At 63.4% G+C, this 56,702-nt stretch carries 52 protein-coding genes (2 of these 52 cut by a window edge); 30 read left to right on the top strand and 22 right to left on the bottom strand.

The features are described from left to right. Together dapF and RYH70_RS18740 are read right to left on the bottom strand one after the other, a co-directional pair. Positions 1-127 carry the 5' end (the start) of a diaminopimelate epimerase gene (gene dapF / locus RYH70_RS18745; protein ID WP_063140983.1) on the bottom strand. 752 nt of this gene lie to the left of the window's left edge, so only the first 127 of its 879 coding nucleotides appear in the window; its start codon is at positions 125-127; its stop codon lies off the left edge, out of view. Positions 128-197: 70 nt separating this feature from the next. Continuing rightward, positions 198-806, bottom strand: coding sequence for a TetR/AcrR family transcriptional regulator (locus RYH70_RS18740; protein WP_022994909.1), 609 nt, complete (start codon positions 804-806; stop codon positions 198-200). A gap of 136 nt (positions 807-942) precedes the next feature. Between RYH70_RS18740 and RYH70_RS18735 the strand changes: the two genes are divergently transcribed. From RYH70_RS18735 to RYH70_RS18725, 3 genes are all read left to right on the top strand, one after another. Continuing rightward, entirely contained in the window at positions 943-2,418 is a 1,476-nt protein-coding gene (locus RYH70_RS18735; RefSeq protein WP_284454974.1) for a flavin-containing monooxygenase, read from the top strand. Between the two features lie 47 nt (positions 2,419-2,465). Continuing rightward, positions 2,466-3,425 (top strand): alpha/beta fold hydrolase, encoded by a 960-nt coding sequence (locus RYH70_RS18730; protein ID WP_317009497.1) that lies wholly within the window; start codon positions 2,466-2,468, stop codon positions 3,423-3,425. 85 nt (positions 3,426-3,510) lie between these two features. After that, positions 3,511-4,350 carry a 23S rRNA (adenine(2030)-N(6))-methyltransferase RlmJ gene (locus RYH70_RS18725; protein ID WP_022994912.1) on the top strand — a complete coding sequence of 280 codons (840 nt, stop codon included), beginning with the start codon at positions 3,511-3,513 and terminating at the stop codon, positions 4,348-4,350. An 83-nt stretch (positions 4,351-4,433) separates the two neighbouring features. On the opposite strand, the gene lysA is transcribed toward RYH70_RS18725, so the two are convergent. Further along, positions 4,434-5,675 (bottom strand): diaminopimelate decarboxylase, encoded by a 1,242-nt coding sequence (gene lysA / locus RYH70_RS18720; RefSeq protein ID WP_022994913.1) that lies wholly within the window; start codon positions 5,673-5,675, stop codon positions 4,434-4,436. A gap of 13 nt (positions 5,676-5,688) precedes the next feature. Further along, positions 5,689-5,859, bottom strand: coding sequence for an LPS translocon maturation chaperone LptM (gene lptM / locus RYH70_RS18715; protein WP_022994914.1), 171 nt, complete (start codon positions 5,857-5,859; stop codon positions 5,689-5,691). 306 nt (positions 5,860-6,165) lie between these two features. Between lptM and rnk the strand changes: the two genes are divergently transcribed. Together rnk and RYH70_RS18705 are read left to right on the top strand one after the other, a co-directional pair. Then, positions 6,166-6,564: a nucleoside diphosphate kinase regulator gene (gene rnk, locus RYH70_RS18710; RefSeq protein ID WP_022994915.1), complete on the top strand. Its 399-nt coding sequence runs from the start codon at positions 6,166-6,168 to the stop codon at positions 6,562-6,564. A gap of 65 nt (positions 6,565-6,629) precedes the next feature. Further along, positions 6,630-7,112 (top strand): YbaK/EbsC family protein, encoded by a 483-nt coding sequence (locus RYH70_RS18705; RefSeq protein WP_026948255.1) that lies wholly within the window; start codon positions 6,630-6,632, stop codon positions 7,110-7,112. A 10-nt stretch (positions 7,113-7,122) separates the two neighbouring features. Here RYH70_RS18705 and RYH70_RS18700 read toward each other — a convergent pair whose 3' ends face one another. Together RYH70_RS18700 and RYH70_RS18695 are read right to left on the bottom strand one after the other, a co-directional pair. After that, entirely contained in the window at positions 7,123-7,689 is a 567-nt protein-coding gene (locus RYH70_RS18700; RefSeq protein ID WP_055100506.1) for an NnrU family protein, read from the bottom strand. A 90-nt stretch (positions 7,690-7,779) separates the two neighbouring features. Further along, complete coding sequence (locus tag RYH70_RS18695; protein ID WP_035450453.1) at positions 7,780-8,397, bottom strand: TetR/AcrR family transcriptional regulator; 618 nt, start codon at positions 8,395-8,397, stop codon at positions 7,780-7,782. A gap of 103 nt (positions 8,398-8,500) precedes the next feature. Between RYH70_RS18695 and RYH70_RS18690 the strand changes: the two genes are divergently transcribed. The 6 genes from RYH70_RS18690 (at position 8,501) to RYH70_RS18665 (ending at position 13,830) form a co-directional block, all read left to right on the top strand. Continuing rightward, positions 8,501-8,974, top strand: coding sequence for a hypothetical protein (locus tag RYH70_RS18690; RefSeq protein ID WP_317009496.1), 474 nt, complete (start codon positions 8,501-8,503; stop codon positions 8,972-8,974). Positions 8,975-9,071: 97 nt separating this feature from the next. Beyond that, the gene (locus RYH70_RS18685; protein ID WP_022994925.1) at positions 9,072-9,593 is read left to right on the top strand and encodes a sigma-70 family RNA polymerase sigma factor; all 522 of its coding nucleotides are present in this window, start codon (positions 9,072-9,074) and stop codon (positions 9,591-9,593) included. Continuing rightward, positions 9,572-10,591 carry a FecR family protein gene (locus tag RYH70_RS18680; RefSeq protein WP_317009495.1) on the top strand — a complete coding sequence of 340 codons (1,020 nt, stop codon included), beginning with the start codon at positions 9,572-9,574 and terminating at the stop codon, positions 10,589-10,591. The genes RYH70_RS18685 and RYH70_RS18680 overlap by 22 nt, the downstream gene beginning before the upstream one ends. A gap of 74 nt (positions 10,592-10,665) precedes the next feature. After that, positions 10,666-13,062, top strand: coding sequence for a TonB-dependent receptor (locus RYH70_RS18675; protein ID WP_317009494.1), 2,397 nt, complete (start codon positions 10,666-10,668; stop codon positions 13,060-13,062). A gap of 145 nt (positions 13,063-13,207) precedes the next feature. Next, the gene (locus RYH70_RS18670; protein ID WP_080531649.1) at positions 13,208-13,438 is read left to right on the top strand and encodes a CopG family transcriptional regulator; all 231 of its coding nucleotides are present in this window, start codon (positions 13,208-13,210) and stop codon (positions 13,436-13,438) included. Then, a complete protein-coding gene (locus RYH70_RS18665) occupies positions 13,438-13,830 on the top strand; it encodes a type II toxin-antitoxin system VapC family toxin (protein WP_317009493.1) in 393 nt (130 codons plus the stop codon). Before RYH70_RS18670 ends, RYH70_RS18665 begins: the two co-directional genes overlap by 1 nt. A gap of 67 nt (positions 13,831-13,897) precedes the next feature. Here RYH70_RS18665 and argH read toward each other — a convergent pair whose 3' ends face one another. Further along, positions 13,898-15,292 carry an argininosuccinate lyase gene (argH, locus tag RYH70_RS18660; RefSeq protein ID WP_022994928.1) on the bottom strand — a complete coding sequence of 465 codons (1,395 nt, stop codon included), beginning with the start codon at positions 15,290-15,292 and terminating at the stop codon, positions 13,898-13,900. A 384-nt stretch (positions 15,293-15,676) separates the two neighbouring features. Here argH and RYH70_RS18655 point away from each other — a divergent pair, with 384 nt between their 5' ends. The 6 genes from RYH70_RS18655 (at position 15,677) to RYH70_RS18630 (ending at position 21,745) form a co-directional block, all read left to right on the top strand. Next, the gene (locus tag RYH70_RS18655; RefSeq protein ID WP_233925474.1) at positions 15,677-16,762 is read left to right on the top strand and encodes a sensor histidine kinase; all 1,086 of its coding nucleotides are present in this window, start codon (positions 15,677-15,679) and stop codon (positions 16,760-16,762) included. A gap of 25 nt (positions 16,763-16,787) precedes the next feature. Then, positions 16,788-17,531 carry a LytR/AlgR family response regulator transcription factor gene (locus tag RYH70_RS18650; RefSeq protein WP_022995145.1) on the top strand — a complete coding sequence of 248 codons (744 nt, stop codon included), beginning with the start codon at positions 16,788-16,790 and terminating at the stop codon, positions 17,529-17,531. Between the two features lie 174 nt (positions 17,532-17,705). After that, positions 17,706-18,635 (top strand): hydroxymethylbilane synthase, encoded by a 930-nt coding sequence (gene hemC, locus RYH70_RS18645; protein ID WP_022995146.1) that lies wholly within the window; start codon positions 17,706-17,708, stop codon positions 18,633-18,635. Beyond that, positions 18,632-19,339 (top strand): uroporphyrinogen-III synthase, encoded by a 708-nt coding sequence (locus RYH70_RS18640; protein ID WP_233917841.1) that lies wholly within the window; start codon positions 18,632-18,634, stop codon positions 19,337-19,339. Before hemC ends, RYH70_RS18640 begins: the two co-directional genes overlap by 4 nt. A 208-nt stretch (positions 19,340-19,547) precedes the next feature. Next, on the top strand, positions 19,548-20,528 hold the full coding sequence (locus RYH70_RS18635; RefSeq protein WP_233917842.1) for a uroporphyrinogen-III C-methyltransferase: 981 nt from the start codon (positions 19,548-19,550) through the stop codon (positions 20,526-20,528). Beyond that, on the top strand, positions 20,525-21,745 hold the full coding sequence (locus RYH70_RS18630; protein ID WP_116027862.1) for a heme biosynthesis HemY N-terminal domain-containing protein: 1,221 nt from the start codon (positions 20,525-20,527) through the stop codon (positions 21,743-21,745). Before RYH70_RS18635 ends, RYH70_RS18630 begins: the two co-directional genes overlap by 4 nt. A 124-nt stretch (positions 21,746-21,869) precedes the next feature. Here the strand turns inward: RYH70_RS18630 and RYH70_RS18625 are convergent, their stop codons facing one another. The 14 genes from RYH70_RS18625 to RYH70_RS18560 all read right to left on the bottom strand — a co-directional run bounded on the left by RYH70_RS18625 (position 21,870) and on the right by RYH70_RS18560 (position 39,730). Continuing rightward, positions 21,870-22,415 (bottom strand): PqiC family protein, encoded by a 546-nt coding sequence (locus RYH70_RS18625; protein WP_026948249.1) that lies wholly within the window; start codon positions 22,413-22,415, stop codon positions 21,870-21,872. After that, on the bottom strand, positions 22,393-24,033 hold the full coding sequence (gene pqiB, locus RYH70_RS18620) for an intermembrane transport protein PqiB (protein ID WP_055099554.1): 1,641 nt from the start codon (positions 24,031-24,033) through the stop codon (positions 22,393-22,395). The genes RYH70_RS18625 and pqiB overlap by 23 nt, the downstream gene beginning before the upstream one ends. Then, positions 24,002-25,285: a paraquat-inducible protein A gene (locus RYH70_RS18615; protein ID WP_022995152.1), complete on the bottom strand. Its 1,284-nt coding sequence runs from the start codon at positions 25,283-25,285 to the stop codon at positions 24,002-24,004. The genes pqiB and RYH70_RS18615 overlap by 32 nt, the downstream gene beginning before the upstream one ends. Positions 25,286-25,453: 168 nt before the next feature. After that, positions 25,454-26,449: a 2Fe-2S iron-sulfur cluster-binding protein gene (locus RYH70_RS18610; protein ID WP_063140960.1), complete on the bottom strand. Its 996-nt coding sequence runs from the start codon at positions 26,447-26,449 to the stop codon at positions 25,454-25,456. Positions 26,450-26,491: 42 nt separating this feature from the next. After that, positions 26,492-27,187 carry a class I SAM-dependent methyltransferase gene (locus RYH70_RS18605; protein ID WP_063140958.1) on the bottom strand — a complete coding sequence of 232 codons (696 nt, stop codon included), beginning with the start codon at positions 27,185-27,187 and terminating at the stop codon, positions 26,492-26,494. A gap of 8 nt (positions 27,188-27,195) precedes the next feature. After that, a complete protein-coding gene (locus RYH70_RS18600; protein ID WP_022995155.1) occupies positions 27,196-27,582 on the bottom strand; it encodes an MAPEG family protein in 387 nt (128 codons plus the stop codon). Between the two features lie 147 nt (positions 27,583-27,729). Next, positions 27,730-29,577, bottom strand: a complete 1,848-nt coding sequence (gene ilvD, locus RYH70_RS18595) for a dihydroxy-acid dehydratase (RefSeq protein ID WP_316308883.1) — start codon at positions 29,575-29,577, stop codon at positions 27,730-27,732. A gap of 537 nt (positions 29,578-30,114) precedes the next feature. Next, on the bottom strand, positions 30,115-31,446 hold the full coding sequence (hslU, locus tag RYH70_RS18590; protein ID WP_022995157.1) for an ATP-dependent protease ATPase subunit HslU: 1,332 nt from the start codon (positions 31,444-31,446) through the stop codon (positions 30,115-30,117). Continuing rightward, positions 31,446-31,967, bottom strand: coding sequence for an ATP-dependent protease subunit HslV (gene hslV, locus RYH70_RS18585; RefSeq protein WP_022995158.1), 522 nt, complete (start codon positions 31,965-31,967; stop codon positions 31,446-31,448). The genes hslU and hslV overlap by 1 nt, the downstream gene beginning before the upstream one ends. Positions 31,968-32,186: 219 nt before the next feature. Beyond that, positions 32,187-32,840, bottom strand: coding sequence for an SPOR domain-containing protein (locus tag RYH70_RS18580; protein ID WP_026948247.1), 654 nt, complete (start codon positions 32,838-32,840; stop codon positions 32,187-32,189). Beyond that, on the bottom strand, positions 32,840-34,594 hold the full coding sequence (argS, locus tag RYH70_RS18575; protein ID WP_022995160.1) for an arginine--tRNA ligase: 1,755 nt from the start codon (positions 34,592-34,594) through the stop codon (positions 32,840-32,842). The genes RYH70_RS18580 and argS overlap by 1 nt, the downstream gene beginning before the upstream one ends. A 95-nt stretch (positions 34,595-34,689) precedes the next feature. Further along, entirely contained in the window at positions 34,690-35,835 is a 1,146-nt protein-coding gene (locus RYH70_RS18570) for an HlyD family secretion protein (RefSeq protein ID WP_231504663.1), read from the bottom strand. 14 nt (positions 35,836-35,849) lie between these two features. Further along, positions 35,850-37,439 (bottom strand): DHA2 family efflux MFS transporter permease subunit, encoded by a 1,590-nt coding sequence (locus tag RYH70_RS18565; protein ID WP_317009492.1) that lies wholly within the window; start codon positions 37,437-37,439, stop codon positions 35,850-35,852. 92 nt (positions 37,440-37,531) lie between these two features. Beyond that, on the bottom strand, positions 37,532-39,730 hold the full coding sequence (locus RYH70_RS18560; protein WP_317009491.1) for a primosomal protein N': 2,199 nt from the start codon (positions 39,728-39,730) through the stop codon (positions 37,532-37,534). 134 nt (positions 39,731-39,864) lie between these two features. Here RYH70_RS18560 and rpmE point away from each other — a divergent pair, with 134 nt between their 5' ends. The 4 genes from rpmE (at position 39,865) to RYH70_RS18540 (ending at position 44,416) form a co-directional block, all read left to right on the top strand. After that, a complete protein-coding gene (gene rpmE, locus RYH70_RS18555; protein WP_022995164.1) occupies positions 39,865-40,083 on the top strand; it encodes a 50S ribosomal protein L31 in 219 nt (72 codons plus the stop codon). Positions 40,084-40,275: 192 nt separating this feature from the next. After that, on the top strand, positions 40,276-41,550 hold the full coding sequence (locus tag RYH70_RS18550; RefSeq protein WP_022995165.1) for a malic enzyme-like NAD(P)-binding protein: 1,275 nt from the start codon (positions 40,276-40,278) through the stop codon (positions 41,548-41,550). Positions 41,551-41,726: 176 nt separating this feature from the next. Continuing rightward, the gene (locus RYH70_RS18545) at positions 41,727-43,124 is read left to right on the top strand and encodes a DKNYY domain-containing protein (protein ID WP_317009490.1); all 1,398 of its coding nucleotides are present in this window, start codon (positions 41,727-41,729) and stop codon (positions 43,122-43,124) included. Then, the gene (locus RYH70_RS18540) at positions 43,121-44,416 is read left to right on the top strand and encodes a DKNYY domain-containing protein (protein WP_317009489.1); all 1,296 of its coding nucleotides are present in this window, start codon (positions 43,121-43,123) and stop codon (positions 44,414-44,416) included. The genes RYH70_RS18545 and RYH70_RS18540 overlap by 4 nt, the downstream gene beginning before the upstream one ends. A 30-nt stretch (positions 44,417-44,446) precedes the next feature. Here the strand turns inward: RYH70_RS18540 and RYH70_RS18535 are convergent, their stop codons facing one another. Then, positions 44,447-46,972 (bottom strand): penicillin-binding protein 1A, encoded by a 2,526-nt coding sequence (locus RYH70_RS18535; RefSeq protein ID WP_317009488.1) that lies wholly within the window; start codon positions 46,970-46,972, stop codon positions 44,447-44,449. 334 nt (positions 46,973-47,306) lie between these two features. Between RYH70_RS18535 and RYH70_RS18530 the strand changes: the two genes are divergently transcribed. The 9 genes from RYH70_RS18530 to gltB all read left to right on the top strand — a co-directional run. Then, a complete protein-coding gene (locus tag RYH70_RS18530) occupies positions 47,307-48,374 on the top strand; it encodes a pilus assembly protein PilM (RefSeq protein ID WP_026948241.1) in 1,068 nt (355 codons plus the stop codon). Continuing rightward, positions 48,371-48,955: a PilN domain-containing protein gene (locus tag RYH70_RS18525; RefSeq protein ID WP_022995170.1), complete on the top strand. Its 585-nt coding sequence runs from the start codon at positions 48,371-48,373 to the stop codon at positions 48,953-48,955. The genes RYH70_RS18530 and RYH70_RS18525 overlap by 4 nt, the downstream gene beginning before the upstream one ends. Further along, the gene (pilO, locus tag RYH70_RS18520) at positions 48,942-49,628 is read left to right on the top strand and encodes a type IV pilus inner membrane component PilO (RefSeq protein ID WP_022995171.1); all 687 of its coding nucleotides are present in this window, start codon (positions 48,942-48,944) and stop codon (positions 49,626-49,628) included. Before RYH70_RS18525 ends, pilO begins: the two co-directional genes overlap by 14 nt. Positions 49,629-49,645: 17 nt before the next feature. Continuing rightward, positions 49,646-50,179 (top strand): pilus assembly protein PilP, encoded by a 534-nt coding sequence (locus RYH70_RS18515; RefSeq protein WP_022995172.1) that lies wholly within the window; start codon positions 49,646-49,648, stop codon positions 50,177-50,179. Between the two features lie 20 nt (positions 50,180-50,199). Further along, complete coding sequence (gene pilQ, locus RYH70_RS18510; protein WP_022995173.1) at positions 50,200-52,350, top strand: type IV pilus secretin PilQ; 2,151 nt, start codon at positions 50,200-50,202, stop codon at positions 52,348-52,350. Then, complete coding sequence (gene aroK / locus RYH70_RS18505) at positions 52,347-52,883, top strand: shikimate kinase AroK (RefSeq protein WP_026948240.1); 537 nt, start codon at positions 52,347-52,349, stop codon at positions 52,881-52,883. Before pilQ ends, aroK begins: the two co-directional genes overlap by 4 nt. Before the next feature lie 50 nt (positions 52,884-52,933). Continuing rightward, positions 52,934-54,016 carry a 3-dehydroquinate synthase gene (gene aroB, locus RYH70_RS18500; RefSeq protein ID WP_022995175.1) on the top strand — a complete coding sequence of 361 codons (1,083 nt, stop codon included), beginning with the start codon at positions 52,934-52,936 and terminating at the stop codon, positions 54,014-54,016. After that, a complete protein-coding gene (locus RYH70_RS18495) occupies positions 54,003-55,355 on the top strand; it encodes an SPOR domain-containing protein (protein WP_022995176.1) in 1,353 nt (450 codons plus the stop codon). The genes aroB and RYH70_RS18495 overlap by 14 nt, the downstream gene beginning before the upstream one ends. A gap of 180 nt (positions 55,356-55,535) precedes the next feature. Continuing rightward, positions 55,536-56,702, top strand: partial view of a glutamate synthase large subunit gene (gene gltB / locus RYH70_RS18490; protein ID WP_063140949.1) — the 5' portion only. It continues 3,297 nt past the right edge of the window; 1,167 of the gene's 4,464 nt are visible here — the first part of the coding sequence; its start codon is at positions 55,536-55,538; the stop codon falls past the right edge of the window.

The following is a 56,702-nucleotide window of genomic DNA, read 5'->3' as shown; positions in this document are numbered from 1 at the left end:
GGTCGCCCAAGCGCCGCAGCTCTTCCGCCGGTAACGGCGGGCCGTTTTCCGGCAGCGGCTGGCGCACGCCATCCACGACCACGAAATCGTTGCCAAGCCCGTGCATTTTGGTGAATTTCAGTCGCATGCGACGCATCCGCGCAGATAACGAAAACCACCATTGTACGGGGATTTGCCGGGGAGCAGTAGGGCGGGGATTATTCCAGCAGGGCGGCGCAAATCTTCAGCGCGGTTTCCGTCACCGTGTCCACCGGCTGGGCATAACCGGTGGCCATCCAATATAGCGCGATATGAATGAAGCCGCCCTGGAGGCCGGCCTGGAGCATGGGGTCGAACTGCTGACCGGGCCGGGCCAGGGCCTGGGTCATGTTCTGGATGCCGGCCCGCAGGGCGTCATCGATGGCCCGGTCCACCGCCGGGCTGATGCCGCGAATATCGATCAGCAACAGCCGGGCCACATTCGGTTTGTCTTTCAACTCCTGGAAATAGGAGCGCAGCATGGCGCGGCAGCGGGCCAGCGGGTCGTCCCCCGCGGCCTCGGCGGCGGCCATGTTGTGCGCGCGCAGGCGTCGGGTGGCCTGCTCATAACAGGCGATCAGCAGCTCATCGCTGTGGCCGAAGGATTCATAGAAATAGCGCTGGGTCAGGCCGGCGGCGTCGCACACCTGTTTGACACTGGAATGCCGGTAGCCGTTGTGGCCGTAGACCTCGGTCGCGGCATCGATCAACTGCTGGCGGCGCAGTGCGCGCCGTTCCCGTGCGGCGGTGCCCCGGTACGGTCGCTTGCCTGTGGTTTCTGTGGCCATGAGGATTCTGAAAAGCGGCGTTGTCAAATTATAAGTGACAATATAAATTGTCACTCATGCTTACCAGCAAAGGCCCGCGGCCGTTTCATCGCAAACGCGCAAGCCCGTATTGGCGCGAGGCACAGAGGATATCAGCATGAATAAACAACAAGAACAATTTCAGCCCGCCCCCCTGGATGTCCTGATCATCGGCGCGGGCCTGTCCGGCATCGGCGCGGCCCGGGCCCTGATCGACAAGTGTCCGGACAAGCGCTATCTGATTCTTGAGCGGCGGGATGCCATTGGCGGTACCTGGGACCTGTTCCGCTATCCGGGCATACGGTCGGACTCGGACATGTATACCCTGGGCTACAGCTACAAGCCCTGGACCGGCCGCAAGGCGATTGCCGATGGCGCGGACATCAAGCGCTATATCGAGGAAATCGCCGAAGAGTCCGGAGCCATTCACAACATTTGCTTCCGCCATCAGGTTATGTCGGCCAGCTGGTCCAGTGACGAAGGGTTGTGGACGGTGCGGGTCAAGGCCACCGACCGGACCGGGGAGACGCGGGAGGAGCGCATCCGGACCCGCTTCATCGCCTCCTGCTCGGGCTACTACAGCTACGACGAGGGCTATCGGCCGGAGTTTCCCGGCGAGTCGGACTTTACCGGACAAATCATTCATCCGCAGTTCTGGCCGGAGCAACTGGACTACCAGGGCAAACGCATTGTCGTTATCGGCAGCGGCGCCACCGCCGTCACCCTGGTGCCGGCACTGGCCGAACAGGGGGCGCGGGTCACCATGCTGCAGCGCTCCCCCAGCTATATCTTCGCGCGCCCCCTGGTGGACCGGCTTGCCCACGCCATGCAGCGCTGGTTGCCACTGCCGCTGGCCTATCGCCTGACCCGCTGGAAGAACGTGCTGCTCGGCCAGCGTTTCTTCCACAATGCCCGTACCCGGCCCGGCCCCACCCGGGAATACCTGTTGCATCTGGCACAGCGTCAGATCGGCTCGGGAGTGGACATGAAACACTTCACGCCGGACTACCGTCCCTGGGATCAGCGTGTTTGCGCCGTGCCGGACGGCGATCTGTTTCATATGTTGCGCTCCCGGCGGGTGGATATCGTCACCGATACCATCGACCGCTTCACGCCGGGCGGTATCCGCCTTGCTTCCGGCCAGGAGCTGGAGGCGGACATCATCGTCACCGCCACCGGGCTGAAATTGAACGCCCTGGGCGATGTGCGGCTGGAAGTGGACGGCAAGGCAATGGCGGTGGCCGACTGCATGGCTTACAAAGGCATGATGCTCAGCGATGTGCCGAACCTGATGCTCACTTTTGGTTATACCAACGCGTCCTGGACGTTGAAGGCCGAACTGACCTGCAACTACATGACCCGCCTGTTGCGTTACATGGACAGGAAGGGCGCGCGGATGGCGGTGGCGCGGCGCGATCCGGCCGTCAAGGCGCTGCCGTTCCTCGATTTCAGTTCCGGCTATGTCCAGCGTGGCGTGGATGTCATGCCGCAACAAGGCGACCGCGAATGCTGGCGCGTGCATCAGAATTACCTGAAAGACAAATACATGATCCAGTACGGCAGACTGGATGACGGCGTGCTGCAGTTTCAATAACCACGCTGTTTCAATAACGGTAGGGAAGAAAAACGAAGGAAACGGCTATGGGGTATGTGCTGAGCGGCCTGTTGATCGTGGTGATTCTGATCGCGGCGGGACTTTTTGTTTTCACCTGGATGACGGTGCGCAAAGTGCAGTTTGGCTTGCCGCCGGAGGGCCGTTTCGTCACGGTCATGGGCAACCGTATCCACTACATCGAGCAAGGCAGCGGGCCGGAAACCCTGCTGCTGATTCATGGACTGAGCGGGGTCTCCCAGCACTTCTCCTACAAAGTGCTCGGCGAACTGGCCAAGGATTATCGGGTGGTGGCCATTGATCGCCCCGGCAGCGGCTATTCGGAACGCGCCGCGCGTTCCTCCGCCTCCCTGGTAGTTCAGGCCGATGTGGTGGCCGGCGTCATCGACGCCTTGCAATTGGGTAAGCCGATGTTGGTGGGGCACTCGCTGGGCGGGGCGCTGTCGCTGGCCACGGCGTTGCGGCATCCGGACAAGGTGCGGGGGCTGACGCTGATCGCGCCGCTGACTCATATGCCCGCCGCCGGTCCCTCCAAGGCGTTCGCGGCGCTGGGCATACGCCAGTCCTGGTTGCGCCTGTTGGTGGCCTGGACGCTGATGGTGCCGATGACCATGCGTTATCGGGAAAAGGTGTTGGATATCGTGTTCGGGCCGGAAACAGTGCCAGCCGACTATGCGATACGCGGTGGTGGCGCGCTCGGGCTGAGACCCAGTCATTTCATCGCGGCGTCACGGGATTTGCTGGCACTGGATGGAGTAGTGCCGGAGCTGCAGCAGAGTTATGCCGATCTGCAAGTGCCGGTCCGGATTCTCTATGGCCGCGACGACCGCATTCTCGACCCCCGGGAACAGGGGCAGGGGATGGTGGACCGGTTCCCGGACAAAGTGGAACTGGAGCTTATCGAAGGCGGCCACATGTTGCCGCTGACCCAGCCGGAGGTGACCACGGATTTCATCCGGCGCGGCATGCGGGCCTTGCCGCCCGCCTGATGGAGGGAAAGCCGGGGCCGCACCGAGTATAGGCGTGTTGGTTGCTCCCCGCGTACAATGCCGGTTTGCCGCCTCGGGACCCGCCATGCTCAGTTACCGTCACAGTTATCACGCCGGCAGTTTCGCCGATGTCCTCAAGCATTTGGTGGAAGTGGCGATCCTCGATCATCTGCGGCTCAAACCGAAGCCGTTCACCGTGCACGATACCCATGGCGGCGCCGGGCGCTATGCCATTGACGACGCGCACATGCAGAAGACCGGGGAGTACGTGGATGGTATCGCCCGCCTGTTCGGTGAGCGTACCGGCGTGGCCGCGGTGGACCGCTATCTGTCGGTGGTGGCGCAACTCAATCCGGTGGGGCGCCTGAGTCACTATCCCGGATCGCCCCTGATTGCCGCCCACCTGCTTCGTGAGCAGGATCGTCTGCAGTGTACCGAGCTGCACAGCACTGACTTTGAGCTGTTACGGCAGGAATTCGCTGGTGACAGACGAGTCCGCGTGGAGAAGCTGGACGCCTGGCAGGGTCTCAAGGCGTTGCTGCCGCCGCGGCACCGTCGTGGACTGGTTCTGATCGACCCGTCCTATGAACTGGAAGCGGACTACACCCAGGTGGTGGAAGCGGTGCGCCAGGCGTTGCGTAAATTCGCCACCGCCACCTACGCGATCTGGTATCCGGTGTTGGAACGTAACCGTACCGAGCGCTTCGTGCGCCGGTTCGTGGAAGCGGACATTCCCAACCTGCTGCGCCTGGAATGTTGCGTGCGCGCCGACGCCAGCGGACGTGGCATGACCGGCTCCGGGCTGCTGGTGATCAATCCGCCTTATACTCTGGCGGCAAACATGAAGCAGGCGATGCCGGTGTTGCAGGCGGCGCTGGGAGACGGTCACGGCCACCACCGGGTGGCGCAGCTTACTGGAGAGTGAGCGGGCAGCGGTACCAGTGTGCCGCGCGCCAGCGGCCTGCTCCGGTGGTGCTCGGTCCCCGATGGCTGGCGCCTAAGTCCCTGTCAGGGCAGCAGCGTTTCCAGCTTGAGCTGATCCTCGATGGTTTCCCGCTGGCGCACCACGAAGGCCTGATCGCCGTCCACCAGAATCTCCGCCGGCCGGCCACGGCTGTTGTAGTTACTGGCCATGGCGAAACCGTAGGCGCCGGCGGAACGCACCGCCAGAAGGTCGCCGGCCTCCAGGGCCAGGGCCCGGTCCTTGCCGAGAAAGTCGCCGGTTTCGCACACCGGGCCGACGATGTCCCAGTCCCGGCAGTCCGCCTCATGGGGCGTCACCGGCACGATGTCCTGCCAGGCGGAATAGAGGCTGGGGCGGATCAGGTCGTTCATGGCGCCGTCGACGATGGCGAAGTTGCGATGCTCGGTGGGTTTCAGGAACAGCACCTGGGTCAGGAACACGCCGGCATTGGCGGCGATGGCGCGGCCCGGTTCGATGTGTACCGGTAACTCGCCGGGAATGTGCCGCAGCAGGGCGGCCACGTAATCCTCGTGGGCCGGTGGTGTTTCGTCGTTGTAAGTGACGCCGAGACCGCCGCCCAGATCCAGGTGGTGGATCTCGATGCCCAGTTCCTGCAGTTCGGTCAGCAGTGCCAGCACCCGCTCCAGCGCGTCCTCGAACGGCTCCAGACGGGTCAGTTGGCTGCCGATGTGGCAGTCGATGCCGAGAATCCGGATGTGCGGTAGTTCCGCCGCTCGTTGATACAACGCCGGCGCCTTGCGGATGTCGACACCGAATTTGTTTTCCTTGAGGCCGGTGGAGATATACGGATGGGTCTGGGCGTCGACATCCGGATTCACCCGGATGGCGATGGGCGCTTCCTGGCCCAGTTCGCCGGCCACCAGGTTGAGCAGTTCCAGTTCCGCCGCCGATTCCACGTTGAAGCAATGGATGCCGACCTGCAGGGCACGGGCCATCTCATCGGCGGTCTTGCCGACGCCGGAGAAGACGATCTTGTCCGGATCGCCGCCGGCACGCAGCACTCGCTCCAGCTCGCCGCCGGAGACGATGTCGAAACCGGCGCCGCAGCGGGCCAGCACATTGAGCACCGCCACATTGCTGTTGGCCTTCACCGCGTAGCAAACCTGATGGGGATGGTCGCCAAAGGCGTCATCGAAGGCGCGGTAGTGCGTCTCCAGGGCGGCCCGGGAATAGACATACAACGGCGTGCCAAAGCGTTCGGCCAGCAGTGTCAGCGGCAATTCCTCGACGTACAGGGTACCGTCGCGGTAGGGAAAGTGATCCATGGGGCTCATCCTGTTAATGCGGGTCCTGGTCCGAATCGTCGTCGTTGTCCACGGCAGGGGCCGTCTCCGTCGCCGGTGGTTGATCCTGGGGCTGGGGCGGCGGGGCCGGCTCGGCGAAGTAGAGCGGGCCTTTCTGGCCGCAACCGCTCAACAGCACCAACACCAACAGGCTCAATGCACGCATGAAAGGCTCCGGGAAGCAGGGTTGAATGCGGCGAGTATAGCGGGTTACCGGGGGTGGATGACACCGCCGCCGGTCACTTTGACGGCGTTCGGCAAGGGATTCTCTCCCCCGGGCTTGCCAAAAAACACCACTGGCCTAATATCAGGGAACAACAACCCAACGGCGTTCCCATCGGAACGCCGTTTTTATAGTGACCGCCGTCCATGGCGGTCATTCCCGGACCGTTGCCGGGCCGATAGAAAAAATCGTTGCCGGTGATGTTATGCCCGCGCCCCGCGGAAGGGGCGCTTCCACAGGAGTATGAACATGTTGCCGCCGCCTATTACGGTGTCGCGATTGGATGTCAGCCGCATTGAGCCGTTGCTGGAGGACCTGGATGACGACCAGGTACTGGGACTGGAAGACGAATTGCTGCGAGCCACGGTGGTGGAACCCCGCAGCATGCCGGCGGATGTGGTGACGATGAACTCCCGGGTCCGCTGCCGTGAGGAAAACAGCGGTCGGGAATGGTCGGTGACACTGGTGTACCCGCAAGACGCCGGCAAGCCCGACACCGTGTCGATATTGGCGCCGGTGGGCGCGGCCTTGCTGGGACTGGCCAAGGGCCAGAGTATCGACTGGCCGGGCCGCAATGGCCGAACCCTGCGCATCGTCATCCTTGACGTCGAGTACCAGCCGGAAGCCGCCGGCGACTACGACCTGTGATCGCGCCGGGCCTGTGCCCGGCGTTCCCCACCTTGCCGCTTTCATTACCTGAAGAGATAGCCGCCATGAGCCTGGATAGCGTGCGCGCGTTTTTCGCCGAAAAAGCACCGGAGATTCGTATCATCGAGCTGGACACCAGTACCGCCACGGTGGCGCTGGCCGCCCAGGCTCACGGTGTCGAGCCCGGGCAGATCGCCAAAACTCTGGCGTTCCGGGTCGGTGAACGGGAAATCCTGGTGGTGGCTCGCGGTGATGCCCGTATCGATAACCGAAAAATGCGCGCGGTATTCGAGGCCAAAGCGAAAATGCTCGACGCGGAAACCGTATTGGCGCTCACCGGCCACCCGGTCGGCGGCGTCTGTCCTTTCGGATTGGCCACGCCACTACCGGTGTACTGCGATCAATCCCTGCGCCTTTACGACGAAGTGCTTCCCGCCGCCGGCGCCACCCACAGCGCGGTGCGTATCGCGCCGCAGCGGCTGGCGGAGCTGGTGGAAGGCGAATGGGTGGACGTTTGCCAACTGCCGGAGCCGGCCAACGGGATGTGACGGTGGCTGCTCACATCACCGGCACACCAATCAACCAGGGATGCAGGAAAACAGCGAACAGGCCATAGGCCACCAGCCCCACCACCACGGTGGTAATGGTGGCGCTGGAGCGGCCGCCGGTCCGGCTGGCCGGTTCCCGCCGGCGGGCGGCGCGGAATGCCAGAATCGCCCAGACCAGGAAGGCGGCGAACAGAACGATGTCACCCAGCCGGCCATTGGACAGCAGGTGGGCCAGGGCCCAGACCTTCACCGCCAGCATCATCGGGTGGCCCAGGCGGGCCTTGATGGCATTGCCGGGCACATAGGCCGCCACCAGCAGAATCAGCGCCGGTATCATCAGCAGCACGGTGAGATGGCGCAAGGCCACCGGCGGGTTCCAGACAAACACAGGATCAAGCCGGGTCTGACCATACCCCCAGATCGTCAATACCAGCCCGATCAGGGCCACCAGTGAATAGATCCCCTTCCAGGCGGGTTCCCCCAGCTGTTGAATCCGGGCCTGGCGCCAGGGCTCGGCGAAGATACGTACGGAATGGACGCCCAGAAACAGCACGAGTCCGATAATCATTATTGTCATGACTGGCTTCCTTTTAAAAAGGTGGCTATGTCGGTGTGGCAATGCCAATGGAACACTGACCCGGAGCATAGCGGACATGGCGGCGTGGGGTCACCGGGGGTGCCCACTTCGTAGTGCGGTCAGCCACAGAGCCTTGATTTCTTCCACCAGAGTGTCGCTGGAGAGACCTTCGGGAGGTGCCAGCACGGCGCCGTGGACCTGTGCCTCCACACCTTGCACCAGCAGCAGGGCGCGGGCCTCGGGATGGGGGCCGCCAACACCAAGACGGGTCAATTGCCCAGCCACCGCCGTGGCCATCAACGTTTCCAGGCGCCGGAACCTCGACATCAGTGCCGCCGATCGGGGTGTTTGCTCGAACAGCAAGCGATGCATGGCGGGGTTGTGCCGGTGCAGTGCCACGGTGGCCTCGATCAACGAGGTCAGGGTTGTTTCCAGGTCCGGACGTTCCTGCTCCAATTGTTGGAAGACGGCGCTCAAGGTCGCGCCGCTTTCCTCCATATGCCGCTCGCTCAACGCCAGCAGCAGCGCCTCCTTGTTTGGGAAATACTGATACAGCGAGCCGATGGACACACCGGCCCGCTCCGCCACCTTGTTGGTGGTGGTGCCGGTATAGCCCCGTTCCCCGAAAAGCTGAGCCGCCGCCTCCAGAATCGCGTCCCAGGTGGCGCGGGAGCGCTGTTGGCGGGGCTTTTTGCGGATGCCGGTCATGGCGGTGAATGCGAGTAGCGGCGGACGGCCTGAAATGTGAGATTTACTCGTGTTTGTGCCGATGTGCAATACGCAGCCCACCGATAGCCGGTAAGGAGCAACCATGAGCGACCCGATCACACTGCGATTTGCATCCCGCTTATCCGTACCGGAATCCCGAATCTGGCAATGGATCACTTCGGTGGACGGTATTGCCGCGGAACTGCGCCCGTGGCTACGCATGACGGCGCCGAAGGGGATTCATTCTCTGGATGACGTTGAGGTGCGTTGCGGAACACGCCTGTTCCGCAGCTATATTTTTCTGTTCGGCGTCCTGCCCATTGATTATTCGGACATGACGCTGCTGGCGCTGGACCCGGGCCGGGGCTTCCTGGAACAGTCGCCCATGGGATCCATGGCGCTGTGGCGTCATGAGCGGCGTATTCTGCCTTGTGAGGATGACCCGGACAGCCATCTGCTGGTGGACCAACTGACGTTCAAGCCCCGCCTGGCGGCCCCCTTGACGCGATGGTTCATCCGCCGGGTCTTTACCCACCGGCACCGCGTATTGCGGCGCCGGCTCCGCACAGCCGCCTAGCCGGCGCGGCCATCGACCATCGGGAATGATGGAGGAGGTTTCCACCAAAGTGATATAATGATAACAATTCGCATTATTGACTGGGGTGGGGACTGCTATGACGATCGCCGGTGAGAAGGAGGCCTTCGAGCGCCGTATCGACCAGTTGTATCACTCCCATTCCGGTTGGCTGAGAGGGTGGCTGCGGCGGCGCCTGGACTGCTCACATAGCGCCGAGGATCTGACCCAGGATACCTTCATGCGGCTGCTGACCGCCCGTGACCGGGACGGGGTGCTGGCGGTGCGCGAGCCGCGCGCTTACCTGAGTACCGTGGCCGGTCGCTTGCTGGTGAACCATTATCGGCGCCTGTCCCTGGAACGGACCTACAAGGAAACCCTGGCGCTGCTGCCTCCGGAGCAGGCGCCTTCGCCGGAATGGCGGCTGGCCTTGCTGGAAACGCTGCAGGAAGTGGATGCTCTCCTGGACCGGTTACCGGAAAAGGTGCGCACCGCTTTTCTCCTGTCCCAATTGGAAGGGCTGACCTATGCCGCCATCGCCGAACATCTGGTGGTGAGCGAGCGCACCGTGAAACGCTACATGGCCCGGGCCCTGGAAGAATGCATTCTGCTGATGGACTGAACTCTGATGGGGTAAACAAGGACGGCAGCCAGTCGTTGCAGCGTGAGGTGGCGCGCCGTGCCGCTCACTGGTTCCTGCGCTGGCGCGAAGCCGATCTGGACGACGCCGAACGCGCCGACCTGGAACGCTGGCGGGCCGCGCATCCGGATCACGAGCGGGCCTGGCAGCGGGCCTTGCGTCTTGCCGAAACGTTCGAGCGGATCCCCGCCGAAGTGGGTATGCGTACCCTGGATCGCCGCCAGCGTCTGGACCGCCGCGGCGCGCTCAAGCATCTGGCGGTATTGATCGGTCTGGCTCCGGCGGCTTATCTGGCGGCGCGCGCGCTGCCCTGGAGCGAGTGGAACGCCAGCTATCGCACCGGTATTGGTGAACGCCGCGAGCTGGTCCTCGATGACGGCTCCCGTGTCATGCTTAACGCAGGCTCCGCTCTGGACGTGCTGTTTGATCGGGAACAACGGCTGTTATTGTTGCGTGCCGGTGAAATTCTGGTGACCAGCGGCGACGATGGCTTGCCACCGTCGCAACGGCATCGGCCACTGCGGGTGCGCACCAGCGAGGGCCTGATCGAGGCTCTGGGCACCCGTTTCCTGGTACGGCGCGGCTCGGCGGCGTCCACCCGGGTGGCCGTGTTCGAAGGCGCGGTGGTGATTCGCCCCGGCGATGCCTCGGCGTCGGCGTCACCGCGAGTGTTGCATGCCGGCCAGCAGGCCCGTTTCAGCCATGAGGCAATTGGCTCCACCAAGACCGCACCGCCAGAACTGGCGGCCTGGACCGAAGGGCGGCTGGTGGCCGATGACATGCCGCTGAGTCGCTTCCTGAAAGAACTGGCGCGCTATCGTCATGGCGTGGTGCGTTGCGATGAAGATGCCGGCGCGCTGCGTATCAGCGGTACTTTCCAGCTTGATCACAGTGACCAGATCCTGGCGGCGCTGCCGGCCACGGTGCCGGTGGACGTGGCCTTTCTGACGCCCTACTGGGTGACGGTGCGCGCCCGCTGAAATGCGCTGTCCCCTTTTTCCGTTTCGCGTGTCCTTACTGGCAAAGACCTCGCACTGTTTCAGGAAACCCAGTAATGACCGTGATGCTTCCGTTTCTCCGTGTTCAACGCAGCGCCGTGTGGTCACGGCCGTGGTGGTCGCTGCTCCTGCTGCTGCCGCTATTGGCGATGGCCGATCCGGCAGCGCGCCAGCCCTATGATCTGCCTCCCGGAGCCCTGGCACCGGCGCTGTATCGTTTCGCCGATATAGCCGGCATCAGTGTGCAGGCCGGGGCCGGCTTGCTGGATGGTAAAGACTGCGCCGGTCTGCGCGGTGATTACACCGTGGACGAGGGCCTGCGCCGGTTGCTGGCCGGCACCGGACTGACCGCCCGCCGCGCTTCCGAAGCGGTGTACGTGATCCGTGCCGAGCAGGCACAGGTGTTGGACCAGGTGGATGTGAGCGCTGGCATCGGCGGCTCGCCGGCGATGGCGCTTCCGGTCCCCTACGAGGGCGGCCAGCTTGCCAGCGGCGGTCAGGTCGGCATGCTCGGCAACAAGGACTACATGGACGCGCCGGTGAACATCACCAGCTACACCCGCGAAACCATCGACAATCTCCAGGCGCGCACGGTGGCGGAAATGGTCCGCAATGACCCCTCGGTGCGTAATGCCAGCGGTCCCGGCGGCATGCTGGATTCCTTCTTCATCCGCGGCTTTGCCATGAACGAGGGCAACTCCGGAGAGGTCTCCTACAACGGGGTGTTCGGGGTGGCTCCCAACTATCGGGTGCTGACCGGTTACGCCGAGCGGGTGGAGGTGCTCAAGGGGCCGTCCACCCTGCTCAACGGTCTGTCTCCCAACAGCAGCGTCGGCGGCACCATCAATGTCGTGCCCAAGCGCGCCCAGGACGCCGACCTAAACCGGGCGGAACTGCAATTTACCCAGGACCAGCAATTCGGGGGCGCCGTGGATGTGAGCCGCCGGTTCGGGGAACAGCGCCGGTGGGGCATCCGCTTCAATGGCGGTCACACCGACGGTGACACCCGTTTGGATAATCAGGAGCGGACCTCCGGCTACGCCGCCCTGGCGGTGGATTACCAGGGCGACCGGTTGCGCGCCAGCCTCGATCTGCTGGATCAGCGCGAGGACAACGATGCCCCGTCCCGGGAACTGATGATCGCCGCTGGCCTACCTTTGCCCGGTGCGCCTGATGGCCGGCGCAACGTGACCCAGCCGTGGGAATGGTCCCGCGTGGACGATCAGTCGATGCTGCTGTCCGTCGAATACGATCTTGACGATCAGTTGATGCTGTTCGCCAACGTGGGCGGTGGTGACAGTGAAGTGGACCGTTTGTTCGGCTACCCGGTGATTCAGAACAGCGCCGGGGATGTGAAGGATTCGCCGTCCTATATGCTGTTCCGCAATCAGCGCCGTACCGCCGATGCCGGGCTGCGGGCCCTGCTCGACACCGCCCTGGTGAGCCATGAGATGTCATTGCAGGTCAGCCGTTACCGGGAAACTTACCGGCGTGGCGCGGTTTACGCCACCGACGACTGGGACTCGAACATCTATGACCCGGTGGATCACCCGGAAATCCCGGTGGCGCGACCGGACAGCATTCCCAAGTTGTCCGAATCCGAATTCAGCGGCGTGGCGGTGGCCGACACTCTGTCGTTTCTTGATCGGCGTTTGCAGGTGACGCTGGGGGCCCGCCGCCAGCGTATCGAAACCGACAATTACAATGCCGGCGTGCGCGGCAACCGTTATGACAAAGGCGAAACGGCGCTGTTTGGCGGGGTAGTGGTCTCGCCCTGGTCCGGCGTGTCGTTCTATGGCAATTACACCGAAGGGCTCAGCCGCGGCGACATCGTGCCGGAGGGGGCTGATGGCGCCGGACAGGCACTGGCGCCGTACGTGGCCAAGCAGTACGAAGTCGGCGTCAAACTGGACCGGGGCGGGCTCGGTGCCACTGTTGATGCGTTTCAAATCACCAAACCGTCGGCGGAGCTGGACGGTAGTGCCTACCGGCGCAGTGGTGAACAGCGCAACCGGGGTATCGAGGCTATGGTGTTCGGTCGTCTCTCTGATCGTCTCCGGTTAATGTCCGGGCTGATGCTCATGGACGCCGAGTACACGCGCAGCGAAGACACCGCCAAAAAAGGCAACACGCCGATCGGTGTTCCGGACTTTCAAGCCAATATGACCGTTGAGTGGGATCCGGCCCCGTTGCCGGACCTGACCTTGTCGGCGTCCGCCACCCATACCGGAGAGCAGTACCTGGACAGCAGCAACGACCGCGAACTGCCGTCCTGGACCACCTGGGATGTGGGCGCGCGTTACCGGGCGGACCTGGCCGGAACCCCGGTGACGGTGCGATTCACCGTGCAGAATGTGGGGGACAAGGCTTACTGGGCCAGCGTCAACAGCTGGAGCATGCTCACCGTGGGTGCGCCGCGTACGGCGATGCTGTCGGTGAGCGCGGATTTCTGACGGTCCTGGAACGCTGACCGCGGGCTCTCCACAAGCTCTGAAACCGCTCGCTTCGAATCAGCCTCGGGACCGAGATTTTCTCAATTTGCGTTTAAAAAACAACCAAATATAATTGAACATATAAGTGGTTGGTGGAGAAGCCTCGATGGGACAAGTGACGATCTACCTGGATGACGAAAGTGAAAAATCGTTGCGCGCGGCGGCGGCGTCTTCCGGTGTGCCGGTGAGTCGATGGATAGCGGAGCTGATCAAGGAAAAGACCAGGACGGACTGGCCTAAGGAGGTCCGTGACCTGGCGGGCGCATGGCCGGATTTCCCCGATGAAGCCGAATTACGCCCGGACGGTGGCTCGGACGTGCCGAGAGAACCGCTCTGATGTACGCACTGGACACCAATACCCTGATTTATTTCTTCAAAGGGAAGGGGCGGGTGGTTGATCGGCTGTTGGCCACATCACCGGCGAATGTCGCCATCCCCGCGGTCGTCGCCTACGAAATCGAAACCGGAATCGCCAAATCAACTAACCCGGACCGGTTACGAAACCAGTTTGATGGCCTGCTGAGCGTGGTCAGGCTGTTGCCTTTCGCGGCGAATGAGGCCCGTCATGCGGCCAGGGTGCGCGCGTATCTGGAAAACGCGGGCACGCCCATTGGCCCTCTGGATACTCTGATCGCGGGTACGGCGTTGGCGAATGGGCTGGCGCTGGTGACCCACAACACCAAGGAATTCGATCGGGTGCCGGGACTGCAGCTTGAGGATTGGTTCTGAGCCGGGAATCGCGGTCCTTTCCTTACAGGGAAGTCCTACAGGAAAGGACCGCGATAGCGCGGATGTCTCAGGCGCCGAGCGCCTGGCGGGCGCGGGCCACGGCGGCGCGTACCTGTTCCGGGGCGGTGCCGCCGATGTGGTTGCGGGCGCTCACCGAGCCTTCCAAGGTGAGGACTTCGAACACGTCGTCATCGATCTGGTCGCTGAACTGGCGCAGCTCGGACAGGCTCATGTCGCCCAGGTCCTTCTTCTTGCTGACGCCATAGGCCACCGCTTTGCCGACAATTTCGTGAGAGTCGCGGAATGGGATGCCCTTGCGCACCAGGTAGTCGGCCAGGTCGGTGGCGGTGGCGAAGCCGCGGCGGGCCGCTTCGCGCATCACTTCCCGGTTCGGTTCCAGCGCCGGGATCATGTCGGCGAAGGCGCGCAGGCTGCCGGCCAGGGTGTCCACGGCGTCGAACAGCGGTTCCTTGTCTTCCTGGTTGTCCTTGTTGTAGGCCAGGGGCTGGCTTTTCATCAGGGTCAGCAGGCTGATCAGGTGGCCGTTGACGCGGCCGGTCTTGCCGCGCACCAGCTCCGGCACATCCGGGTTTTTCTTCTGCGGCATGATCGAGCTGCCGGTGCAGAACCGGTCCGGCAGGTCGATGAAGTTGAATTGGGCGCTGGTCCACAGCACCAGTTCCTCACTGATCCGAGACAGGTGGGTCATGGACAGCGCCGCTAGGGCACAGAACTCGATGGCGAAGTCGCGATCGCTGACCGCGTCCAGGGAGTTTTCGCACACGGCGTCGAACCCGAGCAGCTCGCAGGTGCGTTCGCGCTTGATCGGATAGGTGGTGCCGGCCAGCGCGGCGGCGCCCAGGGGCATGCGGTTGACTCTTTTGCGGCAATCCAGCAGCCGCTCGCGGTCGCGCTTGAGCATCTCGAACCAGGCCAGCAGATGGTGGCCGAAGGTCACCGGCTGGGCGGTCTGCAAGTGGGTGAAGCCGGGCATGATGGTGGCGGCTTCGCGCTCGGCCAGGTCCAGCAAGCCGTTCATCAGACGCAGCAATTCGGCGTCGAGCTGGTCGATCTCATCGCGCAGCCACAGACGGATGTCGGTGGCCACCTGGTCGTTGCGAGATCGGCCGGTGTGCAGCTTCTTGCCGGTGATGCCGATTTTGTCGGTGAGCCGTGCTTCGATGTTCATGTGCACGTCTTCCAGCGCCACCGACCAGGCGAATTCCCCGGCTTCGATCTCCTGGCGGATTTCATCCAGCCCCTGGAGGATGGCGTCGCGCTCCTCGGTGGTGAGCACGCCAACTTCCGCCAACATGGTGGCGTGGGCCTGGGAGCCCTGGATATCCTGCCGGTACATGCGCTGGTCGAACAGCACACTGGCGGTGAATGCCTGCACGAAGGCATCGGTGGATTCGCTGAAGCGGCCGCCCCAGAGTTTGTTTTGCTGCTGCTTGTCGCTCATGTTGCTGCTCGTCTGTTCGTTGATGCGCCGGTACCCACCACCGGACCGGATAACGGGCGCGCAGTATAACACCGGCGGGCTGGCTGTGGGGCTCCCGGCAGGGTATAACCGCTAGGGCCTGTTCCCCCTATTTTCATCCCGCCTGTTGCGGCTAAAACGTCACCAATCCAGGCAGGAGGAGAGAAGTTTGGTCATTCCAAATGAACGACGAGTAACGCAGAGTGGTGGTGTTTTAGCCGCGGCCCGAAGGGCTGGAGCCCTTTTTACCTCCCGCGTCGTTGTCGATTGCTCATTTGGAATGACCAAACCGCGCGCCCTCCGCCTGGCTGGAGGTAAAAAGGGCATCCAGCAGGCGGGATGCAAATAGTGTGAACAGGCCCTAGCATGGATACTTCCTCGCAAAACGCCTTCCTGCCTGATCTGTGCTCCGCCCGGGCGGTGCTGGTGGTGGTGGTGGTGGCGGAACTGATGGCCATCGTGGTGGCGTTGGTGGCCAGTTACTATCAGGCGTTCGGTCTCGGCCGGCTGGCGCTGACCTCGCTGTTCATCCAATGGGTGGCGCTCAGTTCGGCGGCGCTGATTTGTATGCTGCGCCGCTGGCTGAACCGCCTGCCTCATTCCTGGGCGGCCCTGGCGGTGGTGGCGGTGGTGTCGGCGAATACGCTGGTCTTCAGTGCCGCCGCCAATCTTCTCACCGGCTGGTTGTCCTGGGCACCGTCGGGCAATGCCCTCTGGCACCCGAATATCCTCATCAACGTGCTGATCGCCACCATCCTTGCCGGGCTGGTGATGCGTTACGTCTATGTGCAGGAGCAACTGCGGCGCCAGGGGCAGGCCCAGTTGCAGGCTCGTTTACAGGCGCTGCAGTCGCGGATCCGGCCGCATTTCCTGTTCAATTCCATGAACATCATCGCCAGTCTGATCAGTATCGACCCGGATGCCGCCGAGCGGGCGGTGGAGGATCTGTCCAGGCTGTTCCGGGCCAGCCTCAAGGACAACGCGGACCCGGTGCCCATGACCGAGGAATTGTCGCTGTGTGAGCGCTATATCAATATTGAGCAGTTGCGCCTCGGAGAGCGGCTGCGGGTGAACTGGCGTGTCGAGCTGGATCCCCGGCATCAGGAAATGCCGCTGCTGACGCTGCAGCCCTTGTTGGAAAACGCCATTTATCACGGTATTCAACCGCTGCCCGGCGGGGGTGTGATCACCATCAGAGCCCGGTGCCAGGAAGGCCGTATAGTGTTGAGCGTGCGTAATCCGAAGCCGGAAGGGGAAGGTCATCACCGCGGTAACCGCATGGCGCTGGAAAATGTGCGTCACCGTCTGGAAGTGCTGCATGGCAATCAGGTGGAGGTGCGCGCCCGGGATCTGAAGCGGCATTATGACGTGGAAATCCGTTTTCCCGCCCGCCCCGGATCGGTAACCGGACAGGAGCGGGAAAGAGTGCAGGAAGACATAACGATAGAATGAAGCACGGACAGGAAAAGGGGGACGCATGCGCGTATTGGTCTGTGACGACGAAGCCCTGGCCCGAATGCGACTGAAGCGGCTGGTGGAACGATGCGACATGGAGGTGGTGGCGGAGGCCGGCACCGGGCGTGAAGCCTTGGCCAGTGCCAGCCGTTTGCACCCTGATGTGGTGCTGATGGATATCCGCATGCCGGATATGGATGGCCTCGAGGCCAGTGCCCACCTGACCCGCCTGGAACCGGCCCCGGCGGTGATCTTCTGTACCGCTTTCGAGGAACACGCGCTGCAAGCCTTTCGGGTCCACGCATTGGATTATCTGCTCAAGCCGGTGAGCGAGGCCGATCTGCGCCAGGCCCTGGAGAAAGTCCGCGCCCTGAACCAGGTGCAACTGGCGGAAGTGCAACATCGCATGGCCGCCAACCGGCCGCGTCAGCGTCGCCATATCAGCGCCCGCACCTACCGTGGCCTGGAACTGGTGCAGGTGGAGGACGTGCGCTATTTCCAGGCCGACCAGAAATACGTCACCGTCCATCACACCGGGGGATCGGTGGTGATCAACGAACCGCTCAAGGACCTGGAGAAGGAATTCGACGGCCTGTTCGTGCGCACCCACCGCAGCACCCTGGTGGCGCTGCATTACATCGAGGCGCTGGAGCACAGCGGTTCCGACGGCGGCTATGAAGTGCGCCTGCGCGATCTGGACGCGCGCCTGCCGGTCAGTCGCCGCCACTTGTCCGCGTTGCGCCAGGCGCTGCTGAATCGGCATTGAGGGAGTGGTTCACGCCTGCCGCCTTCCCACGGACCGGTGACGAAGCCGCCGTGGGACGCTTGGTCCGGACGGCGGGCCGCTGCAAGCGAATTGAGGGATACCCGCCCGGCAAACCCGCCCCCGTTTCCGGTAGAATGTGCGGCCCACGGTTCCTTACCTGTTCAGGAGAGCTTCATGAGCCGCATTCTGCGCATCGCCACCCGTTCCAGCCCCCTGGCCATCTGGCAGGCCGAGTATGTCCAGCGGCGGCTGGAAGCCCTGCACGAGGGCCTCTCGGTGGAACTGGTGCGGATCAAGACGCAGGGCGACAAGATCCTCGATACGCCGTTGGCGAAGATTGGCGGCAAGGGCCTGTTCGTGAAGGAACTGGAGCAGGCGATGATGGACGGCCGCGCCGACATCGCCGTGCATTCCATGAAGGACGTGCCGATGGAACTCCCGGAAGGCATGGCGCTGCCGGTGATCTGTGAACGGGAGGACCCCCGTGACGCCTTCGTTTCCAACCACCACGATGCCCTGTCCGCCTTGCCGGAAGGCGCCTGTGTCGGCACGTCCAGCCTGCGCCGTCAGGCCCAGGTACTGGCTAATCGGCCGGATCTGAAGGTCTCAAGCCTGCGCGGCAACGTACAGACCCGGCTCGGTAAGCTGGACAGTGGTGACTTCGACGCCATCATTCTGGCCGCCGCCGGTCTCAAGCGGCTGGAGATGCATGACCGCATTCGCTATGAAATGCCGCCGGAAGAGTCCCTGCCGGCGGTGGGCCAGGGCGCGGTGGGTATTGAATGCCGGGCTGGAGATGAGCCGGTGCAGACTCTGCTGGCACCGCTCAATGACCCGCTTACCTGGGACCGGGTCAGCGCCGAGCGGGCCATGAATCGCCGCCTGGAAGGCGGCTGCCAGGTGCCGATCGCCGGTTTTGCCCTGCTTGAGGACGATACCCTTTGGCTGCGTGGCCTGGTGGCCAGCGAAAACGGCGACACCGTGCTGCGGGCCGAGGCACGGGCGCCTCGCGAACAGGCCGAGGAACTGGGTGCGCGGGTGGCTGAGTCATTACTGGAGCAGGGCGCCGAGCGCATTCTGGCGGAGCTGTATCAACGCTCATGAGTACGGTGCTGATCACCCGGCCGCGGGGGCAGGGCGAGACGCTGGCGGCGCTGCTGCGCGATGCCGGCCATGTCCCCGTCCACCAGCCGGCGCTGGCCATCGAACCGTTGCCACTGTCGGCGGCGGACCGGCGGCGAATCCTGGATCTGGACCTTTACCACGCGGTGTTCTTCGTCAGCGCCAACGCCGCCGAGCTGGCCCTGGAGGCGTTCGCCGATGTCTGGCCGCAGTGGCCGGTGGGCGTGCACTGGCTGACGGTGGGGGAGGCCACTGCCCGGGTGCTGGCGGCGGCGGGGATGACGCCGGAATATCCTGGCGCCGGTTTCAATTCCGAAGCGGTGCTGGGGCTGCCCTGTCTGGCGGACGTGGCGGATCGGCGCATTCTGATTTGCCGCGCGGACAGCGGCCGTGACTGGCTCGCCGCCCGACTGCGGGAACGCGGTGCCGAGGTCGACATCATCCCCTTTTACCGGCGTCGTCCGGATCCGTCCTTCCGTTGGCCCGGGGAGGCCTCCGTGGTGCTGGTTACCAGTGTCGAGGGTTGGCGGGCGATAGCGGCGCGGGTGCCCGCCACGGCCCGGGTGGTGAGCGCCGGGGAACGGGTGGCACAGGCGGTGCGCGAAGACCACCCGGGGCCGGTGACGGTGGCCGCCAGCGCCCACGATCGGGATATGGTGGCGGCGCTGGTTGCCACCGGCGACTGAAGTAAAAAATTGCAACCGTGGCGCTATAGCCAGGCATCAAAGGTTTTCTTCTTTCCGGAGCGGGTTATGCTGTGGCTTGTTGGGCGTTTCATCGTCCTCGTTTTTCAGGCTTGTTCCGGATCGTATCAAAGGAAATGCCGCCATTTCGGCGATCACCGGCGCGCCGCGCCGGGATGACAACACGGGATGACAAAAAAAGGGAGCTCCCATGACGCTGTACCGTCCACTTTCGTCCCAGCGGGGCCTGGCCCTGTGGCCATTGATTATTCTGCTTATCGTGATCGCCGCGCTGGCGGGAGCCGGCTGGTGGGGATGGCAGCAATGGCAGATCCTGGAAGGGCAGCGCAGTGGTCTGGAACAGCAGGTGGCCGGTTTGGAAAAACGGCTGGACCAGCAGGGTGAGGAAAGCCGGGAACAGCGTCAGGCGCTGGCGGCTTTGCGTCATACCCAGGAAGAAACCGAAGCCCGCATGGCGCGGGATCGCGAAAAGCTGAATGACATGAGCCAGGGCGGCCAGCGCCTGTGGCTGATCACCGAGGCGGAATCCCTGGCCAGTCTGGCCAGCCAGCGCCTGCTGCTCACCGGCGACGCCGAAGCGGCGCGGCGTTTGCTAAAAGCCGCCGATGAAACCCTGGCCCGTTTGGATGATCCGCAGACACTGCCGGCGCGCCGCGCTCTGGCCGCCGATATGGAAGCGCTCAACGCGGCCCTGCAGATGGACGTCCAGGCGCTGGTGCTGCGGCTCGGCGCGCTGCGCGAGCGCGTCGAGGAACTGGCGGTCCCGTTGCGTGAGCGCCCGCAAAACAGCAACGCCGGTGATGACAACGCCAAGCCTTCCTGGTGGCGGCAATTTCTCTCCCATCTGCCGGTGAACATCCGCCATCACGATGACGCCGAGCCGCTGCCGATGACGCAAAGCGAAGCGGCGCTGGTGCGGTTGAGCATCAATACCAGCCTGCAGCAGGCACAACTGGCGCTATTGCAGGGGCGCGCGGAGAGTTACGGACAGGCTCTGAACCAGGCTCGGGCAACCATCACACAGTGGTTCCGTGGAGACAACCCGGCCACGCGCCATCTGCTTTCCGCTCTGGATGAGCTGGACGAGGAAGCGGTCAGCCAGGCGCTGCCGGATATCGGCGGCGGTCTGGCGGCGATTCGTGAGCTCAAGCGCAAGGAGGGCGACGCATGAAAAAAATTCTCCTGTTGCTGGTTCTGGCACTGATCGCGGCGGCGGCGCTGGGCCGATGGATGGCGGCGGATTCCGGCTATCTGCTGTTGGTGCGCGGTAACTGGGAAATGGATACCACGCTGGGCTTCGCCGTGCTGGTGACGGTGCTGGCGGCGGTGGCGCTGGTGGTGGCGACCCTTATTCTCAACGGATTGTGGCAATTGGCCGAGCCGGTGCGGGCCACCCGCCGGTTTCGTCAGTCGGTGGCCCGCCGCCGTCTGAAGAGCGGCCTGGTGCTGCTGGTGGATGGCGACATCAAAAAGGCGGAACGGCTGCTGAGCGCCGCCGGTCGGGAAGGCGACTGGCCGCTGGCGGCGTGGTTGTTGGCGGCGGAATGCGCCCGCGAGCGCGGTGACGGTGAGGCGTTGGAACAGTATCTGGGCGAAGCGTCGGCGGATCGCCGGGGGCTGCTGATGAGCGGTTTGATGCGGGCCCGGTTCGCTCTGGACGACGGCCAGCCGGAACAGGCCCGTCATGAGTTGGAAGCACTGCTCAAACAGGCGCCCAACAATCGCCGGGTTCTGACACTGTACGCCGATGTGCTGGACCGGCTGCATGACTGGCCGGCGCTGTGCGATCTGATTCCCCGGCTGCGCAAAGTGCTTGATGAGCAGAGCGTGGCGCGCCGCGAGCGCCGGGCCTGGCTGGCGCGGGTGCAGGAAGTGGCGCAGAAGCCCGGGTTCAATGATGCCGAGTCCCGCGCTGCTGAGTTGCGGCGGCTGTGGAAATCGGTACCGGTGGCACTGAAGAATGATCCGGCGATGAAAGCCCGTTACGCCGGCTTCCTGGCGCAACTGGGGCAGGGCAAAGTGGCTCTGGGTCTGGTGCGCGAGCAACTGGGCAAGGAGTGGGATGACCGTTTGCCCCCGGTTCTGGAGGCCATCGACGATGTGCCGCCGGATGACTTGCTGCAGGTTCTGGAAGGATGGCTGGCGGAACGGCCCGGTAATGCCGCAGTGTTGATCACCGCCGGGCGGGTGGCGCTGAAAGCGCGTTTGTGGGGCAAGGCGCAGAGCTTCTTCGAGGCCGCCGCCAATTCCAGCCAGAGCGCCACCGCCCTGGCGGAGCTGGCGCGGCTTTATCGGGCGCTGGGCGATCACGGCAAAGCGGATCAGGCGCTGGAGCGCCGGGTTTCCCGGTTGGACAGCGAGTTGCCGTCCCTGCCGATGCCGAACTGAACAGGCCCCGGTCAGTTGCCACGAAGTCGCTGTGGGAGCTTGCCTGCAAGCGAATGGGGTCTTTGTTTCCCAAAAAGATTCGCTTGCAGGCAAGCTCCCACAGAAGCCGGGCGGTGAATTTCTATTACCGGGTCGCGCCAGTCAAACCGTTCGCGATGCCATCCGCCACCGCGTTCCAGCCTTCATCCAATTGCTCCACCAGAGCCGGGTAGCCGTCCCGTCGCAGCGGCCGCCGTTCCAGGAAGTGCGTACCGGCACGATCGCCCTGATCACCCAGGAAACGCCATTGCCCCTCGATCACCGCCTCGCCTTCGGCGGTGCCCTGGAAACGGGTGACCAGCACTTCCAGGCGTCCGGGAGCGACGACCCCGGCCCGGGCCAGCCGAGCCGCCAGTGAACGCGCCAATTGCCGGGGCAGCGGTTCCGCCCATTGGTGTTGGCGGGCGGCACGCACTTCCACCGCGCTGGTTTGCATGACCACCCCGGACTGATCCAGATAGCCGGCGGTGTCCAGCCGGATGTCCGGCAATTCCCCGCGAAGCGCGGACTGCGCCGCGCCCGGCAGCAGATACTGGACCGAGGGGCCGGCGGGGTTGCTGGCGCAGGCGGCCAGCAGTGTCGCCAGCAACGGTAGAACGAGAACAAGTCTAACGGGCCGCTTTCGGCTCATAATCCGGCTCCGGGTCAGTGCTGAAAATCAGGGCGTTGGGGTGTTCCTTGAGGGTCCGCATCAAGGGCTCGGCGTCGCGCAGCAACTGTTCCATTCGCTGCAAGGTCCCGGACAGCTGCCGATAGGCGTCGGAGCCGGGTTCCAGACCCGCCAGGGTTTTCTCCAGGGCACTCAGGGTGTCGTTGAGACGCTCCGGCATGCCCGCCACCGCCGGATCCTCAAGCAATTGCCGCAACCGTTCGGCGGTACCGGCGAAGGCCTTGAGCGTGGATTCCGAGGCCGCCAGATTGCGGTCCAATTTGTTGCCGATCTGTTCCAGCGGCAGGCTGTTGATCTTGTCCATCAACTCGGCCACCTGGCTTTCCAACTGAGCCAGCCCCCCGGTAGTGCTGGGGAAGACCTGAACCCCCTCAAATCGGGCTTGCTCGAATGGCTCGGCATTGCGCTGGAAATTCAGGTCCACGAACAGGGCGCCGGTCAGCAGGTTGCCGGATTTGAGCGTGGCGCGCAGGCCATGATCGAACATGCGATTCAGGCGGCCGCGCCATTCGTCCAGGTCCGCTTCCTCATCTTCGAGAATCCGCTGAGGCTCGATGCGAATCAGCACCGGAATGGCGAAACGCGTCAGCGTCTCCGGCTGGTCAGCGGTGAAGTGCCAGGGCACCTGCTCCACCGTGCCCAGGCGCACGCCCCGGTATTCCACCGGCGCTCCCCGGCGCAGGCCGCGCACCGAGTCCTGCACCAGCAGCACGTATTCCAGGTACTGGTCGAACAGACCGCGCCGGGCGGCTTCCTCGTCGGCGTACAGTTCGAATTCACTATCCGGCTTGGCCGGCGCGCCGGCGGGCATGTCCTGATCCGGCACGCCGAAGGTGATGCCGCCGCCGATCAACGTCTCCATGGATTGCATGCCTACTTTGAAACCACCGGAGTCCAGTTGCAGTGTGACGCCGGATACGTTCCAGAAGCGCACGCTCTCGGTGACCAGCACGTCGTAGGGCTGCTCGATGAAGATGCGGTGGCGAATGATCTTTTCCGCGGCCAGGAATTCGGTGTCCACCACCCGGCCCACGGTGAGATTGCGGTAGGTGACCGGATCGCCGGTGGCGACGCTGCTACCGGGGCGGGCGTTCAGCGTCAGATACAGGCCCTTGGCGCCGGCTTCGGTGATCGGTGGTTTTTCTTCCACCTGGAAGCGGCGCTTTTCCTTCTTGCCGTCGCCGGGCTGCAATTCGATATAGGCGCCGGAGAGCACCGTGCCGAGACCGCTGATGCCCTCCCGGCCGATCCGCGGTTTCACCACCCAGAAACGGGTCTTGTCGTTGAGCATGCGAGCGGTGTCCTGCTGCATGCGCACCGTCACCAGGGTATGACTGAGATCCTCGGACAGCGCCACTTCCTCCACCTGGCCCACCTGCACATTGCGGGTTTTCACCGAGGTCTTGCCGGCCTCGATGCCTTCCGCGTCGGTCATTTTCAACACCACGGTGGGGCCCTGGCTGGCCCAATGGTCGAAAGCCAGCCACAGACCGATCAGCAGGGCACCCAGCGGGATCAGCCACACCGGCGAGAGTTTCGGGCGCCGTTCAGGCGCGGCGTTCGAGGGTGTCGTAGTCATCCGTTCGTCGCTGTTGTTGGTCCCAGATCAGGCGCGGGTCGAAGCTGTGCGCGGCCAGCATGGTGAGAATCACCACGGCGGCGAACGCCATCCCTCCCGGGCCGGGGTCGATGGACATCAGATTACCCAGGCGCACCAGCGCCACCACGATGGCCACCACGAAAACATCGATCATCGACCAGCGGCCGATCCATTCGGTAAAGCGATACAGCGCCATTTGCGCCGGCATATCCAGAGGTTTCTCGCGGCGGCTGGCCAGACACAACCAGCCCAGCGCCAGGATTTTGCCGAACGGCACCACCACGCTGGCGGTGAAGATCACCAGGGCAATGGGCCAGTCACCATGAGCGATGAATTGTAGTACACCGGAAATGATGGTGGCCGGTTGAGTGTTGCCGAGGCTGGTGGTCACCATGATCGGATACAGATGGGCCGGGAAACAGGCGATGGTGGCCGCCACCAGATAGGCCAGGGTACGCTGGATGCTGTCCGGGTACCGTGAATGCAGACGCGCGGAACAACGGTCGCAGTGCTGATGTTCGATGGGCTGCAACTGGCTGCATTGCTCGCAGCCCTGGTAATGCTGCAGCCGCGCGGACAGTCCCGGACGCAGAGCGGGCGGCGCTTGCGGCGGTCCCTCAAGGCGTGTCCACAACACCAGGGGATTGACCCGTTGCACCACCATCAACAGGAACAGGGCGAAGCCGGCGAAGGTCCAGAACCCCGGTTTCAGGAATACCTCCGCCATGCCGATGATCTTGACCAGACTGACCAGCGCGGCAATGGCGAAGACATCGGCCATCATCCACGGTTTGCAGTAATGCAGGGCGCGGATCAGCGTGCGGGTGCCCGGCAGACGGGGGTGCCGGCCCAGACTGAATTCGATCCACAATACCGCCAGCAGATACAACGCCGGCAACACCACGATGGTGCCGAACACCAGCAAACCCAGTTCCGGATGGTGGAAGGCGGCCAGTTTGGTGGCGGCGTCGAGCACGGTCATGCTTTCGCCGATACCGGAGCGTTGGAATTCGATATAAGGAAACGACAGCGCCACGGCCAGCATTACCAGCGCGGTGACGGCCAGGGCCGGGGTCAGATGACGGTCCTCCGGCGGGCGCACCAGCGGGTGCCGGCAGCGCGGGCAGCGCACCCATTGCCCCTTGTCCGGTGCCGAGACCCGCAGCACCAGGTCGCATTCCGGGCAGGCGACCAGGGTCTCGGGTTTCGAGGCTGTGTTCGGATCGTCCATGGGCCAAGGGGTCCGCGCTGACAAACAGTGCCCATTGTGCCGTCTGGCCGGGCCCGGAGCCAGACGGCGGGGCGGTCCTCGGCATGCGCCGATGCCGGATTATTCAATTTTTTCGAGATATTTTATTGGGACCGTGCGCCGACGGGCGCCCGGCGAGTGCACGGGACCTCAATCGCGGGGCGCGTAATCGAACACGTCGGAATGCATGTTGCTGGCCGGAACCCCTTCTTCCACCAGGGCATCGTGCACCGCCCACACCATGGCCGGTGAGCCGCCGATGTAGAACAGCGGTTGCTCGGGCTGTTCCAACGCTTCCAGAGCGGCCTCGTGAACCAGCCCCTGGGCATGCCCGGGTTTGCTGATGTCGGACAGCGCGGTGACCGCGTGGAAGTCCGGCAACGCGTCCTGCCATTGGGAGGGCAGGTCAGGCAGGTACAGGTCCTGTTCGGTGCGGGCACCCCAGAACAGCCGTACCGGATGTTCGAAGCCGACCTGGACCAGGCGTTCGATCATCGCCTTCACCGGCGCGAAACCGGTGGAGCCGCAAATAAACCACAGTGGACGAGGCGGCGGGGTGTCCAGGTAGCGCAGGCCCTGGGGCAGGATCACCGACACCGTGCTGGCGTCGGCCAGGTCCGCCATGATGCGGCGGGCGCCGGGGTTGTCGTGGCCGTGACGGATATGCAGTTCCAATTCACGGCCGCCGGGGGCGTTGGCGATGGAAAACGGGTACTGCCCGTGGGGCAGGTCGAGAATCAGGTATTGGCCGGCGTACCAATGGGCCTGTCGGCCCGCGGGTAGTCGCAACCAGATCCGACTGACGTCGTGGTTGAGGGGCTCCCGCTGACGAATTTGGCAACGCAGAGTCTGCTCCGGAATTTCTCCGGGGGCGGTTATATCTGGCACATCGATCTCGCAGTCGCTGATCGGAAAGGCCACGCAGTATAGCACCGCATCGGCGCCGCTTTCTCCCGCGCTCAGCGGGCCGCCAGGGCGGGTCAGGAGTACGCTGCCGCGCCCGAGGCGCCCTTCGCAGCGCCGGCAGACGCCATTGCGGCAGGCGTGAGGAAAACCGAATCCGGCTTCCCGGGCGGCTTCCAGAATAGTCTTCGATCCCGGGCAGTCCAGGGTGTGCCGCTGGTTGATGCGTATGCGGTACGGCATGGCATGATGCGGGGCGCCAGGCGCCCCCGTCGGCTCAGGTGGTCAGCCCACCTTGCGGCCGGTAATGATGCTTTTCACATGTTCCAGGTCGGCCCAGGCGCCTTCGGCGAAGATCTTCTTCACGTCTTCCACCACCGCGGCGTAGCCGTATCGGGGATGGGCGTCGTGCACCGCCACCCGGGCTCCGGGGTTGAGGAACGGCTCGAAGTCCTTGAAGTCCTGGTAGGCCTGCTCGTGGTTGCCGTCGATCCACAGAAAGTCGATTTTCACTTCCGGATTCCAGTTGCGGGCGGCTTCCTGGGAAAAGCCCTCGATCAGCTCGAACATGCCGTCGAAGCCGTTGCGCTTGAGGCGCTGCTCCACCAGGGATTTGGTCGGTTTATTCTCCAGCGGCACACAGTCGTCGGTGAGCTCTTCCTGCTTGTCCAGGTCGGAGTTGAACGGGTCGATGGCGTAGATCTTGCCGCCCTTCTTGCGCAAACCGTTGAGCAGGTAGCTGGTGGACAGACCGCCGTAGCAGCCGATTTCCACGATCACGCCGCCGGCGGGGACCTGACTGGCCCACTCGGTGAGCATGCCGGCCTCGGTGTGGCGAATCATGCCGCCGTAGGCGCGCTTGTCGTATTTGCGGCCTTTCAGCAGGCCCACCAGATTGTGGTACAGCGGACGTGAAAAGCCGCTGACCAGCTTCGGGCCCTTGTCGGACCAGGCTTTTTTCAGAAATTCGTTAACCGACATGAGAATCCTCAGGCACCGGTGCCAATAAAGAGTGCAATGATACAGCCGATGCCGAAAAACCACACCAGGGAGCGGGCGCTGGCCCAGTCGGCGATGTAGCAGACACCGTACATGACACGGCTCAAGACAAAGGCGACGGCAATGCCGTCGAGGGTGGGTTGCGGCGCGGTTTGCGCCAGATGGGCTATGATCACCGCGGCGGCGAAAGCCGGGGTGATTTCGAAACTGTTCTGTTGAGCCCAGTGCGCGCGCTTGCGGCTGCCCTCCAGCGTCTCCAGGAATTCACGCGGATTGTGGTTCTGGCGCGGCCCGAAGCCGCCCAGGAACTTGGCGAAGCCGGTGAAGACGTAGGGCAGCAGGATGGCCGCCAGAACGCACCAATAAGCCAGGGTCATGAGTGCTTCCTCTCTGATCGGTTTCGCGCATCATAGCGCGGCGGGTCGCCGGCTCCCATGACCGCCGCGCCCACGCCCGCCCGCCGATTCGCGGCCAAGCGGCCCGGGCGGCGTTCCGCTTGGCCGTGATGGCGGCCGATATCCTTCTTACTCCCCGATCTGGCTGAGATCGCGCACCGCGCCACGATCGGCGCTGGTGGCCAGGGCGGCGTAGGCCTTGAGTGCGGTGGAGACGCTGCGCTGGCGGATTTCCTTGGGCTTCCAGGCCAGCTTGCCGCGTTTTTCCATGCGCTCACGCCGTTGGGCCAGTTCGTCATCGCTGATGGCCAGGTGGATGCGGCGATTGGGGATATCGATCTCGATGGTGTCGCCTTCCTCGACCAGCCCGATGGCGCCGCCTTCCGCCGCTTCCGGTGAGGCATGGCCGATGGACAGACCGGAGGTGCCGCCGGAGAAGCGGCCGTCGGTGAGCAGCGCGCAGCTCTTGCCCAGGCCCTTGGATTTCAGGTAGCTGGTGGGGTAGAGCATTTCCTGCATGCCGGGCCCGCCTTTCGGGCCCTCGTAGCGGATCACCACGACGTCACCGGCGACGATCTGATTACCGAGGATGGCGCGTACCGCGGAATCCTGGGACTCGAACACCCGGGCGCGGCCGGTGAAGGTGAGAATGGACTCGTCGACGCCGGCGGTTTTGACGATACAGCCCCGCTCGGCGATGTTTCCGTAGAGCACCGCCAGACCACCATCCTTGCTGTAGGCATGCTCGTAGTCACGGATACAACCGTTGGCGCGATCGATATCGAGACTCTCCCAGCGGGTATCCTGGCTGAAGGCGGTCTGGGTGGGGATGCCGGCGGGGCCGGCGCTGTACATCTTTTTCACCGCGTCGTCGCCGGTGCGCATCACGTCGTATTTTTCCAGCGCCTCGGCCACCGTGGCGGAGTGCACCATGGGCAGATCCCGGTGCAGCAGGCCGGCGCGGTCCAACTCGCCCAGGATGGCCATGACGCCGCCGGCGCGGTGCACATCTTCCATATGGTATTTCTGGGTCGCCGGCGCCACCTTGGACAAGCACGGCACCTTGCGGCTGAGGCGGTCGATGTCTTCCATGGTGAAGTTCACTTCACCTTCCTGGGCGGCGGCCAGCAAGTGCAGCACGGTATTGGTGGAGCCGCCCATGGCGATGTCCAGACTCATGGCGTTCTCGAACGCCCGGTGGGAGGCGATATTACGCGGTAGCACGCTGTCCATGTCCTGCTCGTAGTAGAGCCGGGCCAGATCGACGATGCGGCGGCCGGCTTCCAGGAACAGTTCGCGGCGATCGGCGTGGGTGGCCAGCAATGAACCGTTGCCCGGCAGCGACAGGCCCAGGGCCTCGGTCAGACAGTTCATGGAATTGGCGGTGAACATGCCGGAACAGGAGCCGCAGGTGGGACAGGCGGAGCGCTCCACTTCATTCACGGTTTCGTCGTCGACGCTGTCGTCGGCGGCCATCACCATGGCATCCACCAGATCCAGTTTGTGTTCCGCCAGCTTGGTCTTGCCCGCTTCCATGGGGCCGCCGGAAACAAAAATAACCGGGATATTCAGCCGCATGGCGGCCATCAGCATACCGGGGGTGATCTTGTCACAGTTGGAGATGCAGACCATGGCGTCGGCGCAGTGGGCGTTGACCATGTACTCCACCGAGTCGGCGATGATGTCGCGGCTGGGCAGCGAGTAGAGCATGCCGTCGTGGCCCATGGCGATGCCGTCGTCCACCGCGATGGTGTTGAATTCCTTGGCGATGCCGCCCGCTCTTTCCACTTCCTCGGCCACCAACTGGCCCAGATCCTTCAGGTGCACGTGCCCGGGCACGAACTGGGTGAAGGAGTTGGCGATGGCGATGATCGGCTTGCCGAAATCACCGTCTTTCATGCCGGTGGCGCGCCACAGGGCGCGGGCCCCGGCCATGTTGCGGCCGTGGGTGGTGGTGCGGGAGCGGTACTCGGGCATGGGAACCTCGTTGTTGCTGCGACCAAGTGCGAAAGGGGAAACATTGTAGCGTACTCAGGGGGATGCGCCAGGGTGGGCTGCGGCGCATTATCAGACAGTCAGGAGACACGCCTAATACAATTTAACAGGGAAGACGTCGCGTTTGATGTAGATTGGAAGAAGCTCCAGGAAGGCCGGAGCAGCAGAGGAGATGAGAACGATGGTGCACAGGCTTTCATCAGCACGATACTGGGCACTGGCTCTGACCGCGGCTTTTCTCAATGGCTGTGCGGTTTATGCGGAGCCGGGAGGTTACTACGGTTCCAGGCCTTATGACGGAGACGCCGCCGGATACCGGGTCCCCGAAGGGCAGCGGCCGCCCCCTGGAGAGTGCCGTATCTGGTATCCGGATCGCCCCTCTGGACAACAACCGCCGCCAGGCGACTGTCGTGAGCTGCGTTACCACGTGCCGCCGGGAGCGATGCTGATTCGAGGTTGACAGGCCTGACGCCGGGCATGGCCCGGCGCCGGCGTCCCACTACCTACAATGTGGGGCGCTTAGAGGATGTAGCGGCTCAGATCCTCGTTGTCCGCCAATTCGCCCAGGTAGCGGTTGACCGCCTCGGCGTCCAGGCTCAGCGGCGTGTCGTGATACTGGGTGGCGAGGTCGTCGGCGTCGTAGCTGATTTCTTCCAGCAGTTTCTCCAGCACCGTATGCAACCGGCGGGCGCCGATGTTCTCGGTCTTCTCGTTCACCTGCCAGGCCACTTCGGCGATGCGGCGGATGCAGTCCTCGGTGAACTCCACTTTGAGGCCTTCGGTGGCCAGCAGCGCTTTGTATTGCTCGGTGAGCGAACAACGCGGCTCGGTGAGGATACGCTCGAAGTCTTCCGGAGTGAGCGCGCTCAGTTCCACGCGGATCGGCAGACGGCCCTGGAGCTCCGGGATCAGGTCGCTGGGCTTGGCCAGATGGAAGGCGCCGGAAGCGATGAACAGGATGTGATCGGTGCGTACCATGCCGTACTTGGTGCTCACCGTGCTGCCTTCGATCAGCGGCAGCAGGTCCCGTTGCACCCCTTCGCGGGACACGTCGGTGCCGCCGGTTTCGGAGCGCTTGGCGACCTTGTCGATTTCATCAAGGAAGACGATGCCGTGGTTCTCCACCGCGTCGATGGCCTCCACTTTCAACTCGTCCTCGTTGATGAAGCGGGCCGCTTCCTCGTCACGCAGCAGGCGCAGGGCGTCGCGCACTTTCAGTTTACGGTGGCGTTTCTTCTGGCCGCCCATGCGCGAAAACATCTGCTGCAGCTGACTGGTCATTTCCTCCATGCCCGGCGGCGCCATGATTTCCACGCCGGCCGGGTTGGCGCTGACCTCGATATCGATCTCGCGGTCGTCCAGTTCTCCTTCCCGCAACTTCTTGCGGAAAACCTGCCGGGTGGTGGAGTCGGTGGCGCTGCTCTCTTCGCCACGGGCGGCGGGCAGCAAGGCGTCGAGAATGCGTTCCTCGGCGGCGTCATCGGCCTTGGAGCCGACCCGCTCGATGGCTTTTTCGCGCAGCATCTTGATCGCCATTTCCACCAGGTCGCGGATAATCGATTCCACGTCCCGGCCCACGTAGCCCACCTCGGTGAATTTGGTGGCTTCCACCTTCAGGAAGGGGGCGTCGGCAAGTTTGGCCAGACGGCGGGCGATCTCGGTTTTACCGACCCCGGTGGGGCCGATCATGAGGATGTTCTTGGGGGCGACTTCGGCACGCATTTCCGCCGGCAGCTGCATGCGGCGCCAGCGGTTGCGCAGGGCCAGGGCCACCGCTTTCTTGGCCTCTTCCTGGCCGACAATGTGCCGGTTCAGTTCGGATACGATTTCTCTTGGTGTCAGGGAAGCCACTATTCCAGCTCCTCGAAGGCGTGATTCTGGTTAGTGTAAATACAGATGTCACCGGCGATCTTCAGGCTTTTCTCGACAATCTCGCGGGCGCTCAGATCGGTGTTTTCCAGCAGTGCCGTGGCGGCGGACTGGGCGAAGGGGCCGCCGGAGCCGATAGCGATCAGCCCCTGTTCCGGCTCCACCACGTCGCCGTTACCGGTGATGATCAGGGAGTTGTCCTTGTCGGCCACCGCCAGCAGCGCTTCCAGGCGGCGCAGGGCGCGGTCGGTGCGCCAGTCCTTGGCCAGCTCCACGGCGGCCCGTACCAGATGGCCCTGGTGTTTTTCCAATTGCGCCTCGAAACGCTCGAACAGAGTGAAGGCGTCCGCGGTGCCGCCGGCGAAACCGGCGATCACCTTGCCATGGTAAAGGCGGCGTACTTTACGGGCGTTGCCTTTCATAACGGTGTTTCCCAGGCTCACCTGGCCGTCGCCGCCGATCACCACATTGGTGCCGCGTCGAACGGATACGATAGTGGTCACGCGTCTATCTCCTTATTCGTGTTCCGGGGGATATGCGGGTGGCGGACGGGATTTCAATGGCACAGTCGGGTCGCGGTGTGGCGCGGGGGTTCCGGGACACGCAAAAACGACATTCCTGTCCGCTCAGGTTTGGCCGTCCGTGGCCAAACATGGTCCCGGAACCCCCGCACCACACCGCTTGGGCAGCGCAGCGTGGAATCCCTGGACAGGGGGAGTGGTTTACTTCTTCACCTGGATCGGCAGGGTTTCCACGCCGTTGGAGGCCAGTTGGTCCTGGGCCTTATGCAAGGTGTTGACGCTGTTGTAAGGGCCGATCATGACCCGGTGCCAGGTGTCGCCATTTTCCAGCTTTACCGGTTGCAGACGCACTTCATAGCCCTTGAGGATCAGCTCGGCGCGGCGGCGGTCGGCGTCGCTGGCGTTACGGAAACTGCCAGCCTGAAGCATATAGATCTTGCCGTCGCCGGCATTGGCGGTGGTGCCGCCGTTCGTGCTGGTGTCGGGTTTGGCGGCGGTGGACGGTTTGTCATCACGGCCGGAGGTGGCCGGCTTTTTCGCTGGTGCCGGTTTCTCGTCCTTGGATTTGGGCACGATCACTTCCATCTTCGGCAGCACCGCGTAGAAGTCGAAGGTCGGCTCGTCGCCATTGGCCTTGGAGGTGTCGCCGTTTTTGCCTTTGCCCTGGCCGGACTGTTCCGGGGCTTTCACCAGGGTGGCGGTGCCCGCTTCTTTCTGTACCTGGGCCAGATGCACCAGGAACGCCAGGAACAGACCGGCCGCCACGCCGGTGAACAACCAGACCCATCCCGGGACCTGACGCTTTTTGCTGTTCTTGCGAGGGCTGCGGCTGGCGCCGCGGGTGTTCTTTGCCATTACATACGCTCCAGCGGCGTCAGTCCAAGCAGTCGCAGGCCCTCGGACAGGGTGCGGGCGGTCAGGGCGGCCAGCTTCAGGCGGCTGGCGCGCAGGGCGTCGTCATCGCCGGACAGGATCGGGCAGTGCTCGTAGAAGCTGGAGAACAGCCCGGCCACGTCGTAGAGGTAGGCGCACAACAGATGGGGCTGACCCTTGTCCGCCACCGACTGCACCGCCTCGCCGAACTGCACCAGACGGGCGGCCAGGGCCTGTTCCGCTTCCTCGCGCAACAGCAATTCGCCCGCCACCTGATCCAGCGACAGACCGGCCTTGCGGAACACGCTGACCACCCGGGTGTAGGCGTACAGCAGGTAGGGCGCGGTGTTGCCATCGAAGCTCAGCATCAGATCGAAATTGAACACGTAGTCGCTGGTGCGGTTCTTGCTCAGATCCGAGTATTTCACCGCGCCGATACCAACGGCGTGGGCGATGGCGCGCAACTCGTCCTGATCCAGTTCCGGGTTTTTCTCGCTGACCAGTTGATAGGCCCGTTGCTCCGCTTCGTCGAGCAGGTCGATCAGCTTCACGGTGCCGCCGTCGCGGGTTTTGAACGGCTTGCCGTCGGGGCCGTTCATGGTACCGAAGCCCATGTGGGCCAGATCCACTCCAGCGCCGACAAAACCGGCTTCGCGGGCCACCGCGAACATTTGCTGGAAGTGCAGGGCTTGACGTTGATCAACGAAATACAGGATGCGATCAGCGTGCAACTGGTTGGCGCGGTAACGCAGGGCCGCCAGATCGGTGGTGGCATAGAGGTAGCCGCCGTCCGCCTTGCGCACGATCACCGGCAGAGTGTCCCCGTCCTTGTTGCGGAACTCGTCCAGGAACACACACAGGGCGCCCTGGTCCTCGGTGAGCAGGCCGGCGGCGTCCAGGTCCGCCACCACCTTTGGCAGGTCATCGTTATAAGTGCTTTCGCCGCGCACATCGGCGGCGGTGAGGCTGACGCCCAGGCGCTCATAGACGGCGTAGCAATGGCTCAGGGAGACCTGGTTGAACTCGTTCCACAGTTTCAGACAGTACTCGTCACCGGACTGCAGCTTCACCACCAAAGCACGGGCGCGATCGGCGAACTCCGGGGACTCATCGAAACGCAGCTTGGCGGCGCGGTAGAAGGTTTCCAGATTGGCCAATTCGCGGCTCAGCTCGGTTGCGCCTTCCTCGGCTTTCTGTTCCTCCAGATACGCCAGCAGCATGCCGAACTGGGTGCCCCAGTCGCCCACGTGGTTCTGGCGGATCACCTTGTGGCCAAGAAACTCCAGCGAGCGCACCACGGCATCGCCGATAATGGTGGAGCGCAGATGGCCGACGTGCATTTCCTTGGCCAGGTTGGGGCCGGAATAGTCCACCACCACGGTTTGCGGCTGCCGCGGACGGGGCACCGCCAGATGCTCGTCGGCCAGGGCCGCTTCCAGCTGCGAGGCAAGCCAGTTGTCGGATTGAAAAAAATTGATAAAACCGGGGCCGGCGATCTCTGTTTTCGCCAGGGCCGGGTCTTCCGGCAGGGCATCCACCAGCGCCTGGGCCAGATCGCGGGGTTTCAAGCCGGCGGGCTTGGCCAGCATCAGCGCGATGTTGGTGGCGAAGTCGCCGTGGCTTTTATCCTTGGTACGCTCAATCTGCACCGGCCGGCGCGCTTCGGCGGGCAGCACGCCGTTGGCGGTCAGGGTATCCAGGGCGCTGTCGATCAGCGCGATCAGACGGTCTTTCATGGTTTCTCAAGACGGGTTCGATTGGGCGGCGATTGTACGTGAATCCGGATCGAATTGCCGCCCCCTGGAAGGCGCGCCAAAGGTCCGGCCCGTCCTTAATTGCCCCTCACATCGATATCCACTTCCACCATCATTCCCGGACCGATCAGCTCCAGTGGGCCATCGTCCAGGCGGATGCGTACCGGCAGGCGCTGGGTGATCTTGGTGAAATTGCCGGAAGGGTTGGGATCAGGCAACAGCGCGAACTGGCTGGTGGCGGCGCGGCCGATGACCTGCACCGAGCCGCTGAAAGATTCGTCCGGATAGGCATCAACGGTGATTTTCACCGGCTGGCCTGGGCGCAGTTCGGCCACATCGGTTTCCTTGATGTTGGCCGCCACCCACAGGTCGTCCGGATCGTGCATCATCAGAATCGGTTGTCCCGGTGACACGTACTCACCCTCATCGATCAGGGTTTTATTGACTACACCGTTGATCGGACTGCGTACGGTGAGATCCTCCAGGCGCAGTTCCTGCTGCGCCAGTCGTGCCTTGGCCTCTTCCAGTTGTTGCCGGGCGATTCCGACCTGGGCTTTCATCACCGTAGGCGGCGGCAGAGGCACTTGCACGCCATTGAGAAAACCGACGTGGGCGTTGTCGGCCTGCGCCTGACTGACCGCCACCTCTTCCCGCGAGCGCTGATATTCCGCCTGGGCGGCCTGATAGGTGTAGTAGTCCTGATCCCGTTGTTGCTGTGAAACGGCGCCGCGCTGGTGCAGGGCGTCGGACCGTTCAAAATCCTTGCGGGCCTGAGTCAGCCGTGCCCGGGCTGCTCTTTCCGCCGCTTTGACCGATTGCAGTTGCTGGCTGGTGATGTGCAGACCGCCCTCGAATTGCTGTTGGCCGAGGTCCAGACGGGCCTGTTCATAGTCGAGCCTGGCCTGCATCGAGGCGACGTTGGCTTGCAGGGTCTTCAGCTGCTGTTGATCCGGCTCACTGTACAGGCGGGCCACCACGTCGCCCTTTTGCAACCGGTCTCCCTCGGTGAGGGTGAACTCCGGGACCCAGCCAGGCAGCCGGCTGCTGACAGTGACCTGACTGGACATCACCCGGGCGTCCTGGGCGCTGACGTGAGTGAGCCGGTGATGGATGGCGAAGGCCATCCAGATCAGGCACGCCACCACCAGAGCCACCAGCGCGGCGAGCTTCAGCCACCGCGAGGGACGGCGCGGATAGAGGGAACGGGATGAGCTGTCGGTCATGGTGTCGTCATCCTTCATTGTGTTGCCGGGTTGTTGGCGGGGGCATTGGTCACGGGGCGGGGCCGGTTATGCTGGCGGCTCAACAGCACCGAGGGGATCGCCACCAGCACCAGGCTGGCCACCAGAATCCAGAACCCGTCCTGGTAAGCGAAAATCGATGCCCAGATGGTTTCCAGCCGCCCCATTAAATGCCCGGCCATGGCCTGTAGGTGGGTGTCCGGAACACCCAGGCGGTCGGCCAGTTCGGCCAGTTGGCTCAGTTGCTGCTGGGCGGTGCTGTTGCCGGCGTGCACGCCGGCGTTGAGTTGCTGGCCATGCTCCACGGTGCGGCGTTCCAGCATGATTACCAGCCCAGCGGTGCCGAGCGCGCCGCCGAGTTGCATGGCGAAGTTAATGGCGCCGGAGCCGTGGCCGGTGAGACGGGGTTCCAGCGCGGCGATGGCCTTGGACAGGGTGGGCGGTGGGAAGGCCGCCATGCCCACGGAAAGAATCGCCATGGTGGTGGCCAGGTAGGCGAAGGAGGTATCCCAGTCCATCAAGGCCATGTGCCAGACCGCGAACAGGGCGCAGGCCAGCCCGGGCAGCGTCAGCCAATGAGCCGGATAGCGGTCACTGAGGCGGCCCACCAGCGGCACCAGAATCGCCAGGACCAGGGTGGAAGGCAGGAAGATCTTGCCGGCACTGACCGGGCTGTAATGCAGAACGGTCTGCACGAATTGGGGCAGCAGATACATGATGCCGTAGAAAGTGCCGCCGAACAGGAACATGGCGGAGGTGCCGGTCACGAACACGCGGTTGCGGAAGATGGCCAGATCCAGCAGCGGGTGGCGGCAGCGCTTCTGCCACAGAAAAAAAGCGGTGCCCAGCAGAACGCCAGTGACAATCAGTATGGGCACCCGGGGATCGTCCCAGCCCCAGCGCTGACCATTGGACAGTGCCGCCAGCAGCGAGAAAACGGCGGCGAAGGCGATCACCACGCCGGCCCAGTCAAACGGTGAACGCGGTCCTTTGCCTTCGCGAGGCGGTAAAAAGAAGTAGCCCATCACCACCGCGGCGACACAGATCGGCAGCGTGATGAAGAAGACGTAACGCCAGGTGAAATTCTCCACCAGCCAGCCGCCGATCACCGTGGCCAGGGTCAGCGGCAGCCCCAGACACATGCCGTACATGGCGGTGGCCATGCCGCGGCCTTCCGGCGGATAGGCGGCGAACAGCGCTTCCATGGCCACCGGCCGGATCAGTCCGGTCATCGCGCCCTGAATGACCCGGGCCGCCACCAGCGCCGCCATGCCCTCGCCCAGACCGCCGAGCAGGGAGGCGGCGATGAACACCAGCAACAGCCCCATGAAGGTGGCGCGCTGGCCCACCGCTGACACCAGCCAGGGGGCCACCAGCAGGGATACGGTGGTGGAAGCCAGAAAGCCGGTGGACAGCCATTGCACCTGGCTGTCGCTCATGCCGAAGGCGCCCTTTATATAAGGAATGGCGACGTTGACGATGGTGATCGACATGCCCAGCGCCACCAGACCGAGCATGACGGTGAGCGTTACCCACAGACGGTAACGCGGGCCGTAGCGCTGGAACAGAATGTCCACCTGACTCATGCATGCTCCTGACGGGGGACCCGAAGCACCCGGGCGGGGTGCGCGGGAAGCCGCCAGTTTAGTCAAGTGAGGTGACGCATTCCAATGGCGAATTACACCATTTCGGTGGGATCCACATCCACATGCCAGCGGCAGTGGCGGGCGGAGGGCAGGCCGCGGGCGTGCCGTACCAGAGTGTCGAGTACGGCGTGCAGAGCCGGACGCTGGGGCGCCTGCAGCAGCAGTTGGGCGCGATAGCGGCCGGCCCGTTTTTCCATCGGCGCCGGCGCTGGTCCGAGCAGGTTCACACTGTCGTCATCGACGTTACTGTTCTGCTGGAAGGGCGCCGCGCACTCATCAAGAAAGGCCAGGGCCTTGTCCATCGACATCGCCTCGCAGCGCAGTAAGGCGAGATGGCCAAACGGGGGCAGCCCGGCCATGCGCCGTTCCTCCAGCAGCGTGTCGGCGAGGGCGTGGTAGTCGCCAGCGGCGGCCAGGCGCACCAGATGATGATCGGTATGGCGGCTTTGCAGCAGCACCCGGCCACGCAGATCTTTGCGGCCGGCGCGGCCGGCCACTTGCAGCAGCAATTGCGCGGCCTGTTCGGGGCCGCGGAAATCGGCGCTGAGGAAGCCCGCGTCCAGATTGGTAATCACCACCAGGCTCAGACGGGGGAAATGGTGACCTTTCGCCAGCATCTGCGTGCCCACCAGCACCGCCGGCGCGCCACCCCGGATTTCCGCCAGTTTGGCATCCAGACTGCCCTTGCGGCGGGTGGTGTCGCGGTCGATGCGGACCACCGGCGCCTTGCAATGATCACTTAACAGGGCCTCCAGTTTTTCCGTGCCGGCGCCGGCGTCGATCAGATTGCTGGAGCCGCATTCCGGGCAGCGCCGCGGCACCCGCTGCTGGTGATCGCAGTGGTGACAACGCAACTGCGACAAGCTGCGATGCCAGGTCATGACGCTGTCGCAGCGCGGGCACTCCGCCTGCCAGCCGCAGTCCCGGCACAGGATCACCGGCGCGAAGCCGCGCCGGTTGAGGAACACCAGAGCCTGTTCACCACGGCGCACGGTGTCTTCGATGGCGGTCAGAGCGGAGGGCAGCAGCGGCGCGTCCGGGGCGGCATCCCGGGCATCCAGCAGCTCGATATCCGGCAGCGCGGCGCCGCCCGCCCGTTCGCGCAAACGCAGCCACTGGTAACGGCCGGTGTGGGCCAGATGCAGGGTTTCCAGGGCCGGAGTGGCGCTGCCGTGGACAACCGGAATGTTCCATTGGCGGGCGCGCCACGTGGCCAGGTCCCGGGCGTGGTAGCGGAAACCGTCCTGTTGCTTCAGGGACCCGTCATGGGCTTCGTCGACGATGATCAGCCCCGGCGCATGTAACGGTGTGAATATCGCCGAACGGGTGCCGATAATGATGCGTGCCCGGCCTTCGCCGGCGGCAAGCCAGGCTTCCAGCCGTTCGCGGTCGTTCAGGCCTGAATGCATGACCGTCACCGGCACCGCGAAACGTTGGCGGAAACGGCGCAGGGTCTGCGGCGTCAGGCCGATTTCCGGCACCAGTACCAGCACCTGCCGGCCAGCCGCCAACACCGGCGCCATCGCTTGCAGATACACTTCGGTTTTGCCGCTGCCGGTGACGCCGTCCAGCAGGAACGGTTGAAACCCGCTGGCCTGATTGATCGCCTCGATCGCCAGACGTTGTTCCGGACTGGCGCTCAGAGCAGGCTCGGCGAGGACATCCGCTGGCAGCGGCGGTACCTGGGGCAGGTGCTCCTCGCGCTCCGCCCACTGCTTCTCCCGCAGGGCCTGGAGCGCCGGGCGCGATACCGACAGCGCTTCCAGCATGGCCGGGGTGAGGCCGTCCGGGTGTTCGGCCAGCAGGGCCAGGGCTTCCTGTTGGCGTGGAGCCCGCTTCAGGCGGTCCGCCGTCACGTGCCGGCCGCGGTCGGTGATGCGCCAGCGGATCTCGGCGTCAGGCCGTGCCGCCTGCCCTTGGCGCAGCAGTGTTGGCAGCACGAAATTCAATACTTCGCCAAGGGGATGGTGATAGTAGCCGGCGGCCCATTCGCACAGGGCGTAGAGCCGCTCATCGATGATCGGCGCTTCGTCGAGTACTCGGTTGACCGCCTTGAGGGTCTTCAGGCTGCTGGGCTGATGATCGTGGACCACGCCCACCAGGGTCCGTTTGCCGAACGGCACTTCCACCCGGGCGCCACGGGGCGGCACCGGCGTCTCCGGTGGCAGGGAATAGTCAAAACAGCCTGGCAGGGGGACCGGCAAGGCAACCTGTAAGGTGGAGAGCGGCACGTGGAAATCCGGAAAACAGCGGTTACAGCTTGCGCATCGGGCGCAAACTGATATAGTTCGCGTTCACTTTTCCCGGCGTAAGCCAGTGTGGTGCCCGGCCTTGATCGGGTAGCGACACGCAATGGAGCCCAGTTATGAAAGCAGACATTCATCCTGAATACCAGGACGTGGCGATTTCCTGCAGCTGCGGAAACGTCATTCAGACCCGGTCCACCCGTGCGGGTGATTTTTCCGTGGACGTATGCTCCGCCTGCCACCCGTTCTATACCGGCAAGCAGAAGCAGGCGGACAGCGGCGGTCAGATCGACAAGTTCAAGCAGCGCTTTGGTGTGTTGCGCTCCAAGAAGAACTGATCGTTCTCATTGCTTTGCGTTCCACCTGTAAAAAGCACCCTTTCGGGTGCTTTTTACGTTCATCGGCGGCATTGTTTTACATAAATAGCGGTTTTGCATCGATAGTGTTGATATCGATGAAAATTTACGTCGATTGATATTTATTTGGCCAATATAGTGTTTTAAAGCCCGTTTCGGGGAGCGGAGACCACCATGTCCGAGGATTTCAAGAAGGCGGCCCTGGATTATCATGCCAAACCACGCCCAGGGAAGATCAGTGTCGAGGTGACCAAAAGCGCGAAAACCAGCCGCGACCTCAGCCTGGCCTATAGTCCCGGCGTAGCGGAACCGGTGCGTGAAATCGCCCGTGAACCGGAGCTGGCTTACCGTTTTACCGCCAAAGGCAACCTGGTGGCGGTGATCAGTGATGGCACCGCTATCCTGGGACTGGGCAATCTGGGGGCGCTGGCTTCCAAGCCGGTGATGGAAGGCAAGGGTATCCTGTTCAAGCTGTTCGCCGGCATCGATGTGTTCGATATCGAAGTGGAAGCGGAGGATCCGCAGGCGTTCATTGATACCGTGGTGCGTATTCACACCACCTTCGGCGGTATCAACCTGGAAGATATCCGCGCGCCGGAATGCTTCGAGATCGAACGTGTACTCAAGGAAATCTGCGATGTGCCGGTGTTCCATGACGACCAGCATGGTACCGCCATCGTGGTCGGCGCCGGGTTGCTCAACGCGCTGGAAATCCAGAACAAGCGCATCGGAGACATCAAGGTGGTGTGCGTCGGCGCCGGCGCCGCCGGTGTTGCTTCCGTGCGGTTGCTGATCGAAATGGGCGCGCGCAAGGAAAACATCCTGGTATTGGACCGCAAGGGTGTGATCCACAACCGCCGTGATGATCTTAACCAGTATAAAGCGGCGCTGGCCAACGACACCGACAAGCGCACTCTGGATGACGCCATCGAGGGCGCCGACGTGTTCATCGGTGTGTCCGGCCCGGATATGCTGACGCCGGAAATGGTGAAGAAGATGGCGGACAAGCCGATCATTTTCGCGCTGGCCAACCCGGACCCGGAAATCCGCCCGGAAGTGGCCAAGGCCGCCCGTGCCGATGCCATCATCGCCACCGGCCGCTCCGACTATCCGAACCAGGTCAACAACGTCCTGTGCTTCCCGTACATGTTCCGCGGAGCCCTGGACGTGCGCTCCACCTCCATCAACGAGGACATGAAGCTGGCGGCGGTTCACGCCATCGCCGAGCTGGTCCGCGAGGCGCCGCCCCAGGAGGTACTGGAAGCCTATGGTGGCGAGCCGTTGAGCTTCGGCCCGGAATACATCATTCCCAAGCCCAACGATCCGCGCCTGCTGGGCCGGGTCTCCGCCGCCGTGGCCCGCGCCGCGGTGGATTCCGGTGTCGCCCGCAAAGGCTACCCGTCTCACTATCCGCTCAAGTCCCTGGACGATATCTTCCCGGAACTGTAACGGACGGGTATCGCGCGGCGCGTCAGCCGCTCCCACGGCAGGTTCTCGTGGCCTTCGTGGGAGGCGGCTAGCGCGCCGCGCCGGCTTTACCCCCTCCCAAGCCCTCTCCACCGCGCGCAAACCGATCCGCATGACTATACTGGGTCGGGCAAAGGCAGACGCATGGAGCGCGGTGTTTGGACGATACCAACAAACCTGAGCCAGCCATTGGTGGCAAAGCCGGTTTCATCATCGCGGTGCTGGTCAGTATAGCCAGTGCCCTGGCGATCTGGTGGATGCTGTCCAAGGATAGCCCCGAAGTAGACCCCACCAATTATCCCCGCAGCCGCTACGCCCACGATGACGCTGGCGGTGTCTGGTTCCTGCGCCCCGGTGACGGCTATCAACGGGTGGAAGGCGCCGATGCGAGCAGCTTCGAACCTCTGCCGGCCAATGCCAATGGCCCTGTTGAATACAGCGGCCTGGCCCGGGACCGTGATCACTTTTATGCGATGGGACAGCGCATGCCGAGTGTGGCGCCGGACAGCGTGCGCTACCTGGAGTCGCGTTACTACGTTGCCGGCGATCAGGCCTATTACGGCACTGCCCTGCTGCAAGGAGCCGACCCTGGCCGGTTGCGGGTATTCCAGAATGCCGTAAGGTACCCGAACGAGTACGCCCATGATGACCGCCATCTGTATTTCCAGGGCCATTGGATCCAGGGCGCGGACATTGCGTCCCTGGCGAAAGTCCCGCGGGAAACGCCGACGCCGGCGGAGCGCGTGTACCTGAAAGACCGTCACCGGGTGTATTACCGGGGTCGAGTGGTGGCGGGCGCGCGCCCGGATCAGTTCACTCTGATCACCGTGGAGGGGCAAAGCCGGAACCTGATCTACGATGCCCATTACGGTTACGACGGTCAGCGCTATTTTCTGGGAAGTGAGGCAGTGCCGGAGCGGGTGGCCGGTACGGATCGGGTTCTGCCGCCGGGCAGTCTCAAACTGCTGCTGGCGGACAAGCTCCTGGGTTGGCATGCCCTGTTTTATCAGGGCCGGGAACTCTTTTATCACCAGCCCTTTGCCAATGAGTTGAAGCCCCTGTGCCAAAGGGATTCCGGCGCTCCCCTGGAACGGATCGGGCGTGGGTTCTACCGGGATGACCGGCATCTGTACTACGCCTGGACGGCGCTGGATCATCGCAAGGGCCGGTACGCCAGCGGCCTGCGCGGTTGGTACACCGGGTTGGAAGTAGTGCCTGGTGTGCATCCCGATGATTTGCGCCTGATCGGTGAGCGCCGCTTGCGCATGCAAGGCAAAACCCTGACCGGGAATCTGTATCAGGCCGGTGACCGCCGTTTCCTCAATCCATCCGAAGGATATGTGGCCGGCCTGTGGGGCGTGACTGAAAAAGGACAGCCACGGAGGCTGGATAGAGCGCGCGAGTGCTTGGCGTATACTCGCAATCCGGACTGGAACTACGTTCCTGTGTGGGCCCGCAACATTCTTATCCTGCTTGCTATCGTGCTGATCGTCATTCGTGGCATCCGCTGGCTGTTGCGGCGAAAGACGGCAGGAATCAAGGGAGAGCATCAATGAGGAGATGGGGGCAGGGACTGGCCTGGGTTACGGCAATTCTGGCGTTGATGGTCTCGCTGATGTTGTGGCTGGACCCCGGGGAAGAACCGGAGGTGACTCGAACCGATTATCCGGTGAGCCGCTACAGCCATGATGAGGACGGCGGTATCTGGTTTCTGCAAGCGGGAGAGGGCCATCAGCGGGTCGAGGGGGCTGATCCGGAGACGTTCGAACCGGTGCCCGGCGATACTGGGAGAGGCTACTTTTACAGTGGTTTGGCCCGGGACCGTGAGCACTTTTACGTGGACGGACACCGTAAGCCGGAAGTGAATCCGGATTCCGTGGCTTATCTGGGCCGCCATTATTATCGGGCCGGTGAGCGTGTGTACTACCGGAATACACTGCTGGACGGCGCCGAGGCCGCCAAAGTCCGCGTCCGCCACGGCGATTACGCCGACGACGGTGCCCGTCTGTACTATCAAGGGCACTGGATCGCCGGTGCCGATGTTTCCTCGCTGAGTGAAGTGGCGGTGACCGAACGGACTTCGGCGGACTTTCACTATCTCAAGGACGCCAACCGGGTCTATTACCGGGGAAAGGTGGTGCAGGGGGCCGAACCGGCGGACTTCACCGTGATCAGGGTCGAGGGCGACACCTGGGGTAACCACTACGGCGACGATGGCCGGCGCTATTTCTTCAAGGACCAGCCATTACCCGATCAAGTGGCGGACACCGGCCGGACCCTGCCGCCCGGTGCGCTGCAATTGCTGCAGGCGGACAAAGAATTCGGCTGGCATGTGCTGTTTCATGAAGGCGATACCTTTTATTTCCATCAACCCTTTACCAATGAATTGAAGATGTTGTGCCGGCGTGATTCCAGTGCGCCCTTGGAAACCCTGGCGCAAGGGCTCTATCGGGATGACCGGCATCTGTATTACGCCTGGGTGGAATGGGACTGGAACCGGCAAAGCCGAGGCGGAGGGCGCGGGCTGCAGGGTTGGAGCAGTGGCCTGGCGGTAGTGCCGGACGTCGATCCCGACAAGTTCCGTTTTATCGAAAAGGCGCGCTACCGCCGGTCGGGTTCCGCGCTGCGTGGCGGCGTGTACGATGCCGGTGGACAGCGTTTTTTCCACCCGGATTACAAGGGAGCAGCGCCCTACCGGGCGGCGTTGATGGGCTTCGATGGGAGCGGCGAGTTGCGCCACTTGCGACATGATGGCCGCTGTGGTGCCTACACGGAGTCCCCGAACCGCTCGAGTTTCTTCAATGATCTGAAAGGTATGGTGAAATGGATAATCAATCGCGGCTCGTGAGCCGCGATTGATCCAGCAACCGGGAACGGATCAGAAAATCTGTTCCGGGCTGCCGCCACGGCCGCCGTTATAGGGGCTTTCCTGTTCTGGCACTTCATCTTCGCGGAAATACTCGAAGATGGCATTGCTGTTGCCGGACCGCGCGACCAGGCCGCTCTTCGGATCAATACGGACCGAGACAATACCCGGTGGCTGGCGCAGGGTGGTTTCCGGGACGCCTTCCAGAGCCTTGCCCATGTAGCTGATCCAGATTGGCAGGGCGGCACGGCCGCCGTATTCACCCCAGCCCAGGGATGTCGGCGTGTCCAGTCCCACCCACACAGTGGTCACCAGACTCGGCGCATAGCCGGAGAACCAGGCGTCCACGTGATTGTTGGTGGTGCCGGTCTTGCCGGCCAGATCCTTGCGGCCCAGGGAGCTTGCCTGGCGGCCGGTGCCGCGCTTGATCACGTCCTGCAACATGGAATTCATCAGCCAGGCCACTTCCGGATCCAGAGTGCGGGGCGCCAGCACCGGCGGCGGCTGCAGTGTTTCCGGAGGTTGCTCATCGCGGTTGCTGTCGCCGAGACTGACTTCCTCACGTTCCAATAGCGTGGGCAACTGCTCGCGCTGTTCCCAGGCTGCTTCCTCGGTGGCGATTCGGGCCCGTTCATCGGCGCAGGGCAGGTCGCACCGCAGTACTTCCGGCGCGCGCCACAGCACATGGCCGTCGCGGTCCTCGATGCGATCAATGTACCAGGGGGTCACCCGGTAGCCACCGTTGGCGAACATGGCGTAAGCGGTGGCCAGCTCCAGCGGCGTCAGCGAGCCGCTGCCCAGGGCCAGGGACAGATCCCTCTGGAAACGGTCATAGGGCAGACCGAATTCCTTCAGGGTCTCCATGGTCTGCTGGATGCCCACCTGGCGGAGAATGCGGATGGACACCAGGTTGAGAGAACGGTACAGCGCCTCACGCATGCGGGTTGGGCCGTAGAAGCGGCCGCTGGAGCCTTTCGGCCGCCAGGCCTTGCCCAGTTCGGAACTGTCATAGACCACCGGGGCGTCATTGATAATGGTGGCCGGGGTGAAGCCGTTTTCCAGTGCGGCGGTATAAACAAACGGCTTGAATACGGAACCCGCCTGACGCTGGCCCTGCATCGCCCGGTTGAAGTTGGAGGCGGCGAAGCTGTAGCCGCCCTGCAATGCCTGCAGGGCGCCGGTTTCCGGATCCAGCGACACCAGCGCGGATTGCGCCTGGGGCAGTTGCGCCAAGCGCCAGTGGGCGCCGCTCTTGTCATCCACCGGGCGCAGGTAGATGACATTGCCGACTTTGAGGACATCGGCGACCTGTTTCGGTTTTTCCCCAACATAGCCCTTGCGCAATGCCGGGCGGGCCCAACTGATATCCTTCCAGGCCACCACGGCCTGTTTGCCGTCGCCCAGCAGTACCGCCGCGGCGTCTTCCCGTATCTCGGTGACGATGGCCGTGCGCAGCGGCCCATACGCGGGCTGGTCCTTGAAGGTATCGAGCCAGGCGACCACATCGTTGCTCAGGCTTTCCTGATCTTCCTCCTCCGGTCGGGCCAGCTCCGGCTGTGGTGCCTCATCCTCGGGGGCGGCTTCCGCATCGTCGCCTTGGGGCCAGGCCAGCTTCGGCAGAGCGCCGGTGTCCACCTCGGCCAGCGGACCGCGATAGCCGTGGCGCTCATCGTATTCGTGCAGGCCCTCACGCAGGGCGCGCACCGCCGCTTCCTGGCGTTTGCTGTCGACCGTGGTGATAACCCGTAAACCCTGGGTGTAGAGGTCCCCGGGGATGATATCGGCCACCGCCAGGCGCGCCATCTCCGCCACATAGGCGCCTTCCACTTCAGGTCGTGAAGTGTGATAGCGGGCGGTCACCGGTGCCCGCCGGGCTTGTTCCATTTGTTCCTCGGTAATGGCGCCGGTTTCGTGCATGCGGCCGAGAATCCAGTTGCGGCGCTGGACCGCCCGCTCCGGGTTGGTGATCGGGTTGTAGGCGGAAGGCGCCTTCGGCAGGCCGGCGATCATCGCCCACTGCGGCAGGGTCAGTTCGCCGATGTCCTTGCCGTAGTAAACCTTGGCCGCGGCCTGGGCGCCGTAGGAGCGGTGGCCCAGATAGATCTTGTTGAGATACAGCTCGAGGATTTGTTCCTTGGTCAGGATGTGCTCGATCTGCATGGCCAGCACGATCTCGTTGAACTTGCGCAGGAAGCGTTGTTCCCGGTCGAGAAAGAAGTTGCGCGCCACCTGCATGGTGATGGTGGAACCGCCGGAGCGGATCTCGCGATAACGGATCAACTCCACCGCGGCCCGGGCCAGCCCTTTCACATCCACCCCGGCATGGCGGAAGAAGCGCTCGTCTTCGGCCGCCAGTACCGCCTGGACGAACAGCGGTGGCAGATGGTCGAAGGTGACCGGCTCGCGACGCTTCTCGCCGTACTCGGCCATGAGTTTCTCGTCACTGCTGTAGATACGCAGCGGCGTCTGGTACTCGACCTCGCGAATGCCAATGGCATCAGGCAGTTGCGGCGCCAGGTACAGATAGGAGCCGGCCATGACCAGGACGGCGCCACAGACGGCGGCAAAGGCGAGGAGGAGGAGAGGGCGGATCCAGCGGACGGCAGATTGCATATAGTGGCAATTGATGTGGATTCAGAATAAAGGCTTAGAGCATGTCCTCGGCGGTCCGGGCCAAGTCACCTGGGACGGTTTATGCGCGGGAACAGCATCCAGCCGTGAAGCACGTCATTATACGGCGTAAAGGTTGTTGTGATCTAATAACCTTTCTGCTACTACTAATTTCTCATGTTGTACAGCATAAGAACTACGTAAGTATATCTTTTTCTGGGTAAAAAAGTACTTCCAATCTACTCTCTTGGGGCGAAAGACTGTGCTGCCTTTTCTAAGAAAAAAGGCCCAAGCCATGCTGGGGGTCGATATCAGTTCCACCGCCGTGAAGCTGCTGGAGCTATCCAGGTCCGGGGGGCGCTTCAAGGTCGAGAGCTACGCCGTCGAGCCGCTCACGGCCAATACCGTGGTGGAAAAAAACATCACCGATGTGGAAGGGGTCGGGGACGTGATCGCCCGGGTGGTCGCCCGGGCCCGTCCCGGGGTCAAGGCCGCCGCCGTGGCGGTGCCGGGCTCCGCCACCATCACCAAGGTGATCGAAATGGACGCCTCGCTCAGCGAGGACGATATGGAAACGCAATTGCGGGTGGAGGCGGACCAGTACATTCCATTCCCGCTGGATGAAGTGCGCATGGATTTTCAGGTGCTCGGCGCCACCGAGGATACGCCCGACCGGGTGGAAGTTCTGGTGGTGGCGTCGCGCACGGAAAATGTGGAGATGCGCGCCGATGCTCTGGAGATCGGTAACCTTCAGGCCAAGGTGGTGGACGTGGAGGCCTACGCCATGGAGCGGGCCTTCCAACTGGTGGCGCCGACCCTGCCCAACGCCGATGAACTGGAAACGGTGGCGGTGTTCGATATCGGCGCCACCATGACCACTCTCAATGTGTTCCATCAGGGGCGCAGCGTCTATACCCGCGAGCAACTGTTCGGCGGCAAGCAGCTCACCGAGGAAATTCAGCGCCGTTACGGCATCTCCATGGAGGAGGCCGGGCTGGCGAAGAAAACCGGTGAATTGCCGGAGGACTATGAGAGCGAGGTGCTGCAGCCGTTCAAGGACGCCATCGTCCAGCAGATCAACCGGTCCCTGCAGTTCTTCTATGGATCCACCCAGTTCAATCAGGTGGATTACATCCTGCTGGCTGGCGGTTCGGCTTCCATCACCGGATTGCCGGCGCTGATCCAGGACAAGGTGGGTGCCGGGTGTTCCCTGGCCGATCCCTTCGCCGGTATGAGCAAGGCCGGCAAGGTCAATGTCCGGGCCCTGGCCAACGACGCCCCGGCGATGATGATCGCCTGCGGCCTGGCGCTGAGGAGCTTTGAACTATGAGCACCAGCATTAACCTGCTTCCCTGGCGGGAGGCGCGCCGCAAACAGCGCCAGCAGGAATTCGTCGCCTTGCTGATTTTCGCCGCCTTGCTGGCGGGCCTGCTGTTCTGGATGTGGAAAGGGATGATGGAGGATCGCATTGCCGATCAGCAGACCCGCAACAGTCATATCCAGGCCGAAATCGCCAAGCTCGATGAACAGATCAAGGAAATCAAGGAACTGGAGACACGTCGCGCGGAACTGGTGGCGCGGATGAAGGTGATCCAGGAATTGCAAGGCAACCGGCCCACCATCGTCTACGTTTTTGATCAACTGGTCCGCACCTTGCCGGACGGCGTCTACTACAGCTCGGTGGAGCGCACCGGTAACGTCTTCACCATCAAAGGCGTGGCCGAATCCAACAACCGGGTATCGCGGCTGATGCGGAATCTGGACGGCTCCGACTGGTTCGTCGAGCCCAACCTGATCAACGTCACCGCCCTGGAAGGCAGCCAGCAGGCGAACCAGTTCACCCTGACCGTGAAGCAGGGGCGCCCGGATCGTGAGGGGGATGAGGGGGAGAATAACGATGAAAGCCTCTGACCTGAAGAATCTCGACGTTCGTGAGCTGATCGACGAAATCAACAGTCTGGATTTCGAGAACATTGGCGGCTGGCCGCTGCCGATCAAGATCGGTGCCGCCGTGCTGGTGTTCGCGGCCGTGCTGCTGTTGGGGTATCTGCTGTCGATCAAGGATCTGAAAGCCCAGCACGAGCGTCTGGAGCGGGAGGAGCGAAGCTTGCTCACCAGCTTCGAAAAGAAGGCGTTCAGCGCCCACAATCTGGAGCAGTACCGGCAGCAGCTGGTCGAGCTGGAAGAGAACTTCGATACCCTGAAAAACCAGCTGCCGCGCGACACCGAGGTGCCCGGTTTGCTGGAGGACATTACCCATACCGGCTTGAGCAGCGGTCTCGAGTTCGAGGTGATCGAGCTCAAGGATGAAGTGCAGAAGGAGTTCTACGCGGAATTGCCCATCGATATCCGGGTGACCGGGGATTACCACGGATTCGGGGCGTTTGTCTCCGGCGTGTCGGCGCTGCCGCGGATCGTGACCTTGCACGATTTCAAGGTGGAGCCGGGCAGCAAGGAGGAGAGTGGCGGCTTGCTGAATCTGGCGATCACCGCCAAGACCTATCGCTACGCCGCCAGCGACGGCGACGATGACGGGGGCAAGAAGGTGGCCGGTAAAAAGACAAGCAGGAACGGCCGTTCCTAGCGCGTAAGGGGGGAATCATGAAAGCGCGTAATTTAGCCGCCGCACCGTGTCTGCTGGCGGCGCTATTGTCTCTCGGGGGTTGCACCGCCGGCGCCGATATCGGCCAGTTGGATGCCCGTCTCGAGGAAATCAAAGCCCGGCCACGCGGACGCATCGAGCCGCCGCCGGAGTTCAAGCCCATTGCCACCTTTACCTACGGCGCGCACAAGCTGCGGCCGCCGTTTTCGCCGCCGGTGGAGCAGGAACTGGTGAAGGTGCCGGAAGGGCGCAAGGTCGAGCCGGATATGAGCCGTCCACGGGAATACCTGGAGCGTTTCAGTCTGGATGCGCTGCGCATGGTGGGCACCATTACCAAACCCGGCAAGGCGCTGGAGGCATTGATGGAGGATCCCGCCGGGGCCGTGACCCGGGTCCGGGTGGGCAGTTACTTGGGGAAAAATTTCGGCCGGGTGGTGGCCGTTCGCGATAACGAAGTGTCGTTGGTGGAAATCGTGCCTGACGGCCACGACGGCTGGGTGGAGCGGTCCCGCGCCGTTTCCATCGCCGAATAATGTTGCTGGGGAAGCCTGTTATGAAGATCTGCAATGCAATAAAAAACCGATTCGCTCCCCGGCGCTGGGGAATCCGGGTGCTGGCGCTGCTGGCTTGCTGCACCGCCTCGCTGGCGTCGGCGGCCACCATTACCGCCCTCGACGCCAACATGCTGCCGGGGGACGGCATGGAAGTGAGAGTGCGCTTTGATGGCGCCGCGCCGGAGGTGAAGGGCTACAGCATCGAACGCCCGGCCCGCATCGCTCTCGACCTGGTGGGCGCGGACAGCGCCCTGAAAACCCGCCAACACAATCTGGGCACCGGCAATGCCCGCAGTGTCACCGTGGTGGAGGCGAAGAATCGCACCCGGCTGATCTTCAATCTGGATCAACTGACCGGTTACAGCACCGAAGTGGAAGGGCAGGAGCTGGTGGTGGTGCTCGGCCGCGATCGTGCGCCGGCCGGTGATCCGGCCAGGGCGGATCAGGAAGCCGCCGCCGCGCCGCCGCGGGGCGTGCAGGAGAGCATTCGCAACATCGATTTTCGCCGCGGCAGTGACGGCGAAGGCCGTGTCGTGGTGACACTGTCGAAACCGTCCATCCCGGTGGACGTGAAGGAAGAAGGCGGCCGTATCCAGGCGCGCTTCGTGGGCGCCGGGGTTGGCAATGAACTGGTGCGCCGTCTCGACGTCACCGATTTCGCCACGCCGGTACAGTATGTGGAAACCCGCAGCGATGACGGCAGCACGGTGATCACCATCGAACCCACTGGCACCTGGGAATATCTGGCCTATCAGGCGGACAACGAGTTCAGCATCAATATCAAGCCGCTGACCCGCGGCGAAGCGGAACGCAAGAAGCGTGAGTCCTTCAAGTACACCGGTGAAAAGCTGTCACTGAACTTCCAGGACATCGAGGTGCGTTCGGTGCTGCAGTTGATCGCCGATTTCACTGAGCTGAACCTGGTGGCTTCCGATACGGTGACGGGCAAGATTACTTTGCGGCTGCAGAGCGTGCCCTGGGATCAGGCTCTGGACCTGATTCTCAAGACCAAGGGGCTGGATAAACGCAAGGTGGGCAATGTGCTGCTGGTGGCGCCGGCGGACGAGATCGCCGCGCGCGAACAGCTGGAGCTGGAAAGCCAGAAGAAGATCGCCTCACTGGCGCCGCTGCGCACGGAGTTCATCAGCATCAATTACGCTCGCGCGGAGGAACTGAAGACGCTGATTACCGGGGAAAGCGGCGCCACCGCGCTGATCAGCGAGCGCGGTTCGGTATCCGTGGACCAGCGCACCAATACCCTGATCATCCAGGACACCGTGGCCAAGCTGCAGGAGATTCGTGATCTGATCCAGCAACTGGACATTCCGGTCCAGCAGGTGCTGATCGAGGCGCGGGTGGTGGTGGCCACCACCGATCTGTCCGATGAGTTCGGGGTTCGTTGGGGCGGTCTCGGTTACGACGGCAATTCTCTCGCCAATGATGGCCGTTCCATGGCGATTTCCGGCCGCCTCACCTCCTTGCGGGAGCTGCATTACGCCAACGTTGACCGTGATGACGACGGCTCCCTGGGGGAAATGGAGGAATTCGACGAGGACACCAATAACGACATGATCGTCGACATGGGAGTGGATTCCGCCGATGCCACCCGTTTCGCCATTGGTTTTACCTCTCTGAGCTCCGGACTGATCGAGCTGGAGCTGTCGGCGCTGGAATCCGAGGGGAGGGGGGAGCTGGTGGCCACGCCCAAGGTGCTCACCGCAGATCAGCAGCCGGCGGTGATCGCCTCCGGTCAGCAGATCCCGTTCAACGTGGCCACCTCCTCCGGCGCCACCGCGGTGGAGTTCATCGAGGCGGAGTTGCGCTTGGAAGTGACGCCGCAGGTGACCCCGGAAGGGGACGTGATCATGCAGCTCAAGGTCAATAACGATGCCCTGGGCTCGGATCTGGACAACCCCACCATCAGCACCAACCGGGTTGAGACCACGGTGTTGGTGAATGACGGCGAAACCGTGGTTTTGGGCGGCATTTTCCAGCAGGAACAGATAAACTCCCTGATCAAAACCCCCTTCCTGGGTGATATTCCCTGGTTGGGAGCCCTGTTCCGCAAGAAAGTGAAGCGTGACAGCAAGCAGGAATTGCTGATATTCATCACGCCACGCTTGGTAAAAGAGACAATGGCCCGTCGGTGAACGATAGAGAAAATACTCCCTCTCTTTTTTTGGTGGGCCCCATGGGGGCAGGTAAAAGCACCCTGGGGCGCCACCTGGCACAGTTATTGGATCGCCCTTTCTATGACTCGGACCGCGTTATCGAGGAGAAGACCGGTGCCGATATCCCATGGATCTTCGATGTGGAAGGGGAGGAAGGTTTTCGTCGACGTGAAAGCGAGGTCATCGACGAGCTGAGCGCGCTGCCCGGCATCGTGCTGGCCACCGGAGGCGGCGCGGTGATGGCCGAAGAGAATAGGCGCCACCTGCACGATCGCGGCTGCGTGGTCTATCTATGGACGCCAGTGGAAGTGCAACTGGCCCGTACCCGTAACGACCGCAACCGCCCCCTGTTGCAGACCGGCAATCCCAAGGCCCGTCTCGCCAGGTTGTTCGAGCAGCGCGACCCGCTCTACCGGGAAGTGGCGCACCACGTGGTTTCCACCGCTTCCAGCAACCTGAAAAAGGTATCCGATCAGATCCTCGGTTGTCTGGCCGATTTCCCCATCCGATAATGCTTCAACGCCGGACGGCTCCGGCGCTCCCTTCCCTGTCCGGAGACACTATGCAGACGCTTGACGTGGCACTGGCCGAACGCAGTTACCCGATCCACATCGGCCCCGATTTGTTGTCCACTTCGTTGATCCGCGAGCGCATCCGTGGCAATCAGGTCATGGTGGTGACCAACGAAACCATCGCGCCCCGGTATCTTGAGCGGGTCACCGCGTCTCTCGGCGATCTGCAATGCGACACCGTGATCCTGCCGGATGGTGAGCAGTACAAGACCCTGGCGACCCTGGAGCGTATCTTTGACGCGCTGATGGAGAAGCGGCACTCGCGCACCACCACCCTGGTCGCCCTGGGCGGTGGCGTGGTCGGGGACATGGTGGGCTTCGCCGCCGCCTGTTTCCAGCGCGGCGTGGATTTCATTCAGGTGCCGACCACACTGCTGGCTCAGGTGGATTCCTCGGTGGGCGGAAAGACCGCGGTGAATCACCCCCGTGGCAAGAACATGATCGGCGCCTTTCATCAGCCCCGTTCGGTGATTATCGATATTCGTGTGCTGGATACCTTGCCGGAGCGGGAGTTCGCCGCGGGCATGGCGGAAGTGATCAAGTACGGTCTGATTCGGGATCCGCGATTCTTCGACTGGCTGGAACAGCACCGTTCCGATCTGCAGCGGCGTGATGATGCCGCCCTTACCGAGGCGATCCTGCGCAGTTGCCGCAACAAGGCGGAGGTGGTGGCCGCCGATGAAACCGAACAGGGCAACCGCGCTCTGCTCAATCTGGGGCATACTTTCGGCCATGCCATGGAAACCTTTACCGGTTATCGCCAGTGGCTGCACGGTGAGGCAGTGGCCGCGGGCATGGTGATGGCGGCCCGCATGTCCCGGGAGCTGGGCTGGCTCAGCAATGACGATGTGGCCCGGGTGGCCGGCAGTCTGTCGCCCTGGGGGCTGCCGGTAACGGCCCCCGAGGGGATGACGACGGCGGATTTCTCCGATTTGATGGCCCTGGACAAGAAAGTCCGTAATGGACGCCTGCGCCTGGTATTGCTGAAACGAATCGGCGAGGCTCTGGTCACAGGGGAATACCACCCCAATGCACTGACGCGAACGCTTGAGGCCTTTTGTGATAAGGGATGACGAGTACTTTTACGAAGGCGCGGAACGGGGCGATCTGCTCGACGCGCTGAACGGCTACGCTCACGAAGGCAGCACCGTGGTGCTGGAAGGCGAGCATGGCAGTGGGGTATCCACCCTGTTGGGCATGGTGTGCATGGCCCTGGTGGATGATTTCGAGGTGATCCGCCTGGACGGCGACGATGAACTGGACGCCAACGCGCCGGTGGAGGCCATGCTGACCCACTTCGGCGTGGATCGCGAAGGGCTGGCGGACGCTCTCAAGCAAGCGTTGGCGGACACCCGGCTGGTGATCGTGGTGGACAACGCCGACCGCGCCGATGAGGCGGCCCTGGCGACCATGGCGGCGTTGAAGGAAAAGCTCGGAGGCCGTCTGGCCTATTTGTTCGGCGGCTATCCCGGTGCCGCCGGGCGGGTCGCCAATGCTGGCCTGGCGGTGGCGGACACCCTTGGCCTGCCGCCTCTGGATGAAGCAGAGGTGGTGGCGTTTGCCGATGAAGTCTATGGCGTTACCCTGAGTGATGACGAGGCGGAAAGCCTGCTGGCGCGGAGTGAAGGGCAGCCCGGTTCGCTGTTGGCGTTGCTGGATGAGCGCGGCGACGTGGCTTCGGCGCCGCTCGCCGACGGCACTAATGCTGCTCGGCGGCCATTGCCCTGGCGTCACGTGCTGGCGGTGGGCGCGCTGGTGCTGGTGGTCCTGGTGTTGTGGCTGGCCAGCGGCGGCGATGACGAACCGCGGCCATCGCAATCCGTGGCCCTGGACCTGCCCAAGCCGCCGGCCACCCCGGAGGAACCGGCCGAGGAGACTGCTCCGGCATCCAATGAGTCGCCGTCGTTGCCGGCGATCCGTGACCCCGAGCGCACCCGTGAGGCCTTGGCGTCCTACGCGGATAACGCCAGGGAATTCAAGAGCAAGGAAGAGCCGCCGGGCGAGCCGCGCCAGAACCAGGAGGCGCCGCGGACCGCGGATCCGGTCAGCGAGCCGGACGCGGGCGCCGCGCCAGCCGCTGCTTCCAAACCCGCTCCCAAGCCGCGCCCGACGGCCAGCAATGACGGCTATCACCATGATGGCTGGCTGGCGTCCCGCCCGGACAGCGAGTGGTTCCTGCAAGTGACCGCCACCGGTCGCGAGGACGGAGCCCACAGCGTACTTGACGTATTGGACCGCAAGGGCGCCTACTACCCTGCCCGCAGGGGTGAGGAGACGGTATATGTGGTGCTGGCCGGCCCTTACGCCAGCCGCGACGCGGCGGTGCAGGCCCGTGACGGCCTGCCCGAGCAACTGCGTAAAGCGGGACCTTTCCCGCGCAGCATGGCGTCGATACGAAAAGAACTGCAATGACATAATCCGCCGGGGCCCGCGGGCTCCGGCGCCTTCGGGGCCGGGATCGGCTCTGTGCGGTGGTGTTTGTCGGCTACCCCCTCAATGTGTAGAATGTTCATCCCTTTTTTGCCGTCGTCGTTTTTCCGGCGCCAGTTCCGCCTTCTGTAAGTCTCTGAATTTCAAGAGGAATAGGTTTTGATGCAGCAGAACTCAACGCTGGTGCAGGGGCTCTATGAGCCCGGAGAATTCCGGGACAACTGTGGCTTTGGCCTGATCGCCCACATGGAGGGGCAGGCCAGTCACGAGCTTCTGCAAACCGCTATTGAAGCACTCACCTGCATGACTCACCGGGGCGGGATCAACGCCGATGGAAAAACCGGTGACGGATGCGGGCTGTTGCTGAAAAAACCCGACTCCTTCTTCCGGGCGCAGGCCGGGAAACAGGGCATCGAACTGCCGGACATCTACGGCGTCGGGATGGTGTTCACCCATCCGGAAGCCGATCAGGCGGCCGCCCAGAAGGCGGTGATCGACGCCGAGCTGGAGGCTCAGGGCCTGAAGGTGCTGGGCTGGCGTGAAGTGCCCACCGACGCTTCCTGCCTCGGTGAACTGGCGCTGCGCTCGCTGCCGGGCTTCCACCAGGTGCTGGTGGCCGGTGACGAGGAGTCCGAGGTGGCGCTCAACCGCCGTCTGTTCTTCGCTCGCCGTCTCGCCGAGAAGCGTATTCCGAAAGACGGCTATTTCTACGTCTGCTCACTGTCGGCCACCACGGTGTCCTACAAGGGGTTGATGATGCCGGTGGATCTGCCGGCGTTCTTCCCGGACCTCGGTGATGAGTCCATGGAAACCGCCATCGTGGTGTTCCACCAGCGGTTCTCCACCAACACCTCACCGCAGTGGCCGCTGGCTCAGCCGTTCCGTTACCTGGCTCACAACGGCGAGATCAACACCATTCAGGGCAACCGCAACTGGGCCCTGGCCCGTGAGAACAAGTTCGAGAACGAACTGCTGCCCGATCTGGCCGAGCTCAGCCCGCTGGTTAACCGTGAAGGCTCCGACTCCTCCAGCATGGACAACATGCTGGAAGTGCTGCTCTCCGGTGGCATGGACCTGTTCCGCGCCGCGCGCATGATGGTGCCGCCGGCCTGGCAGAACGTGGAAACCATGGACGCGGATCTGCGTGCCTTCTACGAATACAACTCCATGCACATGGAGCCCTGGGACGGCCCCGCCGGGCTGGTCATGACCGACGGCCGCTACGCCGTCTGCATGCTGGACCGCAACGGCCTGCGTCCGGCCCGCTGGGTGATCACCAAGAACGGTTTCATCACGTTGTCCTCCGAGATCGGCGTGTACAGCTATCAG

This window comes from Alloalcanivorax xenomutans (genome assembly GCF_032810065.1).
Classification (GTDB): Bacteria; Pseudomonadota; Gammaproteobacteria; order Pseudomonadales; family Alcanivoracaceae; genus Alloalcanivorax; species Alloalcanivorax xenomutans.
Note: the sequence above shows the minus strand (reverse complement) of the source record. Positions and strands in the feature narration are given on the sequence as shown.

What these genes read in the sequence shown, in the direction of transcription:
- RYH70_RS18630 (WP_116027862.1), top strand. Translation starts at nt 20,525, where the DNA reads ATGAAAAAAATTCTCCTGTTGCTGGTTCTGGCACTGATCGCGGCGGCG.
- RYH70_RS18565 (WP_317009492.1), bottom strand. Translation starts at nt 37,439, where the DNA reads ATGAGTCAGGTGGACATTCTGTTCCAGCGCTACGGCCCGCGTTACCGT.
- hemC (WP_022995146.1), top strand. Translation starts at nt 17,706, where the DNA reads ATGAGCCGCATTCTGCGCATCGCCACCCGTTCCAGCCCCCTGGCCATC.
- RYH70_RS18570 (WP_231504663.1), bottom strand. Translation starts at nt 35,835, where the DNA reads ATGACCGACAGCTCATCCCGTTCCCTCTATCCGCGCCGTCCCTCGCGG.
- RYH70_RS18680 (WP_317009495.1), top strand. Translation starts at nt 9,572, where the DNA reads ATGCATTCTGCTGATGGACTGAACTCTGATGGGGTAAACAAGGACGGC.
- RYH70_RS18640 (WP_233917841.1), top strand. Translation starts at nt 18,632, where the DNA reads ATGAGTACGGTGCTGATCACCCGGCCGCGGGGGCAGGGCGAGACGCTG.
- lysA (WP_022994913.1), bottom strand. Translation starts at nt 5,675, where the DNA reads ATGGATCACTTTCCCTACCGCGACGGTACCCTGTACGTCGAGGAATTG.
- RYH70_RS18685 (WP_022994925.1), top strand. Translation starts at nt 9,072, where the DNA reads ATGACGATCGCCGGTGAGAAGGAGGCCTTCGAGCGCCGTATCGACCAG.
- RYH70_RS18535 (WP_317009488.1), bottom strand. Translation starts at nt 46,972, where the DNA reads ATGGCCGGCTCCTATCTGTACCTGGCGCCGCAACTGCCTGATGCCATT.
- RYH70_RS18670 (WP_080531649.1), top strand. Translation starts at nt 13,208, where the DNA reads ATGGGACAAGTGACGATCTACCTGGATGACGAAAGTGAAAAATCGTTG.
- RYH70_RS18700 (WP_055100506.1), bottom strand. Translation starts at nt 7,689, where the DNA reads ATGACAATAATGATTATCGGACTCGTGCTGTTTCTGGGCGTCCATTCC.
- RYH70_RS18515 (WP_022995172.1), top strand. Translation starts at nt 49,646, where the DNA reads ATGAAAGCGCGTAATTTAGCCGCCGCACCGTGTCTGCTGGCGGCGCTA.
- lptM (WP_022994914.1), bottom strand. Translation starts at nt 5,859, where the DNA reads ATGCGTGCATTGAGCCTGTTGGTGTTGGTGCTGTTGAGCGGTTGCGGC.
- RYH70_RS18740 (WP_022994909.1), bottom strand. Translation starts at nt 806, where the DNA reads ATGGCCACAGAAACCACAGGCAAGCGACCGTACCGGGGCACCGCCGCA.
- RYH70_RS18540 (WP_317009489.1), top strand. Translation starts at nt 43,121, where the DNA reads ATGAGGAGATGGGGGCAGGGACTGGCCTGGGTTACGGCAATTCTGGCG.
- RYH70_RS18735 (WP_284454974.1), top strand. Translation starts at nt 943, where the DNA reads ATGAATAAACAACAAGAACAATTTCAGCCCGCCCCCCTGGATGTCCTG.
- RYH70_RS18600 (WP_022995155.1), bottom strand. Translation starts at nt 27,582, where the DNA reads ATGACCCTGGCTTATTGGTGCGTTCTGGCGGCCATCCTGCTGCCCTAC.
- RYH70_RS18705 (WP_026948255.1), top strand. Translation starts at nt 6,630, where the DNA reads ATGAGCCTGGATAGCGTGCGCGCGTTTTTCGCCGAAAAAGCACCGGAG.
- aroB (WP_022995175.1), top strand. Translation starts at nt 52,934, where the DNA reads ATGCAGACGCTTGACGTGGCACTGGCCGAACGCAGTTACCCGATCCAC.
- RYH70_RS18655 (WP_233925474.1), top strand. Translation starts at nt 15,677, where the DNA reads ATGGATACTTCCTCGCAAAACGCCTTCCTGCCTGATCTGTGCTCCGCC.
- RYH70_RS18730 (WP_317009497.1), top strand. Translation starts at nt 2,466, where the DNA reads ATGGGGTATGTGCTGAGCGGCCTGTTGATCGTGGTGATTCTGATCGCG.
- RYH70_RS18625 (WP_026948249.1), bottom strand. Translation starts at nt 22,415, where the DNA reads ATGAGCCGAAAGCGGCCCGTTAGACTTGTTCTCGTTCTACCGTTGCTG.
- RYH70_RS18725 (WP_022994912.1), top strand. Translation starts at nt 3,511, where the DNA reads ATGCTCAGTTACCGTCACAGTTATCACGCCGGCAGTTTCGCCGATGTC.
- pilQ (WP_022995173.1), top strand. Translation starts at nt 50,200, where the DNA reads ATGAAGATCTGCAATGCAATAAAAAACCGATTCGCTCCCCGGCGCTGG.
- RYH70_RS18580 (WP_026948247.1), bottom strand. Translation starts at nt 32,840, where the DNA reads ATGGCAAAGAACACCCGCGGCGCCAGCCGCAGCCCTCGCAAGAACAGC.
- RYH70_RS18615 (WP_022995152.1), bottom strand. Translation starts at nt 25,285, where the DNA reads ATGGACGATCCGAACACAGCCTCGAAACCCGAGACCCTGGTCGCCTGC.
- ilvD (WP_316308883.1), bottom strand. Translation starts at nt 29,577, where the DNA reads ATGCCCGAGTACCGCTCCCGCACCACCACCCACGGCCGCAACATGGCC.
- RYH70_RS18525 (WP_022995170.1), top strand. Translation starts at nt 48,371, where the DNA reads ATGAGCACCAGCATTAACCTGCTTCCCTGGCGGGAGGCGCGCCGCAAA.
- pqiB (WP_055099554.1), bottom strand. Translation starts at nt 24,033, where the DNA reads ATGACTACGACACCCTCGAACGCCGCGCCTGAACGGCGCCCGAAACTC.
- pilO (WP_022995171.1), top strand. Translation starts at nt 48,942, where the DNA reads ATGAAAGCCTCTGACCTGAAGAATCTCGACGTTCGTGAGCTGATCGAC.
- RYH70_RS18665 (WP_317009493.1), top strand. Translation starts at nt 13,438, where the DNA reads ATGTACGCACTGGACACCAATACCCTGATTTATTTCTTCAAAGGGAAG.
- argH (WP_022994928.1), bottom strand. Translation starts at nt 15,292, where the DNA reads ATGAGCGACAAGCAGCAGCAAAACAAACTCTGGGGCGGCCGCTTCAGC.
- RYH70_RS18675 (WP_317009494.1), top strand. Translation starts at nt 10,666, where the DNA reads ATGACCGTGATGCTTCCGTTTCTCCGTGTTCAACGCAGCGCCGTGTGG.
- RYH70_RS18610 (WP_063140960.1), bottom strand. Translation starts at nt 26,449, where the DNA reads ATGCCGTACCGCATACGCATCAACCAGCGGCACACCCTGGACTGCCCG.
- RYH70_RS18605 (WP_063140958.1), bottom strand. Translation starts at nt 27,187, where the DNA reads ATGTCGGTTAACGAATTTCTGAAAAAAGCCTGGTCCGACAAGGGCCCG.
- rnk (WP_022994915.1), top strand. Translation starts at nt 6,166, where the DNA reads ATGTTGCCGCCGCCTATTACGGTGTCGCGATTGGATGTCAGCCGCATT.
- rpmE (WP_022995164.1), top strand. Translation starts at nt 39,865, where the DNA reads ATGAAAGCAGACATTCATCCTGAATACCAGGACGTGGCGATTTCCTGC.
- RYH70_RS18550 (WP_022995165.1), top strand. Translation starts at nt 40,276, where the DNA reads ATGTCCGAGGATTTCAAGAAGGCGGCCCTGGATTATCATGCCAAACCA.
- RYH70_RS18650 (WP_022995145.1), top strand. Translation starts at nt 16,788, where the DNA reads ATGCGCGTATTGGTCTGTGACGACGAAGCCCTGGCCCGAATGCGACTG.
- RYH70_RS18635 (WP_233917842.1), top strand. Translation starts at nt 19,548, where the DNA reads ATGACGCTGTACCGTCCACTTTCGTCCCAGCGGGGCCTGGCCCTGTGG.
- RYH70_RS18690 (WP_317009496.1), top strand. Translation starts at nt 8,501, where the DNA reads ATGAGCGACCCGATCACACTGCGATTTGCATCCCGCTTATCCGTACCG.
- RYH70_RS18695 (WP_035450453.1), bottom strand. Translation starts at nt 8,397, where the DNA reads ATGACCGGCATCCGCAAAAAGCCCCGCCAACAGCGCTCCCGCGCCACC.
- argS (WP_022995160.1), bottom strand. Translation starts at nt 34,594, where the DNA reads ATGAAAGACCGTCTGATCGCGCTGATCGACAGCGCCCTGGATACCCTG.